Annotated in this window: 44 protein-coding genes (2 of these 44 cut by a window edge); 33 read left to right on the top strand and 11 right to left on the bottom strand. The window is 70.1% G+C overall.

Annotated elements, in window-relative coordinates:
• The 6 genes from JR065_RS05825 to JR065_RS05800 all read right to left on the bottom strand — a co-directional run.
• Positions 1-83, bottom strand: partial view of an OmpA family protein gene (locus tag JR065_RS05825; RefSeq protein WP_206232954.1) — the beginning only. It extends 712 nt beyond the left edge of the window; the window shows 83 of its 795 coding nt (coding positions 1-83); its start codon is at positions 81-83; its stop codon lies off the left edge, out of view.
• Positions 80-1,063: a type VI secretion system-associated protein TagF gene (gene tagF, locus JR065_RS05820; protein ID WP_206232953.1), complete on the bottom strand. Its 984-nt coding sequence runs from the start codon at positions 1,061-1,063 to the stop codon at positions 80-82. Before tagF ends, JR065_RS05825 begins: the two co-directional genes overlap by 4 nt.
• Entirely contained in the window at positions 1,060-4,803 is a 3,744-nt protein-coding gene (gene tssM / locus JR065_RS05815; RefSeq protein WP_206232951.1) for a type VI secretion system membrane subunit TssM, read from the bottom strand. Before tssM ends, tagF begins: the two co-directional genes overlap by 4 nt.
• A gap of 15 nt (positions 4,804-4,818) precedes the next feature.
• Positions 4,819-6,309: a hypothetical protein gene (locus JR065_RS05810; RefSeq protein ID WP_206232950.1), complete on the bottom strand. Its 1,491-nt coding sequence runs from the start codon at positions 6,307-6,309 to the stop codon at positions 4,819-4,821.
• A gap of 59 nt (positions 6,310-6,368) precedes the next feature.
• Positions 6,369-6,629: a PAAR domain-containing protein gene (locus JR065_RS05805; protein WP_206232948.1), complete on the bottom strand. Its 261-nt coding sequence runs from the start codon at positions 6,627-6,629 to the stop codon at positions 6,369-6,371.
• Positions 6,630-6,738: 109 nt separating this feature from the next.
• Positions 6,739-7,617 carry a M15 family metallopeptidase gene (locus JR065_RS05800; protein ID WP_206232946.1) on the bottom strand — a complete coding sequence of 293 codons (879 nt, stop codon included), beginning with the start codon at positions 7,615-7,617 and terminating at the stop codon, positions 6,739-6,741.
• Between the two features lie 199 nt (positions 7,618-7,816).
• On the opposite strand from JR065_RS05800, the gene JR065_RS05795 reads away from it, so the two are divergent.
• The 15 genes from JR065_RS05795 to bioC all read left to right on the top strand — a co-directional run bounded on the left by JR065_RS05795 (position 7,817) and on the right by bioC (position 23,076).
• On the top strand, positions 7,817-8,599 hold the full coding sequence (locus tag JR065_RS05795) for a hypothetical protein (protein ID WP_206232945.1): 783 nt from the start codon (positions 7,817-7,819) through the stop codon (positions 8,597-8,599).
• A 263-nt stretch (positions 8,600-8,862) separates the two neighbouring features.
• On the top strand, positions 8,863-10,068 hold the full coding sequence (gene bioF, locus JR065_RS05790; RefSeq protein ID WP_206232943.1) for an 8-amino-7-oxononanoate synthase: 1,206 nt from the start codon (positions 8,863-8,865) through the stop codon (positions 10,066-10,068).
• Positions 10,065-10,418 (top strand): DUF7079 family protein, encoded by a 354-nt coding sequence (locus JR065_RS05785; protein ID WP_206232942.1) that lies wholly within the window; start codon positions 10,065-10,067, stop codon positions 10,416-10,418. Before bioF ends, JR065_RS05785 begins: the two co-directional genes overlap by 4 nt.
• A gap of 52 nt (positions 10,419-10,470) precedes the next feature.
• Positions 10,471-11,232: a pimeloyl-ACP methyl ester esterase BioH gene (bioH, locus tag JR065_RS05780; RefSeq protein WP_206232940.1), complete on the top strand. Its 762-nt coding sequence runs from the start codon at positions 10,471-10,473 to the stop codon at positions 11,230-11,232.
• Between the two features lie 545 nt (positions 11,233-11,777).
• The gene (locus JR065_RS05775; RefSeq protein WP_206232939.1) at positions 11,778-12,704 is read left to right on the top strand and encodes a hypothetical protein; all 927 of its coding nucleotides are present in this window, start codon (positions 11,778-11,780) and stop codon (positions 12,702-12,704) included.
• 130 nt (positions 12,705-12,834) lie between these two features.
• Positions 12,835-13,761: a hypothetical protein gene (locus tag JR065_RS05770; protein ID WP_206232937.1), complete on the top strand. Its 927-nt coding sequence runs from the start codon at positions 12,835-12,837 to the stop codon at positions 13,759-13,761.
• A gap of 207 nt (positions 13,762-13,968) precedes the next feature.
• Positions 13,969-14,892, top strand: a complete 924-nt coding sequence (locus tag JR065_RS05765) for a hypothetical protein (RefSeq protein ID WP_206232936.1) — start codon at positions 13,969-13,971, stop codon at positions 14,890-14,892.
• Positions 14,893-15,229: 337 nt separating this feature from the next.
• Complete coding sequence (locus JR065_RS05760) at positions 15,230-16,027, top strand: hypothetical protein (protein ID WP_206232934.1); 798 nt, start codon at positions 15,230-15,232, stop codon at positions 16,025-16,027.
• Positions 16,028-16,229: 202 nt separating this feature from the next.
• The gene (locus tag JR065_RS05755) at positions 16,230-17,156 is read left to right on the top strand and encodes a hypothetical protein (RefSeq protein WP_206232933.1); all 927 of its coding nucleotides are present in this window, start codon (positions 16,230-16,232) and stop codon (positions 17,154-17,156) included.
• Positions 17,157-17,183: 27 nt separating this feature from the next.
• Positions 17,184-18,119, top strand: coding sequence for a hypothetical protein (locus JR065_RS05750; protein ID WP_206232931.1), 936 nt, complete (start codon positions 17,184-17,186; stop codon positions 18,117-18,119).
• Positions 18,120-18,235: 116 nt separating this feature from the next.
• Entirely contained in the window at positions 18,236-19,087 is an 852-nt protein-coding gene (locus tag JR065_RS05745) for a hypothetical protein (protein WP_206232929.1), read from the top strand.
• Between the two features lie 263 nt (positions 19,088-19,350).
• A complete protein-coding gene (locus JR065_RS05740; RefSeq protein WP_206232928.1) occupies positions 19,351-20,202 on the top strand; it encodes a hypothetical protein in 852 nt (283 codons plus the stop codon).
• Between the two features lie 274 nt (positions 20,203-20,476).
• Positions 20,477-20,962, top strand: coding sequence for a hypothetical protein (locus JR065_RS05735; RefSeq protein ID WP_206232926.1), 486 nt, complete (start codon positions 20,477-20,479; stop codon positions 20,960-20,962).
• Between the two features lie 300 nt (positions 20,963-21,262).
• On the top strand, positions 21,263-22,045 hold the full coding sequence (locus JR065_RS05730) for an SDR family oxidoreductase (protein ID WP_206232925.1): 783 nt from the start codon (positions 21,263-21,265) through the stop codon (positions 22,043-22,045).
• Positions 22,046-22,188: 143 nt separating this feature from the next.
• Positions 22,189-23,076 carry a malonyl-ACP O-methyltransferase BioC gene (bioC, locus tag JR065_RS05725; protein WP_206232923.1) on the top strand — a complete coding sequence of 296 codons (888 nt, stop codon included), beginning with the start codon at positions 22,189-22,191 and terminating at the stop codon, positions 23,074-23,076.
• Between the two features lie 185 nt (positions 23,077-23,261).
• On the opposite strand, the gene JR065_RS05720 is transcribed toward bioC, so the two are convergent.
• Genes JR065_RS05720 through JR065_RS05710 form a run of 3 tightly spaced genes read right to left on the bottom strand, consistent with a single transcriptional unit; the run spans position 23,262 to position 25,300 of the window.
• A complete protein-coding gene (locus JR065_RS05720) occupies positions 23,262-23,690 on the bottom strand; it encodes a ketosteroid isomerase-related protein (protein ID WP_206232922.1) in 429 nt (142 codons plus the stop codon).
• A 48-nt stretch (positions 23,691-23,738) separates the two neighbouring features.
• On the bottom strand, positions 23,739-24,344 hold the full coding sequence (locus tag JR065_RS05715; RefSeq protein ID WP_241093410.1) for a YdcF family protein: 606 nt from the start codon (positions 24,342-24,344) through the stop codon (positions 23,739-23,741).
• Entirely contained in the window at positions 24,341-25,300 is a 960-nt protein-coding gene (locus JR065_RS05710) for a pyridoxal-phosphate dependent enzyme (RefSeq protein ID WP_206232919.1), read from the bottom strand. The genes JR065_RS05715 and JR065_RS05710 overlap by 4 nt, the downstream gene beginning before the upstream one ends.
• Positions 25,301-25,465: 165 nt before the next feature.
• Between JR065_RS05710 and JR065_RS05705 the strand changes: the two genes are divergently transcribed.
• Both JR065_RS05705 and mnmG read left to right on the top strand, forming a co-directional pair.
• Positions 25,466-26,017, top strand: a complete 552-nt coding sequence (locus tag JR065_RS05705; protein WP_206232917.1) for a hypothetical protein — start codon at positions 25,466-25,468, stop codon at positions 26,015-26,017.
• A gap of 497 nt (positions 26,018-26,514) precedes the next feature.
• Positions 26,515-28,404, top strand: a complete 1,890-nt coding sequence (gene mnmG, locus JR065_RS05700) for a tRNA uridine-5-carboxymethylaminomethyl(34) synthesis enzyme MnmG (RefSeq protein ID WP_206232916.1) — start codon at positions 26,515-26,517, stop codon at positions 28,402-28,404.
• Between the two features lie 193 nt (positions 28,405-28,597).
• Here mnmG and JR065_RS05695 read toward each other — a convergent pair whose 3' ends face one another.
• Complete coding sequence (locus tag JR065_RS05695; protein WP_206232914.1) at positions 28,598-29,455, bottom strand: PA4780 family RIO1-like protein kinase; 858 nt, start codon at positions 29,453-29,455, stop codon at positions 28,598-28,600.
• Between the two features lie 376 nt (positions 29,456-29,831).
• Here JR065_RS05695 and JR065_RS05690 point away from each other — a divergent pair, with 376 nt between their 5' ends.
• Together JR065_RS05690 and JR065_RS05685 are read left to right on the top strand one after the other, a co-directional pair.
• Entirely contained in the window at positions 29,832-30,368 is a 537-nt protein-coding gene (locus JR065_RS05690) for a gamma carbonic anhydrase family protein (protein WP_206232912.1), read from the top strand.
• 134 nt (positions 30,369-30,502) lie between these two features.
• Positions 30,503-31,378, top strand: a complete 876-nt coding sequence (locus JR065_RS05685; protein WP_343237248.1) for a DUF2167 domain-containing protein — start codon at positions 30,503-30,505, stop codon at positions 31,376-31,378.
• Positions 31,379-31,389: 11 nt separating this feature from the next.
• On the opposite strand, the gene JR065_RS05680 is transcribed toward JR065_RS05685, so the two are convergent.
• On the bottom strand, positions 31,390-31,653 hold the full coding sequence (locus JR065_RS05680) for a YkgJ family cysteine cluster protein (protein WP_206232910.1): 264 nt from the start codon (positions 31,651-31,653) through the stop codon (positions 31,390-31,392).
• A 268-nt stretch (positions 31,654-31,921) separates the two neighbouring features.
• On the opposite strand from JR065_RS05680, the gene JR065_RS05675 reads away from it, so the two are divergent.
• The 14 genes from JR065_RS05675 to JR065_RS05610 all read left to right on the top strand — a co-directional run.
• Complete coding sequence (locus JR065_RS05675) at positions 31,922-32,617, top strand: RDD family protein (RefSeq protein ID WP_241093409.1); 696 nt, start codon at positions 31,922-31,924, stop codon at positions 32,615-32,617.
• The gene (locus tag JR065_RS05670) at positions 32,614-33,639 is read left to right on the top strand and encodes a stage II sporulation protein M (protein WP_206232909.1); all 1,026 of its coding nucleotides are present in this window, start codon (positions 32,614-32,616) and stop codon (positions 33,637-33,639) included. The genes JR065_RS05675 and JR065_RS05670 overlap by 4 nt, the downstream gene beginning before the upstream one ends.
• Positions 33,629-35,296 carry a DUF4129 domain-containing protein gene (locus JR065_RS05665; protein ID WP_206232908.1) on the top strand — a complete coding sequence of 556 codons (1,668 nt, stop codon included), beginning with the start codon at positions 33,629-33,631 and terminating at the stop codon, positions 35,294-35,296. Before JR065_RS05670 ends, JR065_RS05665 begins: the two co-directional genes overlap by 11 nt.
• Positions 35,293-36,486 carry a DUF4350 domain-containing protein gene (locus JR065_RS05660; protein ID WP_206232906.1) on the top strand — a complete coding sequence of 398 codons (1,194 nt, stop codon included), beginning with the start codon at positions 35,293-35,295 and terminating at the stop codon, positions 36,484-36,486. Before JR065_RS05665 ends, JR065_RS05660 begins: the two co-directional genes overlap by 4 nt.
• On the top strand, positions 36,483-37,475 hold the full coding sequence (locus JR065_RS05655) for an AAA family ATPase (RefSeq protein WP_206232904.1): 993 nt from the start codon (positions 36,483-36,485) through the stop codon (positions 37,473-37,475). The genes JR065_RS05660 and JR065_RS05655 overlap by 4 nt, the downstream gene beginning before the upstream one ends.
• A gap of 160 nt (positions 37,476-37,635) precedes the next feature.
• Positions 37,636-38,934 carry a DUF58 domain-containing protein gene (locus tag JR065_RS05650; RefSeq protein ID WP_206232903.1) on the top strand — a complete coding sequence of 433 codons (1,299 nt, stop codon included), beginning with the start codon at positions 37,636-37,638 and terminating at the stop codon, positions 38,932-38,934.
• A gap of 316 nt (positions 38,935-39,250) precedes the next feature.
• The gene (locus JR065_RS05645) at positions 39,251-40,870 is read left to right on the top strand and encodes a ShlB/FhaC/HecB family hemolysin secretion/activation protein (RefSeq protein WP_206232901.1); all 1,620 of its coding nucleotides are present in this window, start codon (positions 39,251-39,253) and stop codon (positions 40,868-40,870) included.
• Between the two features lie 188 nt (positions 40,871-41,058).
• Complete coding sequence (locus JR065_RS05640) at positions 41,059-42,843, top strand: DUF2341 domain-containing protein (RefSeq protein ID WP_206232900.1); 1,785 nt, start codon at positions 41,059-41,061, stop codon at positions 42,841-42,843.
• Positions 42,844-42,847: 4 nt separating this feature from the next.
• The gene (locus JR065_RS05635; protein WP_206232898.1) at positions 42,848-43,252 is read left to right on the top strand and encodes an ExbD/TolR family protein; all 405 of its coding nucleotides are present in this window, start codon (positions 42,848-42,850) and stop codon (positions 43,250-43,252) included.
• Positions 43,253-43,261: 9 nt separating this feature from the next.
• Positions 43,262-43,933, top strand: coding sequence for a TonB family protein (locus JR065_RS05630; protein WP_206232896.1), 672 nt, complete (start codon positions 43,262-43,264; stop codon positions 43,931-43,933).
• Between the two features lie 28 nt (positions 43,934-43,961).
• Positions 43,962-45,671 (top strand): putative porin, encoded by a 1,710-nt coding sequence (locus JR065_RS05625; protein WP_206232895.1) that lies wholly within the window; start codon positions 43,962-43,964, stop codon positions 45,669-45,671.
• A gap of 2 nt (positions 45,672-45,673) precedes the next feature.
• Complete coding sequence (locus tag JR065_RS05620; protein WP_206232893.1) at positions 45,674-46,327, top strand: hypothetical protein; 654 nt, start codon at positions 45,674-45,676, stop codon at positions 46,325-46,327.
• Positions 46,324-46,683 carry a hypothetical protein gene (locus JR065_RS05615; protein WP_206232892.1) on the top strand — a complete coding sequence of 120 codons (360 nt, stop codon included), beginning with the start codon at positions 46,324-46,326 and terminating at the stop codon, positions 46,681-46,683. Before JR065_RS05620 ends, JR065_RS05615 begins: the two co-directional genes overlap by 4 nt.
• Before the next feature lie 24 nt (positions 46,684-46,707).
• Positions 46,708-57,671, top strand: the 5' portion of a protein-coding gene (locus JR065_RS05610) for a filamentous haemagglutinin family protein (protein WP_206232890.1). Its footprint extends 1,036 nt past the window's final position; only the first 10,964 of its 12,000 coding nucleotides appear in the window; its start codon is at positions 46,708-46,710; its stop codon lies beyond the right edge, outside the window.

The following is a 57,671-nucleotide window of genomic DNA, read 5'->3' as shown; positions in this document are numbered from 1 at the left end:
GCGGCGACCTGCGCGGAGGCGGCGAACACGGTCATCAGGCCGCTCAGGGCGAGGGCTTTGGCACTCAGGTGTCGCATGTTCATGTCCCCAGGAAAGTCTCGCCGAACAACTTGCGGGCCGTCTTCAATGCCAGGTCGTCCCGATCCAGATAGCTGGCTAGCTTGTTGAGGTTGTAGTCGTTGTGCAGGTAGTCCTCGACCCAGTCGGCGTCCTGCACGCGGATCAGGAAATCGCCGGCCTCGCGCGGGTCCAGCGCCGCGCGCAGCGCCTGGTGGTCGGCGCCGTTGAAGCCAACCAGCATGCGCGGCGCGGCGTCGTTGCGGATCAGCACCGCCAGTTCGAAATCGCCGCGGGTGACGAAGCAGGCGACGATGTCCAGCCAGAACGCGGCCAGCAGCGGCCGGTACAGCCCGTCCTGCACCAGCGGGAACTCCAGCGCCTTGTCCACCGTCACGTTGCCGCCGGTGAGGATCGGCTGCAGCAGCAGGCCCAGCGCCGGCAGCACCTTCTTCAACGACACCTCGGGGTGGCCGGCCGAACGCAGCAAGGCCTCGATCGAGCCGACGGTCTGGATATCGAGGAAGTCGTTGAAGGTGGCGTTGTACGCCGACGCCTCGGTGCTCAGCGTGTAACGGGTGTCGGCCAGCGCGGTCAGCGTCGGGCCGGCGTCGTCGGCGGCCACCGCCTGCTTGGCCATGCGCGACAGCCCGGACCACACCTTGGACATCGCCAGCGGGCTGCGGCCGATGAACGACAGCGGCTCGCTGGCTTCCAGGCGGATCGCCGACAACAACGGGAAACGGCGCTGCGACGCGTCGCGGCTGGGCTGGAAGTGCCCGCAAAGCACCATCTTGCTGCGCGAACCCAGGAACGCGTAGTGGATGTCCGGCGCCTCGTCGTAGAGCCGCTTCCAGTCCGGGTTCTGGCTCAGCAGATCGACGCTCAGGCCCGCCCAGCGGTCCAGCCAGCCGAGCAGCTGGTGGTTGTCCGCCGCGCGCACGAAATCGCCGCGCGAGGGCACCTTGCCGAAGTAGGAGACGCCTGCACTGACTTCGCGGCTCATTGGCCACCTCCTTGTGTGGGTGCCGCGGCCGGAGCCGGAGCCGGAGCCGGCGGCGTATCGGCGGCCGGCGCTTCCCCGCCCGGCGTCGCCGGACTGCCGGCCACGGTGGCCGGCAGCTGCAGGCCGCGCTGCCAGTCGCCGCTGCCGCTGGGGCTGGTGCCGGCGCGTTGCACGATGCGCATCTGCACGCTGATCGACACGCCTTGGTCGCTCCAGGTGAGGCGGTTGATGTCGTCCACGCGTTCCTTGGCCGCGGAGTTGATCAGGCGCCCGAAGCCATTGGCGCCGGGCGCGTTGAACACCTCGACACTGCGCCCGTCGCTGGTGACCGCAGTGATCTTGGACCCGGGCACCGAGCCGACGTTCGGCCACTGCATGGTCACCCACTGCGGCGGCGTGTTGCGATAGCGCAGCGTCTGGCCGTCGATGTCGAGGGTGTATTCGATCGCGCCCACCGCCGGCGTCGGCAGGATCTCGAAGATGGTCACGTCCTTCGCCACCGCACCGGACTGGCCGCTGACCCAATTGCCGTAATTGGCCACCAGTTCGTTGGACAAGGTGATGCCGATGCCTGCCCAGCGCCGCGATTCGAGCAGGTTGCCGCGCTGGATCACCAGGGTGCCGAGCGCGTCCTTGTTGAACGAGGCGATCGCGCCGCTGGCGCCGAAGATCGCCGCCACGTCGCCGGGCGCGGCATCCACGTCCGAATTGAGGTTGAACGGATACTGCTGGCCGATGCCGCCGCGGAACGGTTCGTAGACCTGCGCCGCCCACACCCGGTTGACCTCGCTCTCGGTCGGTGGCACCAGCGAGGCGAAGGTCTGGGTTAACGGCCGCAGCAGCAGCGGACGCATCGCGTCGCGCTGGGTGTCGTCCAGTCCGGTCAGCATCTGCTCGTCGACCAGGGTCAGCGCGGCGCTGAGCTCGGAGCCTTCGTTGCTGAAGGTGTCCTGCATCAGCTTGCGCGCGCCGACGCCGACCTGGCCCTGGTTCTTGATCGCGTTCATGCGCGTGCGCAGCTTGGCCAGCGTCTCGAAGTACGCATCGATGATCGCCGGCTCGTCCTTGCGCTTGGTCATCAACCGCGCCAAGCCCTCGAAGGTCTTCCCGATCGGGCCGACCGGCTGCTGCGCGGCCTTGCCGGCGTCGGCCGGATCACGGCGCAGGATCACCCGCTGGAACCAGGCGACGAACCCGCCGGAGGCCTTCTTCGACAAGGCCTCGGCCATCGGGTTGTCCCAGATGGTCTGCTCGTTGATCTTCTCCAGCAGCTTGCGCAGCGGCGAATTGGCCGGGTCGCCGATGCGGTTCATCCGCGACAGCGCCTGGTCGAAACCCTGGAACGGCGCGACGCTGACGCCCTGCATGAACTTGCGCCATTCCTGCGCGTATTCCTGCTTGTACAAGGTCACCAGCTCGCGCGCGATGTGCTCGGGGCTGCCGGCCAGCGACAGGTCGCTCTGCTCGGTGGTGTCGAGCACCCAGTCGGTGTTGCTGAGCTGCGTGGTGGCCGCGTCCTTGATCGCGTCCTTGACGTATTCGTCCCATGCCTCGCGCGAGAACGCGCCGGAAATGGCGTAGCTGCCGGTGATCGCGTCGCTGTTGGTTTCCTCGCCGATCAGCGAGTTGACCGTCACCGTCGGGAAGCGCGCCGCCGCGCGCGCCTTGATCTGCGCGAACACGCGCTGCATCGCCGGCTGGCCCTTCATCACCCGGGTCAGCGCCTCGCGGCTGTCGTTGACCAGGGTGACCTTGGTCTGCACCTGCGGCCACTGCGGATCGTCGGCGTGGGCGACGTAGAACGTCATCAGCTTCTCGGCCGCGCGGGTCATCTCCTCGCGGGTCATCTGGCCGCGGTTGCCGTCCAGCCAGCCGCGCCAGAACAGGGTCAGCTGCTGCGCCAGATGCGCGTTCTCCACGTACTTGCGGTTGCCCAGCATCAGGTAGGTCTTGAGCGCGTTGTAGGCGTCGTTGGTGTCGGTCGGCGACGCGTCCTGGTACAGCACGCTGTCCTGCTGCGCGGCCTGTTGCGGGCCGGCCGGCTTGCCGAGCCGGTCGCGCTCGCTGACCACCTGCGAAAGGAACGATTCCAGGCTCGCGGTGGTCGGCTCGAGCATCACCTGGCGCATGCCGTGGTAGTACTCGGCCAACAGCTTCTTGCGGATGTTGTCGCCCTGGTACAGGCCCAACCCGGTGGTGATGCCGCCCTTCTGCTTGTAGCGATCCAGCTGCTCCAGGCGGTCCTGCAGCAGCAGCAGCGCGTCGATGCGCGATTTCAGGTCGACCCGGTTGGCCTGCACGCGCACGGCCTGGTCCAGATCCTTGGTGGCGTTGTTCACCAGCTGCACGTTGGTGGTGTACGACCAGGTCCACAGGCCCAGCGCCAGCGCCAGCACGCCGACCGCGCCGAGGAACACGCCGTAGCGCAGGCGGTTCTGGTGCGGACTGGAATACTGCCGTACGAGTTGCTTGTCGGCGAAGATGACCTTGCGGAACAGATCCTTCAGGAAGTACGCGGTCTGCCCCGACGGCGCCGCCTCGCCCGACTGCGCGCGCGCCTGCAGCGCGAACTGGCGGCTCACCCGCTCGGAGGCGTGGTGCACGGAATGGCCTTCCTGCAGCGCGCTGCTGAAGTAGAAGCCGCGGAACACCGGCTTGAACTGGTAGGGGTTCTCTTCGAACAGCGTGGCGATGAAGGTGCGCAGCGCCGGCTTGATGCCGACGAACTCCAGCGGCAGGGTCAGCAGGCCGGGCGACACCTGGCGCCCGCGCTGCATCGCCATGTGCGCCAGGCTCATTTCCTTGACGCCTTCGGCCAGCTCGTCGAAATGGGTGTCGAACGCGGCCAGCGCGTCGGTCTCAGCGGTCGGATCGTAGGGCAGGGTCGCGCCCCACACGTTCTCGCGCTCGGCCGGATCCAGATTGTGGAAGAACTCGGAGAAGCCGGCGATCAGGTCGGCCTTGGTGAACACCACGTACACCGGCGCGAACACTTCCAGGCGCTCGGTGATTTCCTGCACGCGCTGGCGCAGGTTCTTGGCCAGTTCGATCGCGAACTCGGGCTTGCTGCCGGACAGCTCGGCGATGCTGACGGCGATGATGACGCCGTTGATCGGCGCGCGCGGCCGGTGCTTCTTCAGCAGGCCGAGGAAGGTGAGCCATTCCAGGCGGTCTTCGACGCTGACCGAGTAGCGGCCGGCGGTGTCGAGCACGATGCCGGTGGTGGTGAAGTACCAGTCGCAGTTGCGGGTGCCGCCGATGCCCTGGACCACGTTGCCGCGGTTGTCCTCGAACGGGAACTGCAGGCCCGAATTGAGGATCGCGGTGCTCTTGCCGGCGGCCGGATTGCCGATGATCACGTACCACGGCAGTTCGTACAGCGCCGCCTTGCCCTTGAGCACGCCCAGGCGCGAGGACTTGATCGCCTTGACCGCCTCGAACATGCGCGAGCGCAGCGCCTCGGTGTCGGCGCGGGTGGCCGGTTGCGAGGCGGCGACCGCGCGGTCGGCCTCGCCCTGCACCATCGCGTCCAGGCTGCGCGCCGCGCGGCGGGCCATGATCCGGCGCACGATCCACACCATGAGCCATATCAGCAGGCACACCGCCAGCGCGACCGCCGCCCACACGCCGATCTCGCGCAATCCTTCGGCGCCGAAGTAGGCGACCGCGCCGGCGGCGAGCAAGCCGAGGACCATCCAGAGGCGGTAGTCGCGAAGGTAATACCTGAGATTGCTAAACATCGGGCGCTGTTCCGGTTAGGCGGCGGACGCCGGCATGGCGCCGGCGTCGGTAACTGGCTGGGAGGAAGGACGGGGACTGACGACGGTGGCGATGCGCGAACCTGCCTGGTCCACGCCCAGCACCAACGCCGCTTGCTGCCCGGCGGCGACATGGGCATGGGCGAGCGCGAGCAGCGCCAGCGGCTGCACCGCGGCCAGGTCGCCGGTGGCGGTCGCCAGCGGCAGGCATTGCGCGGCGGTGTCCAGGTCGGGGCAGGCGATCAGCGCGGCGGCGGCGGCCTCGGCCGACAGCGTGGCGCGGTGGTCGGCGTCGCTGAGCACCAGGTCCACCTGCGCGGGCGCCAGCGCGGCGCGCTCCAGGGTCTGCGTCGCCAGCTCGCCGGTCAGCCGCGCGCCGGCCTTGGCGCCGCGATCCAGCGGCAGGGCGATGCGCTGCAGCGGATGCAGCACCACGTCGCCGGCGGCGCCGGGCCCGCTCGCCAGCAGGATGCCGCTGGCGCCTTCGCCGGGCACGCGGCCGTCGGGCGCGCGGCGAGTCATCAGCCGCCCGCTTTCGAGCATCTGCTCGACCTGCGCCTGGCCGATGGACGAGTGGCAGGCCAGGATCAGCTGCCAGCCGTCGGCCGGCGCATCGGCCCCGCGCGCCAGCCGCTCCAGCCGCGGCCATGCGTCGTCGGCGCCCTCCATCGGGATCACTTCCACGCCGAAGCGGCGCGGATCCAGGCCTTGCTCGCCGGCACGCGCCAGGGTCCAGTCGCCCAGCGCCTGGCGCAGCGAGGCCGGCCAGTCCGCGGGCAGCCACAGCTCGATGCGCAGCACGTTGTGCACCTGCGCCTCGAGGCGGTGGCGCAACCCGGCCACCACGCGGTCCTGCGCCTCGGGCAACGCCGGCAGCGCCTGCGCGGCCTCCAGCAACAGCGCGTCGGCGACCGGCTCGAGCAGGGCGATGGCGCGCTTGTGGTGCTCCAGCAATCGTTCGCCGGGGTCGGACGGCAGCGCCGCCGAGGCGAGCATCGCGTCGGCCACGTCCTCGGCGTCCAACTCCGGCACCTGCACCGCGAACACCGGCAGCCCATCCTGGTCGCGGAACTGCTTGTGCAGGCCGGGCCGCGGCAGGTTGCCGCGCAGCGCGAGGATAGCCTGCGGCTGCTGCCCCAGGGCCAGGTTCACCGCGCCGGCGAGCAGGGCCGGCGCGGAGCCGGCGGCCGGCGCCACCGGCTGTTCGGGCGACGCCGACGTGGCCGCGGCCGCCTTGGAACCGCTGCGCTCGGCGGCCTTGGCCGCGGCGCTGTCGGCGGCGTCGGCGGCACGCGACAGGGCGCGCCGGCCCATGTCGCGCAGCAGCCAGCTGCCGCCGAGCAGGCCGGCGGGCAGGATGCCCAGGTAGGTCAGCATCTCCATGCCGCTGGGCGTGGTGCCGCTGCTGCGCCAATAGAAGATCGAGCCGCCCCATGCCACGCCGAACATCGCGGCGGCGGACAACACGTTCCGAAGGATTCCGGACATTAGCGTTCTCGCTCCATGAGTGGATTAGGCATCGACGGGAGCCGAAGCAGCTTGCCTCGTCATCCGATGCCGGTCGTTCCCTGCGTGGAGATCAGTGTAGCGCCACATGCGGTCTTGTCCCCGTGGCGCGCCACCGGCTTGCCGTCGATCATCACCGTGGCGTCGCCGCTGGCGATCTCGGTCGGGCCGTGCACGCTGCACACGGCCTTGTCGCCGATCCTCGCCACCGGCTTGCCGTCCACGTCGGTCTCGGCCGAACCGACGACCACACTGCCGCCGTGATCGAGCTTGTCGCCCACCAGAATGAAAGGTCGTGACATCAGTACTGCCTCCATGGTCGTTCCCCGGGGCCGGTCCGTCGCCGCCCTTCGTCCCCGTGGCGGCGCGGTCGCCGCCGTGGGGAGAAGATAGCAGGAGTTCATTGCCGGCTCACCCTCCGGCCAGTTCGGCGCGCTTGGCGGCGCGGGCGCTGCGGCAGGCCTCCAGCTTCTCCACGTGGACGTAGTCCTTGATGCTGCGCCAGTTGCCGCCCCACTCCAGCCCGGCCTGCTGGGCCAGTTCGCCGTAGAGGAAGTAGGCGCGCTTGGTCCACGGGTCGCCCATGTCCCACTGCAGCTTGCCGTCGCGCAGCGGCGCGCTGTCCACCGCCAGGCCGTACTGGTGGCAGCTCTGCCAGGCGCCGGCGCGGGTGGCGCGGCCGCCGCCCATCAGCTCGGCCTGGCGTTCCGGGCTGCGGTAGCCCTCCACCAGCACCATCTCGTAGCCGTACTGGCGCCGCATGACCTCGTAGATCGCGAGCACGCGCTGCTGCAGGTCGGCGTCGATGCTCTCCCAGCGCCGGTCGGCGGTGACGATCTCCGGGCGGGTGCGGCGGATCTCCTCGGTGGTGAACACCTCCGGCGGCGGCGCCGGCGGCGGCACCAGGCGCTCGCCGCGCAGCAGCTGCGCCACCATGCTGCTGGACTCGCTCATGTCCTCGGCGCGGAAATCCTCCAGCACCACGTTCTGCCGGACCAGAAGGATCGCGATCGGCGGCACCAGCACCAACAGCAGCGTGCAGAGGATGACCCAGCGATGACGCCGCAGGAAATCCGTCACCCCGCCGAGCCCGCCGCGCACCCCCTCGCCGACCCCGCCGGCGCTGCGGCTCACGCGCTGGCCGACCCGTCCCGCGCCCTGCCGCAGGCCGCGCAGCCGGGTGCCGAACCAGGCCTGCACCCGCTCCAGCGCCTCCGGAAACAGCAGCAGCCAGCAGGCGATGGACACCACCAGCAGGAAAACCACGACGCCCGCAACGACGACACCCACTACATCCCCCTGACTATGCTGCTGATTCCACTGCTGTTGACGGGCCGGCGCCAGGCACTAGAATGAAATATGGACGAATCCCGGCGCTCGCCGAACAAGGGCTGGATTGCACTTGAATAATGGCGGATTAAATCGCCCGAGTCTCCTTTCGGGCCAGGGACAGACGCAGCCGTCCGGCACCGGGCGCATTTTGGCCGATATGGAAGGCCGCGCAACCAGCGCGCCGGCCAGCGTCCGGGTCAAGGCGCCGCGACCAGGCCGTACCCGCATCGTGCTGATCGCCCTGCTCGCCATCGCGGTGCTGGGCGCGGCGTTCGCCGCGCTGCGCTGGAATGCCGGGCGCGCCGAGGCCGACGCCGAGTTCGACGCCTATACGACCGTGCCGGCGACCGAGCCGGCAGCGCCCGCGGCCGGTCCCGCACCGGCGGCCGTCGCCACGGCCGCGCCGGTCCAGGGCGGCGCGATGATCGTCGAGGACACCGCCAACGACCCCACCCGCGCCCTCGACGGCCTGCCCGTCGCCGCGGCCGAGCCCGCACCGGCCGGCCATGCGGCCGCCAGCGAGACCGGGGCCGCCAGCGCCGCCGCGCCTGCGCCGGCCAAGCCGGCTGCCGCGTCCGCGTCCGCGTCCGCGTCGCAGCGCAAGGCACGCGCCACGCCGGCCAACGGCAAGCGCGCGCCAGCCGACAACAGCGATCTGCTGGCTACGCTGATGGGCATCATCAAGCGCGACGAAAAGCCGGCGGAAAAACACGAATCGATGGATTCGCTGATCGCCAAGATCCAGGCCGAGGACAGCAAGAACGCGGCCGAGACCGATGCGGCGTTCGATGCGATCGATTCGCGCTCGGCGTCGACCAGCTCCAACGTGCAGACCCAACTGCGCAAGTGCCCCGGCGCCAACACGATGGCGGGCCTGGAGTGCCGCAAGAAGGTCTGTGCGGCGCTGACCGGCAAGGATCCGGCCTGCCCGGCGCACTGAGGCGCCGCACCGCAAGGACCTGCAACCGGCCGCGCCGGCACTCGCACCGCCGAGCCCTCAGGGATCCAGCCACTGCCGGCTTGCTGTAGGAGCGGCTTCAGCCGCGACCAACGCGGCACAGGTCCGGAAGTGGAGACGCCGCCTCCACGGCCGAATCCCCCGACCCGCCGGCCATCTGCCGCAGCCCGTCCGCCTGTCGCCACGCCCGCGCGCCGCAGCCGGCGACGCGGTACGCTAGCCCACCCGACCATGCCACGCCGCCCATGGCCCGTCCCGACCTGCACGAACGCATCCAGTCCCTGCGCAAGCTGCGCGAGGCGCAGGGCCGCATCCGCGTACGCCGTAGCGTCGGCCGCCGCGACGGTGTGCGCCTGGAGATCGACGGCCGCTGGCTGACCGGTTTCTGCAGCAACGACTACCTCGGCCTGGCGCAACAGTTCGAAGTGATCGCCGCGCTGCAGGACGCCACCGCGCGCGAGGGCGCCGGCGCCACCGCCTCGCACCTGGTCTGCGGCCACCACGCCCTGCACGAGACGCTGGAACGCGAAGTGGCCGACTGGCTCGGCTATCCGCGCGGCCTGCTGTTCGGCAGCGGCTTCATCGCCAATCTGGCGGTGCAGCAGGCGCTGCTGTCCGAAGAGGACGACCTGTGCGTGCAGGACCGGCTCAACCACGCCAGCCTGCTCGATGCCACGCGCCTGGCCGGCTGCCGCCTGCGCCGCTATCCGCACGTGGACGCCGAAGGCGCGATGCGCCAGCTCCGGCACACCCCCGACGGCGCGGCGATGCTGGCCACCGACGGGGTGTTCAGCATGGACGGCGACATCGCCCCGCTGCGCTCGCTGACCCTGGTGGCGCGCATGCAGCAGGCATTGATGTACGTCGACGATGCGCACGGGGTCGGCGTGGTCGGCCCGCATGGGCGCGGCTGCGTCGCCGACGCCGGCCTGGGCGTGGCCGATGTGCCGCTGCAGCTGGTGACCCTGGGCAAGGCGCTCGGCGGCTACGGCGCAGTGGTGGTCGGCGACGAGCTGCTGATCCGCCACCTGGCCGAGACCGCGCGCCCCTACCTCTACACCACCGCGCTGCCGCCGGCGCAGGCCGCCGCCGCGCTGGCCGCGGTCAAGCTGGCGCGGCGCGACCAGTGGCGGCGCGAGCGGCTCGGCGAACTGATCGAAGCCTTCCGCGGCGGCGCGCGCCGCCACGGACTGGAACTGATGGCCTCGGACACGCCGATCCAGCCGCTGCTGTGCGGCGACGAGGCCAGCGCGCTGGCGCTGTCGGCGGCGCTGGAGCAGGCCGGCTTCCTGGTGTCGGCGATCCGCCCGCCGACCGTGCCGGAGGGCAAGTCGCGATTGCGCGTGACCCTGTCCACCCTGCACACGCCGGCGCAGGTGCAGGCGTTGCTGGAAGCGCTGGCGCATGCGCGCGACCGCCTTGCCGCGCAGCCGGTCGGCCTCATCGCGTGAGCGGCGCGGACCTTGCGGCACGACGCAAGGTATGGGAAGCGCTGTGCGCGCTGTACCTGGATACCGCGGTCGATGCGCAGCATGCGCACGTGGCCGACGTGCTCGCGCAATCTCCGTTCCCAGTGGAAGAACTGCGACGGATGCTGCTGCACGACGTGCACCCGCGCCTGGCGCCGAACCTGCTGCTGGCCGCCGGCGAATGGCAGGGCTTCGACGTGGACTGGCTGAGCGAGGCGATCGTGCAGCGGCGAGCGCAGCGCCGCGTGTCGGCCTGGCTCACCCGCGCCTATCCGCGGCGACAATGGCGGCAACTGCTGCCGCGCATCGCCGCCGCGCGCGCATCGCGATGATCCGGCACCTGCGCTGGCGTTCCCGCTTCCCGTTTCCCATACCCGATCGACGATGCACATAGACACCCTGGGGCAAGGCCCCGACCTGGTCCTGCTGCACGGCTGGGCATTGCACGGCGGCATCTTCGCGCCGCTGGTCGAACGTCTGGCGGCGCAGTACCGGCTGCACCTGGTGGACCTGCCCGGCCATGGCCGCAGCCGCGACGACGACACGCCGCTGGCGCTGCCGCACGTGGTCAACGCGATCGCCGCGGCGACGCCGCCGGCCGCGTGGCTGGGTTGGTCGCTGGGTGGGCTGTTCGCGCTGCATGCGGCGGCGAGCCAACCGCAGGTACGCGGCCTGGCGATGATCGCGGCGACGCCGCGCTTCGTGCGCGGCAGCGATTGGCCGCATGCGGTGGAACCGCAGGTGTTCGCGCAGTTCGGCCACGATCTTGGCGAGGACTACCGCGGCACGCTGGACCGTTTCCTCGCGCTGGATACGCTTGGCTCGGCGCATGCGCGTGCCGAACTGCGCACGCTGCGCGAAACCCTCACCGCACGCGGCGAACCCGATGCGCGCGCGCTGCAGGACGGCTTGGCGCTGCTGGAACGCACCGACCTGCGCCGCGCGCTGCCGACGCTGCGCGTGCCCAGCCTGTGGCTGGGCGGCCAGCGCGACCGGCTGGTGCCGGCGGCCGGCCTGCAGGCCGCCGCCGCATTGGCGCCGCACTCGCAGCTGCGGATCGTCGCCGGCGGCGGACACGCGCCTTTCCTGGGCCATGCCGACGAAGTGGCCACCGCGTTGCGCGAGTTCCTCGCCGCGTTGCCTTAGGCAGTACGCATCCAACTTGGCGCCAGCGGATGACTGTGGGAGCCACGCGGCGCACCCCGAGCGAGCGAGTGCCGCTCCATCCGGAGCGCAGGCCATCAGGAGCCGCGCGACCGGCCGGGGCGGCTCGACAACGATCGAAGCCGGCGCGCTGGAATCCGTTCACGAGAAGCCCTATCGCCGCCACTGCGTGGCCGCACGCGATCGATTTGAGCGCTGCCAGCCGCCGCGCCCAAGCAGAGTCCGCATTCGGATGCACCGGCGCCACGTCTCGCGCTTGGTCGACGACGCTTGAACGCCTGAGCGCTTGCAGGTGGCGGGCAGTTTTGGAACACCACGCGTATCGCGATCGAAGCGAAGGCTATAAACTTGTACGCACGCGCATGGAAGGCCCAGTGCACTGGCGTCACGACAAAGCAAAGGACGTTGCAAGCACCAACCTATCAACGCCGACATGTCCATGACCGGCGATCCACATCAGCGCGGAAGGCTGTGGCCGATACGTTCGCTAGCGCGTCCGGCCGTTATTTTTCAACAAGGAGACCCGCATGGACCCCCGAGACCCACGATTCAGCGGGCTCAGCATTGCTACTGGCGTCGTTCGCTATTCGGACCTCGGCTATTTGATCACCACGAACGATCTCTCCATCAGCGAGGGTTACACAGGGTCGATACTGTTCGGCCTGGATCGTGGCACTTGGGGTGCCGGCACGGTGCCGTGGCTTGCCTGTTCCGGAACCGTGTGCCATGTGCCGGCCGAACGTTACCTGACGCTGGGCACCCATGGGTCCGTACGAGCCGTTGGCGGCGGCGTCATAAAGGAAGAAGCGCCCATCGCAAGCTGCGGCGTCGACCCGAAGAAGCGCGGCCCGCTTCGCGAAATCCGTGGCATCGCCAAGGGCCGCGCCTACGCCGTGGGCACCTGCCGCCAAGCCTACGTCCGCGATGGCGAAGGCCAGTGGCGATGCATCGACCACAGCGCCCAGGTCGGCGGCACGCCGATCACCGACACCAGCTTCGAATCCATCGACGGATTCAGCGAACAGGAAATCTACACGGTCGGCTGGGAAGGCGAGATCTGGAAATACGACGGCTCCGTCTTCACCCAGCAGAAGAGCCCGACCAAGCTGGCGCTGTACAAGGTCCGCTGCGCCCCGGACGGCTTCGCCTATGCCTGCGGCCAGCTCGGCACGTTGCTGCGGGGGCGCGACGATCGATGGGAAGTGATCGAACATGAAAGCACGCGGGAAGACCTCTGGGGCATGGAAGTGTTCGACGGGCAGCTGTACGTGTCTTCCAGCCACCTCGTCTATCGACTCGAAGGCGGCAAGCTCATCCCCGTCGATTTCGGCGACGATACGCCGCAGACCTGCTATCACCTGAGCGCGGCCGACGGGATCATGTGGTCCATCGGGCCCAAGGACGTCATGGAGTTCGACGGCTCGAACTGGAAGCGGTGCCTGCAAATCGACTGACCATCAAGCGCTTTGGCAAGGAACAACAGATCAACACCGACGCATCCCCACCGGTGGACCACATCGCGCAGCAGGGCCGTGAGAAAATGCTCGCTGACGTCAGACCGTTAACACAGGAAGAGTAGATCACATGGACACTCAAGACCGACGATTCAGCGGACTCAGCATTGCCACTGGCGTCGTTCGCTATTCGGACCTCAGCTATTTGATCACCACGAACGACCTCTCCATCAGCGAGGGTCACACAGGATCGATACTGTTCACTTTGTACCGTGGCAACTGGGGCGCCGGCACAGTGCCATGGCTTGCATGCTCCGGAACGGTCTGCCACGTGCCCGCCGAACGTTACCTGGTGCTGGGCGCCAATGGATCGATACGAGCCAGCGGCGGCGGCGCGATAAAGGAAGAAGCAACCATCGCAAGCTGCGGCATCGACCCGGAAAAGCGCGGCCCGCTTCGTGAAATCCGCGGTGTCGCCAAAGGTCGCGCCTACGCCGTGGGCACCTGTCGCCAGGCCTACGTCCGCGATGGCGAAGACCAATGGCGATGCATCGACCACAGCGCCCAGGTCGGCGACACGCCGATCACCGACACCAGCTTCGAATCCATCGACGGGTTCAGCGAGCAGGAAATCTACACGGTCGGTTGGGAAGGCGAGATCTGGAAATACGACGGCTCCGTCTTCACCCAGCAGAAGAGCCCGACCGAACTGGCGCTGTACAAGGTCCGCTGCGCACCGGACGGCTTCGCCTATGCCTGCGGCCAGCTCGGCACGTTGCTTCGGGGACGCGATGACCAATGGGAAGCGATCGAGCACGGAAGCACCAAAGAAGACCTCTGGGGCATGGAAGTGTTCGACGGGCAGCTGTACGTGTCTTCCAGCCACCTCGTCTATCGATTCGAGGACGGCAAGCTCATCCCCGTCGATTTCGGCGACGACGCGCCGCAGACCTGCTATCACCTGAGCGCCGCTGACGGGATCATGTGGTCCATCGGGCCCAAGGACGTCATGGAGTTCGACGGCTCGAACTGGAAGCGGTGCCTGCAGATCGACTGACCCCCCCACCGACCGGCCGCTCCGCGCTGCCCATGCAGGCGCACCGAGTTACCGCAGGACATCAATGCCGGTCTCAGTTTGCCCAAGACCCCCGGCAAAGACGGATCGCCAACATGTCCGTGATCGGCGACCACATCAGCGCACGAAGGCCGCGACCGAGGTTTCGCTAGCGCGCCCGGGCGTCACTACTCACATCAGGAAACCAACATGGACCCCCTAGACCCAGGATTCAGCGGACTCAGCATTGCCACTGGAACCGTTCGCTACTCAGACCTCAGCTATTTGATTACCACGAACGATCTCTCCATCAGCGAGGGCTACACAGGTTCGATACTGTTCAATCTGGATCGTGGGACCTGGTATGCCGATACAGTGCCATGGCTTGCCTGCTCCGGAACGGTCTGCCATGTGCCGGTTGAACGCTACCTGATGTTGGGCACCGATGGATCAGTAGAAGCCAGTGGCGGCGGCACGGTAAACGTAGAGGCCATCGCGGGCTGCGGCGTCGACCCGAAGAAGCGCGGCCCGCTTCGCGAAATCCGTGGCATCGCCAAGGGCCGCGCCTACGCCGTGGGCACCTGCCGTCAGGCCTATGTCCGCGATGGCGAAGACCAATGGCGATGCATCGACCACAGCGCCCAGGTCGGCGACACGCCGATCACCGACACGAGTTTCGAGTCGATCGACGGGTTCAGCGAGCAGGAAATCTACACGGTCGGTTGGGAAGGCGAGATCTGGAAATACGACGGCTCCGTCTTCACCCAGCAGAAGAGCCCGACCGAACTGGCGCTGTACAAGGTCCGCTGCGCACCGGACGGCTTCGCCTATGCCTGCGGCCAGCTCGGCACTTTGCTTCGGGGACGCGATGACCAATGGGAAGCGATCGAGCACGGAAGCACCAAAGAAGACCTCTGGGGCATGGAAGTGTTCGATGGGCAGCTGTACGTGTCTTCCAGCCACCTCGTCCATCGACTCGAGGACGGCAAGCTCATCCCCGTCGATTTCGGCGACGACGCGCCGCAGACCTGCTATCACCTGAGCGCCGCTGACGGGATCATGTGGTCCATCGGGCCCAAGGACGTCATGGAGTTCGACGGATCGAACTGGAAGCGGTGTCTGCGAATCGACTGACCCAGCCCGCCGACCCGACCTGCTCTGCGATGCTGCGCGCGAGTTCTTCGCCGATTCACCGCAGGCATCATTCTCCACTCAACTTGCCCAAGACCCTGGCAAGGATACCGATACCATCATGCCGTGATCGGCGATCCACGTCAGCGCGGAATGCTGGGGCCGAAAGTTCGCTCGCGCACCCGCCCGTTATTGCTCACACAAGGAGAGCAGCATGGACCCTCGAGACCCACGACTCAGTGGACTCAGCATTGCTACTGGAACCGTTCGCCACTCAGACCTCAGCTATTTGATTGCAACGCATGACGCCGCTAGCAGCGAGGGTTACGCAGATTCGATATTGTTCACTCTGTATCGTGGAACCATGTATGCCGGCACAGTGCCATGGCTCGCCTGCTCCGGAACGGTCTGCCATGTGCCGGCCGAGCGCCACCTGATGCTGGGCATCGATGGATCGGTGGAAGCCAGTGGCGGCGGCACTAGAAAAGCAGAGGCCATCGCCAATTGCGGAGCAGACCCGAGAAAGCGCGGTCCTCTTCGTGAAGTACGCGGCATCGCCAAAGGGCGCGCCTATGCCGTGGGCACCTGCCGGCAGGCCTATGTCCGCGATGGCGAAGATCAGTGGCGATGCATCGACCACAGCGCCCAGGTCGGCGACACGCCGATCACCGACACCAGCTTCGAATCCATCGACGGGTTCAGCGAGCAGGAAATCTACACGGTCGGCTGGGAAGGCGAAATCTGGAAGTACGACGGCTCCGTCTTCATCCAGCAGAAGAGCCCGACCGAACTGGCGCTGTACAAGGTCCGCTGCGCACCGGACGGTTTCGCCTATGCCTGCGGCCAGCTCGGCACGTTGCTTCGGGGACGCGATGACCAATGGGAAGCGATCGAGCACGGAAGCACCAAAGAAGACCTCTGGGGCATGGAAGTGTTCGATGGGCAGCTGTACGTGTCTTCCAGCCACCTCGTCTATCGACTCGAGGACGGCAAGCTCATCCCCGTCGATTTCGGCGACGACGCGCCGCAGACCTGCTATCACCTGAGCGCGGCCGACGGGATCATGTGGTCCATCGGGCCCAAGGACGTCATGGAGTTCGACGGCTCCAACTGGAAGCGGTGCCTGCAGATCGACTGATCCGGCCATTCCGGTTGCCTTGCTTCGCGCTTCTACGCGAGTCTTCGCGATGCCAGCGATATTTCCTCAATCCTTGCTCGAGCGCTTCGGCAAGGAACAACAGATCCAATCCGCCCGGCTCGGCGAACCACATCGCGCAACAAGGCTGTGGGAAAATTTTTCGCTGGCGCCCAATCATTAACGCAAGGAGAACAAAACCAACATGGACACTCATGACCGACGATTCAGCGGACTAAGCATTGCTACTGGAACCGTTCGCTACTCTGACCTCAGCTATTTGATTACCACGAACGACCTTTCTATCGCCGAGGGTTACACAGGGTCGATATTGTTCACCCTGTACCGTGGAAACTGGGGTGCCGGTACGGTGAAATGGCTTGCCTGTTCCGGAACGGTCTGCCATGTGCCGGCCGAACGCTCTCTGACGTTGGGCACAGATGGATCGATAGAAGCCAGTGGCGGCGGCGGTACAAAGGAAGAGGCACCCATCGCAAGCTGCGGTGTAGATCCCAAGAAACGTGGCCCGCTTCGCGAAATACGCGGCATCGCCAAAGGCCGGGCCTACGCCGTGGGAACGTGCCGACAGGCCTATGTTCGTGATGGCGAAGATCAGTGGAGATGCATTGATCAGAGTGCTCAAGTCGGTGATACCCCTATCTATTACACCAGCTTCGAATCCATCGACGGGTTCAGCGAGCAGGAAATCTACACGGTCGGCTGGGACGGCGAGATCTGGAAGTACGACGGCTCGGTCTTCACCCAGCAGAAGAGCCCGACCACCCTGTCTCTGTACAAGGTTCGCTGCGCGCCGGATGGGTTCGCCTATGCCTGCGGCCAGCTCGGCACTTTGCTCCGGGGGCGCGATGACCAATGGGAAGTGATCGAGCACGAAAGCACCCGGGAAGATCTCTGGGGCATGGAGGTGTTCGACGGACAGTTGTACGTCTCTTCCACCCATTTCGTCTATCGCCTTGAGGACGGCAAGCTCACGCCCGTCGATTTCGGCGACGATGCACCAAGTACTTGCTATCACCTAAGTGCGGCCGACGGGATCATGTGGTCCATCGGGCCCAAGGACGTCATGGAGTTCGACGGCTCGAAATGGAAGCGGTGTCTGCAAATCGACTGATCGGCCATCCCTTTGATTCCCTCACGAATGGAAGTCAACTTGGACCCTCATGCCCCAGGATTCAGCGGCCTCAGCATTAGTACTGGCGTCGTTCGCTACTCAGACCTCAGCTATTTGATTGCCACGCACGACGCCGCTACAAGCGAAGGTTACACAGATTCAATTCTGATCACTCTAGATCGTGAAATCTGGGGCGCTGACACAGTGCCGTGGCTTGCCTGCTCCGGAACGGTCTGCCATGTACCGGCCGAGCGCTACCTGATGCTGGGCATCGATGGATCAGTAGAAGCCAGTGGCGGCGGCACGGTAAACGTAGAGGCCATCGCGGGCTGCGGCGTCGATCCGAAGAAGCGCGGTCCGCTTCGTGAAATCCGCGGTGTCGCCAAAGGCCGCGCCTACGCCGTAGGCACCTGCCGCCAAGCCTACGTCCGCGATGGCGAAAATCAGTGGCGATGCATCGACCACAGCGCCCAGGTCGGCGACACGCCGATCACCGACACGAGTTTCGAGTCGATCGACGGATTCAGCGAGCAGGAAATCTACACCGTCGGCTGGGAAGGCGAGATCTGGAAGTACGACGGCTCCGTCTTCACCCAACAGAAGAGCCCCACCAAGCTGGCGCTGTACAAGGTCCGCTGTGCCCCAGATGGCTTCGCCTATGCCTGCGGCCAGCTCGGCACTTTGCTGCGCGGACGCGGTGATCAATGGGAAGCGATCGAACATGGAAGCACGCGGGAAGACCTGTGGGGCATGGAAGTGTTCGACGGGCAGCTGTACGTGTCTTCCAGCCACCTCGTCTATCGACTCGAAGGCGGCAAGCTCATCCCCGTCGATTTCGGCGACGACGCGCCGCAGACTTGCTATCACCTGAGCGCGGCCGATGGGGTCATGTGGTCCATCGGGCCGAAGGACGTCATGGAGTTCGATGGCTCCAACTGGAAGCGGTGCGTGCGAATCGGCTGACCGGCTGCCTCATCAATCTATTCACAAAATGGAAATCAACTTTGGACCCTCGAGACCCAGTATTTAGCGGCCTCAGCATCAGTACTGGCGTCGTTCGTCATTCAGACCTCAGCTACTTGATTGCTACGCACGACGACGCCATCAGTGAAGGTTACATAGATTCGATTCTTTACACGCTGTATCGTGGAACCTGGTACGCCGGCACAGTGCCATGGCTTGCCTGTTCCGGGACGGTCTGCCATGTGCCGGCCGAACGTTCTCTGACGTTGGGCATCGATGGATCGTTAGAAGCCAGTGGCGGCGGCGTGGTAAAGGAAGAGGCGCCCATCGCAAGCTGCGGCGTAGACCCGAAGAAGCGCGGCCCGCTTCGCGAAATCCGTGGCATCGGCAAAGGCCGCGCCTACGCCGTGGGCACCTGCCGCCAAGCCTACGTCCGCGATGGCGAAGACCAGTGGCGATGCATCGACCACAGCGCCCAGGTCGGCGACACGCCGATCACCGACACCAGCTTCGAATCCATCGATGGGTTCAGCGAGCAGGAAATCTACACGGTCGGTTGGGAAGGCGAGATCTGGAAATACGACGGCTCCGTCTTCACCCAACAGAAGAGCCCCACCAAGCTGGCGCTGTACAAGGTCCGCTGTGCCCCAGATGGCTTCGCCTATGCCTGCGGCCAACTCGGCACGTTGCTGCGCGGACGCGATGATCAATGGGAAGTGATCGAACATGAAAGCACGCGGGAAGATCTCTGGGGCATGGAAGTGTTCGACGGGCAGGTGTACGTGGCTTCCAGCCATCTCGTCTATCGGCTCGAGGACGGCAAGCTCATCCCCGTCGATTTCGGCGACGACGCGCCGCGGACCTGCTATCACCTGAGCGCCGCCGACGGGGTCATGTGGTCCATCGGGCCCAAGGACGTCATGGAGTTCGATGGCTCCAGCTGGAAGCGTTGCCTGCAAATCGACTGACCCGACCACTTCGGCTGGTCGCTTCTACGCGAGTTCTTCGCATTGCCAAGGCATTCTCATCTTATCTTGCCCAAACTCTGGCGACGACCAAACACATCAACAACGACGCATCCAAGACCGGCAACTACCAGCGCGGCAAGCTGCAAAATGTTGACCAGTGCGTAGGCCACTAACACATGGAGAAGAATTTGAACCCTCAAGACTCGCGATTCAGCGGACTCAGCATAACTACTGGAAGCGTTCGCTACTCGGACCTCAGTTATTTGATCGCCACGCACGACGCCGCTACCAGCGAAGGTTATACGGATTCAATTTTGATCACTCTAGATCGCGAAATCTGGGGCGCCGGCACAGTGCCATGGCTTGCCTGTTCCGGGACGGTCTGCCATGTGCCGGCCGAACGCTACCTGGTGCTGGGCTCCAATGGGTCGGTACGAACCAGTGGCGGCGGCGTCATAAAGGAAGAAGCGCCCATCGCAAGCTGCGGCGTAGACCCGAACAGACGCGGCCCGCTTCGTGAAGTACGCGGTATCGCCAAGGGCCGTGCCTATGCCGTGGGGACCTGCCGTCAGGCCTATGTCCGCGATGGCGAAGATCAGTGGCGATGCATCGACCACAGCGCCCAGGTCGGCGACACGCCGATCACCGACACGAGTTTCGAGTCGATCGACGGGTTCAGCGAGCAGGAAATCTATACGGTCGGCTGGGAAGGCGAGATCTGGAAGTACGACGGCTCCGTCTTCTCTCAGCAGAAGAGCCCGACCGAGCTGGCGCTGTACAAGGTCCGCTGCGCACCGGACGGCTTCGCCTATGCCTGCGGCCAGGTCGGCACCCTGCTTCGGGGGCGCGATGACCGATGGGAAGCGATCGAGCACGAAAGCACGCGGGAAGACCTCTGGGGCATGGAAGTGTTCGACGGGCAGCTTTACGTGTCTTCCAGCCACCTCGTCTATCGACTCGAGGACGGCAAGCTCATCCCCGTCGATTTCGGCGACGACGCGCCGCAGACCTGCTATCACCTGAGCGCCGCCGACGGGATCATGTGGTCCATCGGGCCCAAGGACGTCATGGAGTTCGACGGCTCGAACTGGACGCGGTGTCTGCGAATCGACTGACCGCTAGCCCACCCTGCAGCGTGCGCGCGCTGCGTGCCGCGCCGCATGGATCCGGCCTCGGCAAACTGGGGTATGCGCATCCCATCTCGATGGCCTGGGTACTATCGACGCAACAGACCTGAAGCCCTTGCGGCACGGCCGATTATCGCGAGGGTTCACCGGCCTGCCGCCGGCATCCGGGGGCGAAATGCGAAGCGATGCCGCGGCACCGCTCTGGCGAGATACGATTGGCGCGATGGAAATGCGGTCTCGGATTCCACATGGGAGCGGCACAATGGCATTGATGGTCGGCACAGTAACCAGGCTGTTCGGGCTCCTGATCGCCGCGGGCGCCAGCATGCCTGCCATGGCTTCACCTCCGACCGAGCCTTGCCGTTTCGACGCGCCTGCCGACCTGGACGCCGCACCGGCGCGATGGCTCGGCGGTTGCCGGAATGGAGCCGCCGACGGGCTCGGCGTAGTCCGGGCCGGAACGGCCGAGCCCTTTGCCTTCTTCGCCGGAAGGATGCTGGGCGGCCGCCCGGCCGAGGGGCTGCTCCTGCTGCACGAGGGAGGGTTGATGGTGGCGGTTCGCTTCGATGCGGCGTTGCGTGTCGTGAACAGCGACGGGCTCCGCCCCGAGGAGGACGACCGCGTTTTCGCGCAAGCGCAGGCGGCCGCGCTCGAAACCGCTGCCCGGTTCCGCCGAGAGGGAAACCGGGCGTCCGCCGACTACTATGCCGCGCTTGCACAGCGGATCGTGGAGAGCCGTCCAGAATGACAACGGCCGCCTGCGCCTTCAGCGTTGTAGCCCCTGCGTCGGTACAAAGCGCCAGCGAACGACGATCCGCATGATTCGCCGGGCTTCTGGATTCCCGTCGTTCCGTGTCTTCGGCCACGGTTCGCCAATGGCGTGCGGATAGCCGGCCAACCGGCAGCAAGGATGCCGCCGCGCTTCTCGCCGATACGCTCCCGGCGAGCGAGCACCCACCCGGCCGTACCCGCTCCCCAGCGCGGCGCCGCGCTGGCCGCCACGGCGGCGATGCACGATCATCGCGGTTTCGACGCGAGGAGCGAACGCATGGATCTGGGCATCGCCGGCAAGTGGGCGCTGGTCTGCGCCGCAAGCAAGGGCCTGGGGCTGGGCTGCGCGCGTGCGCTGGCGCGCGAGGGCGTCAACGTGGTGATCGTGGCGCGCGGGCAAGCCACGCTCGAGCAGGCCGCCGCCGAACTGCGTGCGCTGCCGGGCGCCGGCGCCGTCGTCGCGGTGGCCGCCGACATCGCCAGCGAGGCCGGACGCGCCGCGGCGCTGGCCGCCTGCCCGCAGGTGGACATCCTGATCAACAACGCCGGCGGTCCGCCGGTGGGCGATTTCCGCGACTGGGAACGCGAGGACTGGCTGCGCGCGCTCGACGCCAACATGCTGGCGCCGATCGCGCTGATCCGCGCCAGCGTCGATGCGATGCTGGAACGCGGCTTCGGCCGCATCGTCAACATCACCTCCAGCGCGGTGAAGGCGCCGATCGACGGCCTGGGACTGTCCAACGGCGCGCGTGCGGGATTGACCGGCTTCGTCGCCGGCCTGGCGCGCAGCACCGTTGCGCGCAACGTCACCATCAACAACCTGCTGCCCGGCCAGTTCGACACCGACCGGCTGCGCAGCAACTTCGCCCAGGCCGTGCGCAGCAGCGGCAGCAGCGTGGAGGCGGTGCGCGAACACAAGCGCGCCCGCATCCCGGCCGGCCGCTTCGGCACGCCGGATGAGTTCGGCGCGGCCTGCGCATTCCTGTGCAGCGCGCACGCCGGCTACATCAGCGGGCAGAACCTGCTGATCGACGGCGGGGCGTATCCGGGGACGTTCTAGGGGCCGGGACTCGGGACTCGGGACTCGGGACTCGGCGACATGCTGCACCGTTGACGTCCTGCGCTGTCGGCATACGCGTGCGCGGCACCGCCGTGCCGTCCGCAGTGTGTACGGCATTGTGGCCGGCCGGCGATAATGCGCCGATGGATCCTTCCTCGTTCGACACCCAGCACATCCGCCGCGCGTTCGCGCGCGCCGCCGCCAGCTACGACGCCGCTGCCGCCCTGCAGCACGAGGTCGAGAAGCGCCTGCTCGAATCGCTGGACTATCTTGGCGAGCGCACGCCGCAGGTGGTGCTCGACGTCGGCAGCGGGCCGGCGCATGCGGCCGCGGCGATGAAGAAGCGCTGGCCGCGCGCGCAGGTGATCGCGCTGGACCAGGCGCTGCCGATGCTGCGCGAGGCGAAGAAGCAGGCCGGGTGGTGGAAGCCGTTTTCGCGCGTGTGCGCCGATGCGCGCGCGCTGCCGGTGGCCGAGCACAGCGTCGATGTGATCTTCAGCAACCTGTGCCTGCAGTGGGTCGAGGACCTGCCGGCGGTGTTCGCCGGTTTCCGCCGCGTGCTCAAGCCCGGCGGCCTGCTGCTGTGCTCCAGCTTCGGGCCGGAAACGCTGATCGAACTGCGCGAGGCGTTCGCGCACGCCGACAACGCACCGCACGTGAGCCGGTTCGCGCCGATCGCGCAGTTCGGCGACGCGCTGATGATGTCCGGCTTCCGCGACCCGGTGCTGGACCGCGACCTGTTTACCCTCACCTATCCCGACCTGGGCGCGCTGATGCGCGAGCTGCGCGCGCTCGGCGCGACCAACGCATTGAACAGCCGCCGCCACACGCTCACCGGCCGCGGCCGCTTCGCCGCCGCCAGCGCCGCGTACGAGACGCTGCGCACCGGCGACGGCAAGCTGCCGAGCAGCTGGGAAGTGATCTACGCCCACGCCTGGGCGCCGGCGCCGGGCGCGCCGATCCGCGAAGGCGGCAGCGAGATCGCCGCGGTGCCGGTGTCGGCGATTCCGATCCGCCGCCGCGGCGATTGAGGCGACGCGCTTCGCTCCGGGACTCGGGACCGGGGACTCGGGACTCGTAAGAGCCAGAACCGGATGCACTACCTGTAGGAGCGGCTTCAGCCGCGACAGGCGTTACCGGTCATGCCTGTCGCGGCTGAAGCCGCTCCTACACAACAGCCAGGCGGCCGTAGCGCGACCGCAGCGCGCGACCACGCTCAGGCCGAGACCTGGGCGATCCAGTCCTGCAGGTTGTAGTAGTTGCTGACCCGCGCGATCTTGCCGTCGCGGATGTCGAAGAACGCGCCGCCGGGCAGCACGTAGGTCTGTCCGCGCGCCGGCGGCAGGCCTTCGTCGGTGTGGTGGTACTCGCCGTGCACCACGTATTCGGCGGCGGCGCGGCGACCGTCGCGGCTGCCCAGCACGACGATGTCGCGCAGCTGCTCGCGGTAGCTGGCGTTCATCCGCTCCAGGAACGCGGTGAAGGCGACCTTGCCGGTCTCGCGCGCGCCCTGGTTGAGGTCGTGGGCCACGTCGTCGGTGAGCTTGTCCAGCATCGCCATCCAGTCGCCGCGGTTGAACGCGTCGTAGTAGGCCCGCACCAGTTCGATGGCGCGGTCTTGCTCACCGGTATCGTCGATCGTCATCGTCGCAGCTCCGCAGGATCGGGCGACCATGATAGCGGCGTGGCGCGCCTAGGCGCCCTGCACGACCAGGTCGCGGTGGAAGAAGTAGACCTCCTGCAGCAGGAACCGCCAGCGGGTGTGGAAGCTGCGGAAGCGGCTGCTGGGGGTGGACGAGGCCATCGCGTCCATGTCCAGCTCGCGGCACAGGCGCAGCGCGCGCGCCATGTGCAAGGGATCGCTGACCACGATCGCCCGGCGCAGGCCGCGCTCGCGCATCAGCCGGCGCGCCTCGACCAGGTTCTGGCGGGTGGTGCGCGAGACCGTCTCGATCAGGATCGCCCCGGCCGGCACGTCGTGGCGCAGCGCGTAGCGGCGCGCCACCTGCGATTCGGAGAAACGCGCGCCGTTGCCGCCGAAACCGCCGGTGAAGATCAGCACCGGCGCATAGCCGCGCTGGTACAGGTCCAGGCCGTGGCGGATGCGCTCTTCGAACACCGGCGAGGGCTTGGCGTCGTAGGCGGCCGCGCCGAGCACGATGATCGCGTCGGCCGGCGCGGCCTGGTCGCGGTCGCCGACCCAGACGATGTAGGCCGCCACGCCGAGCAGCCACAGCCCGAGCAACGCGGCCAGGCGGCACAGCCAGCCGAACCAGCCCCGCCTTCGCCGCGGCTTCAAGCCGCGCTCCACGGCAGCGCGTCGATGTCGACGTTGCCGCCGGACAGCAGCACCCCGACCCGGCGCCCGGCGAAGCGCTGCGGCTGCACCAGCACCGCGGCCAGCGCGATCGCCGACGAAGGCTCCACCGTCTGCTTGAGCACCTGCCACAGCAGCCGCATCGCCGCGATGGTGGCCGCGTCGTCGACCACGATCGCCTCGGCCTGGCCGTGCAGCAGCGCGAAGTTCGGCGCGCCCAGGGTGCCGCGCAGGCCGTCGCAGACGGTGTCGGGGACGAAGTCCACGCGGCGTTCGCCGGCGGCCAGCGAGCGCGCGGTATCGGCGGCGCCGGCCGGCTCGGCCAGCAGCAGGCGGCCCTGCGGCGCCAGCGCCGACAGCGCCAGCCGGCTGCCGGCGGCCAGGCCGCCGCCGCCGACCGGGACCACCAGCAGGTCCAGCGGGCCGGTGCTGCCGAGCAGTTCCAGCGCCGCGGTGCCCTGGCCGGCGATCACCGCCGGATCGGCGTACGGATGCACCAGGGTGGCGCCGGTCTCCTGCTGCACCTGCGCGCACAGCGCCTCGCGCGCCTGGATGTCCGGCGCGCAACGCCACAGCGTGGCGCCGTGGCGGGCGATGTTGGCCAGCTTGGCGGCCACCGCGCCCTCGGGCACCACCACGTGGCAGCCGATGCCGCGGGTGCGCGCGGCCAGCGCCAGCGCGGCGCCGTGGTTGCCGGAGGAGTGGGTGACCACGCCGCATGCGCCCTGCGCGTCCGACAGCGCCCACACCGCGTTGCAGGCGCCGCGGAACTTGAACGCGCCGCCGCGCTGCAGGTGCTCGGCCTTGAAATACAGGCTCGCCCCCGCCAGATCGTCGAGGACCCGGGAGCGCAGCACCGGCGTGACCTGGGCGTGCGGCGCGATGCGTGCCGCCGCGGCGGTCACGTCGGCGAAAACGGGCAATGAAGATGAGACCATGCGCGAAAGGTTAACGTATCGCCCACTGCCCGCGGTGCCGTCCAGGCCGCACGCGAACCGCCGGTTGCCCGCGACTTAAGCGTTCAATCACCGACAAAGCGGGTTAAGGGGGGATTCAATGGCCTGCGCCGAACCTGTCAGTCAGCCTCAGGGAGAGGAACCGTCATGAACATGCGCCTGATCTGGGCCGCAGGATTGCTGGCCGCACTGGGCGGCTGCGCCACCTACGACTACGCCGGCGGCAGCCAGGGGGGCTATTACCGCGGCTCCCCCAGCGTCGAATACCGCTATCCGGCCGGCTACTACGACGGCTACTCCCCCTATGGCTACGGCGGCTATTACGGCTACGGCTCGGGCTACTACGGCTACGACGGCCCGTACTACCGCGACTACTACCGTCCGCCGCGCTACTACCCGCGCCCGCCGCGCCCGCGTCCGGGCGACGGCGAAGGCCGTCCGCCGGATCGGCCGCCACCGCCCAGCGCGGGCGGCGGCGGCGGGACCAAGGTGCCGTGGCGCGACATGGACCGGCTGCGGCGTCCGCCGGGCCGCGCCGCGATCGGCCCGCAGCCCCGCGCCAGCAGCCCGCAGCCCCAGTCGGCGCAGCCGGCACGGCCCGCCACGGTGGCGCCGCGGGCGTCGCAACCGCGTCCGTCCGCGCCCCGCCCCGGCAACCTCGGTCGCAGCAATGGGACGCGGCGCACATTGGAGCCGTAAGAAAGTGCTTGATTTCATCCGGGCACTGGACGCACTCTACGTCGCACGGAGTGACCGCCAACGTCGTATTGTGACCTGAACGGTTGTGCCACCTGCTTATGTCGATGTCCGACAGGGAAATCTGGATCCCCCCTGTTCCGGCCCTGTCGGACGTCGGCGCCTAAAACGAAAAGCCCCGGTTCGCCGGGGCTTTTCGCGTTACGGGCGGCCGCTGCAAGGCGCCATGCGGAATTTCCAGGCAAAAAAAAGGGCCGGCAGTCCCCCGACTACCGGCCCTCGGCTTCCCCAACGTGCGCATGACCGGCCCCTGTTCCAATTCCAGTCGTACGCCCCTGACGCATTGCCACGTTGGGTGCAGGATGGATATCCGCAGATTGCGTGCCAACTTTAGCGGCGATCGCGCGAACTGTGACCCAAGCGCTAAAATTCCGGTTTCTTCCCGCGGCCGCGCCAGCGCCGCGACTATCCGCGCCCCGGCGCGCGGCTGACGAGCACCCATGAGCGACTCCTTCTACCGTTACGACGTCATCGTGATCGGCGGCGGCCACGCCGGCACCGAGGCCGCGCTGGCCTCGGCGCGCGCCGGCGCGCGCACTCTGCTGCTGACCCACAACGTGGAGACCGTCGGCGCGATGAGCTGCAACCCGGCGATCGGCGGCATCGGCAAGGGCCACCTGGTCAAGGAGATCGACGCGCTGGGCGGGGCGATGGCGCATGCCGCCGACCTGGCCGGCATCCAGTGGCGCACGCTCAACGCCTCCAAGGGCCCGGCGGTGCGCGCCACCCGCTGCCAGGCCGACCGCGCGCTGTACCGCAGCGCGATCCGGCGCCTGCTCGAGGCGCAGCCGAACCTGAGCGTGTTCCAGGCCGCGGTCGACGACCTGATCGTCGAGCAGGAGACCGTGCGCGGGGCGATCACCCAGACCGGGCTGCGCTTCGAGGCCGCCGCGGTGGTGCTGACCGCCGGCACCTTCCTGGCCGGCAAGATCCACGTCGGCCAGACCCAGTACGCCGGCGGCCGCGCCGGCGACCCGCCGGCCACCGCGCTGGCGCACAAGCTGCGCGAAGGCCGCTTCGGCGTGGACCGGCTCAAGACCGGCACCCCGCCGCGCATCGACGGGCGCACGCTGGACTACGCGCAGATGGAAGAACAGCCGGGCGACGATCCGCTGCCGGTGATGTCCTTCCTCGGCGAGGTGGCGCAGCACCCGCGGCAGGTGTCGTGCTGGATCACCCACACCACCGAGCGCACCCACGCCATCATCCGCGGCGCGCTGGACCGTTCGCCGCTGTACACCGGCCAGATCGAGGGCATCGGCCCGCGCTACTGCCCGTCGATCGAGGACAAGGTGGTGCGCTTCGCCGAGAAGGCCAGCCATCAGATCTTCGTCGAGCCCGAGGGCCTGGACGTGGTCGAGATCTATCCCAACGGCATCTCCACCTCGCTGCCGTTCGACGTGCAGCTGGCGCTGGTGCGCTCGATCCGCGGCTTCGAGCGCGCGCACATCACCCGCCCCGGCTATGCGATCGAATACGACTTCTTCGACCCGCGCGGGCTGAAGGCCTCGCTGGAGACCAAGGCGATGGCCGGGCTGTTCTTCGCCGGCCAGATCAACGGCACCACCGGCTACGAGGAGGCCGCCGCGCAGGGCCTGGTCGCCGGCCTCAACGCCGCGCGCCAGGCGCGCGGGCTGGAGCCGTGGTCGCCGCGCCGCGACCAGGCCTACATCGGCGTGCTGATCGACGACCTGATCACCCACGGCACCACCGAGCCGTACCGCATGTTCACCAGCCGCGCCGAATACCGCCTGCAGCTGCGCGAGGACAACGCCGACGCGCGCCTGACCGGCGTCGGCCGCGAGTTGGGACTGGTCGACGACGCGCGCTGGGCGCGCTTCCAGACCAAGCAGGAGGCGGTCGCGCGCGAGAACGCGCGCCTGCGCGCGCTGTGGGCCACGCCGGGCAACGCGCTGGGCCGCGAGGTCGCCGCCACGCTGGGCGTGGCGGTCAGCCGCGAGACCACGGTGCTGGACCTGATCAAGCGTCCGGAGCTGGACTACGCGCAGCTGATGCGGGTGCCGTCGCTGGGCCCGGGCGTGGACGATGCGCGGGTCGCCGAGCAGGTCGAGATCGGCATCAAGTACGCCGGCTACCTGGACCGCCAGCGCGACGACATCGCGCGCCAGCAGCGCCACGAGGGCACGCCGATCCCGGACGGCTTCGACTACGCCCAGGTGCGCGGGCTGTCGGCCGAGGTGCAGCAGAAGCTCGAGCGCGTGCGCCCGCAGACCGTGGGCCAGGCGCAGCGCATCCCCGGCATGACCCCGGCGGCGATCTCGCTGCTGCTGGTGCACCTGGAGCGTGCGCGGCGCAGCCGGGTGGCGTGAGCGGCGACCCCGCGGCCGCGGCCGCGGGGTCGCCGCCTGCTGCGCTGGCGCAGCGCGCGCGGACATGGCGGCTTGCGGCGCGTATGGAAGCGGCCCCGGCGGTTCGGGCCAGTGGCGGCGGACTTTTACCGGCAGAGCCCGTCGCGACTGAAGTCGCTCCTACAGAATTCCCCAGGCGACGCCGCCGCGTGGCTCAGTCGTCCTGCGCCGCCTCGTCGCGGCCCTGCTGGCGGATGATCGCTTCCTGGCGCGCGTCCTCGATCGAGGCGCGCACCGCGCGCACGTCGGCGCGGCGGGTGTCGAACACGAAGCGGCCGGTGAGCGCGCTGTCCGGGCGCAGCTCGCCCTTCTCGTACAGCGCCCACATCTCCTCGCCGTAGTGGGTCTGGTTGAGCTCGGGCGCGAAACGGCCCAGGCAGTCGCGCAGGTTGTGCACGTCGCGCAGCAGCATCTCGCGCGCGGCGTTGTTGCCGGCGGCGCTGACCACCTGCGGGAAATCGATCACGATCGGGCCGTCGGCAGCGACCAGCACGTTGTATTCGGACAGGTCGCCGTGCACCAGGCCCAGGCACAGCATCTTCACCACGTCGCCGATCAGCTGCGCATGGAACGCGCGCGCCTGCTCCGATTCCAGCTCCACCTCGCCCAGCCGCGGCGCGCTCTGCCCGTCGGCGTCGGTGACCAGGTCCATCAGCAGCACGCCATGGAAATAGCCGCGCGGCTGCGGCACGTGCACGCCGGCCTCGACCAGCTGGTACAGCGCGTCGGCCTCGGTGTTCTTCCATGCCGCCTCCTGCTCGCGGCGGCCGAACTTGGTGGCCTTGCCCATCGCCCGCGCCTGGCGGCTGCCGCGCACCTTGCGGCCTTCCTGGTACTGCACGCGCGCCTGGAAGCTGCGCTGCGCCATGTCCTTGTAGACCTTGGCGCACAGCACCTCGGCGCCGGCGTGGACCACGTACACCGAGGCTTCCTTGCCGCTCTTCAACGGCCGCATGACGCCGTCGATGATGCCGTCGTCGATCAGCGGCTGCAGGCCCTTGGGGGTTTTCATCGAGCGCGGTGCACCGGTCAGGGAAAGGCGGATTATGGCGCAACCGTGGCTTTACGCCCGCGCACGGCCGCACCGCTGTCTACGCCCGGCGGGGTAAAGTGGGCGTGCCCCGGGCGCCGAACAGCGCGGCCGCGGCCCGCATTCCACAGTATCAACACGGCAGAGGGTGTCATGAGCAAGGGCCTGGACCAGAAGAAGAGCGACAAGAAGCAGCCGACCAAGACGCTGAAGGAAAAGCGCGCGGCCAAGAAGGAAAAGAAGAAGTAGCCACGGCCGCCTGCGGGCGGTCGCGCAGCACCCGGGCGGCGGCGAGGCCGCGCGCGCTATCATCGGCGCGCGCGACATCGCCGTCGCTTTTTTCGTCTGGAGGCCCGCCGTGAACCCCCTGCGCCCGTTCCTGGACCAGCGCCCCGTGCTCGGCGAGCGGGTCTACGTCGACCCGGCCTGCACCGTCATCGGCGACGTGGCGCTCGGCGACGACGTGTCGGTATGGCCGGGCACGGTGATCCGCGGCGACGTCAACCACGTGCGCATCGGCGCGCGCAGCAACATCCAGGACGGCACCGTCATCCATGTCAGCCACCACAGCCCGTTCAACCTGGGCGGCTACCCGACGCTGATCGGCGCCGACGTCACCGTCGGCCACGGCACCATCATCCACGCCTGCACCATCGAGGACCTGTGCCTGATCGGCATGGGCGCGTGCATCCTCGACGGCGCCACGGTGAAGAAGTACGGCTTCGTCGGCGCCGGCGCGGTGGTCGGCCCCGGCAAGACCGTCGGCGAGGCCGAGCTGTGGCTGGGCAACCCGGCGCGGCTGGCGCGCAAGCTCAGCGCCAAGGAGATCGAGAGCCTGCACTACTCGGCGCAGCACTACGTGCGGCTGAAGGACCGCTACCTGGGCGCCGGCTGACGGACAGCATTGCCAAGGTTGTTAATTTGAAGTGAAATTGGGTCGCAGTACCCCATCCCGCTTCGAAAGGAATCGCCGTGCATCCCCTGTGCTCCCGCCTCCGCGGCCCGCTGGCCGTGTTCGTCGCCGTGCTCGTGTTCGCCTTCAGCTTCGGCGCCACCGCCCAGTCCGACCCGGACGCCGACGACGACGGCCTGACCGCCGAGCAGTTCGTCGCGTCGCTGGATTTCCGCCAGGGCGAGATCGCGGTGCCGCAGGCCAAGGTGCATTTCCGGCTGGGCCCGGACTTCCGCTACCTGGGCCAGGCCGATGCGCGCCGGGTGCTCGAGTCGTACTGGGGCAACCCGCCGGACGAGAGCGTGCTCGGGCTGATCGTGCCGGCGCGCCCGGCGCTGGACGAGAAAGGCAGCTGGGCGGTGGTGGTCACCTACGCCGACGACGGCTACGTCTCCGACGAGGACGCGGCCAAGATCGACTACTCCCAGATGCTGGCGGACATGAAGGAGGAGACCGCCGACGAGAACGCGCAGCGCAAGGAAGCCGGCTACGAGACGGTGGACCTGGTCGGCTGGGCGGTGCCGCCGCGCTACGAGGCGGGCAGCAAGAAGCTGTACTGGGCGCGCGAGCTGGCGTTCCAGGGCAACCAGGACCACACCCTCAACTACGACATCCGCGTGCTCGGCCGCCACGGCTACCTGAGCCTGAATGCCGTCGCCGACATGGCCGAACTGGCGCAGGTGCGCGAGGGCATGCAGAAGCTGCTGCCGATGGCCGAGTTCGACCAGGGCGCGCGCTATGCCGACCACGACCCGTCCACCGACAAGATCGCCAGCTACGGCCTGGCCACGCTGATCGGCGGCGGCCTGGCGGCCAAGGCCGGCCTGTTCGCCAAGCTCGGCCTGCTGCTGGCCAAGGCGTGGAAGCTGGTCGCGCTGGCGCTGATCGCGCTGGCCGGCGGCCTGGGCAAGCTGTTCTCCGGCCGCAAGCGCGACGGCGGCACCGTCCGCTGAGCCCGCCGCGCTCAGGACGCGGTGGCGCGCTCCAGCGCGTCCAGCCACGCCATCGCCTGCGCGCGCGAGGCGCCGCACATGTCCGGCTGCGGGCGCAGGCTGGCGCAGAACGCGGGCCGCTCCGGACGCCCGAACAGCCGGCAACGCGCATGCGCGTCCAGCTGCACGCAACGCACGCCGGCCGGCTTGCCGTCGGGCATGCCGGGGATCGGCGAGGTGATCGACGGCGCGATGCAGCAGGCGCCGCAGGCGGCGCGGCAGGACAGGGTTTCCATGCGGCCAGTGTAGGACCTGGCACCCGTTGCGGGGACGCCGCGTCGCAGGGTTGGCGCCCGTCCGTGGCGTTGCATGCGCCACCGCCTGCCCCACACTCCCCGGCCCGCTGCCACGCCCAGGCTGGGCAAGCCGCGCGCCGCCGGCTAAAGTCGTGGCCCTGAGCAGGACGCAATCGAGACCCCGCATGCCGCCACTGGCAGCCGGCCGCACGGAAGTACGGCCTCCCCACATCGCCAGCGCCCGCACGCGCCGCCGCACAACGCGCCGATGAACGCTGCGCGGCCGATGCTCGACACCTATCGCGAAGTGATCACGCCCGAAGGCGTGCCGCTGCACCTGCCGGCGGCCGGCGCGGTGCCGCGCGCGCTGGCCTGGCTGATCGACCTGACGGTGCGCGTGACCGTGCTGCTGCTGATGAGCCTGCTGCTGGGCCTGCTCGGCGACTTCGGCCAGGGCCTGTACCTGGTGGTGATGTTCCTGGTGTTCTGGGCCTATCCGATCGTGCTCGAGGGCTGGCTCGGCCAGACCCTGGGCAAGAAGGCGCTGAGCCTGCGCGTGGTCTCGCGCGACGGCGCGCCGGCGGGCTGGATGGCGGCGATCACCCGCAACCTGCTGCGCACCGTGGACATGCTGCCGTTCGGCTACGCGATCGGCCTGATCGCCTGCCTGTTCGATGCGCATTCGCGGCGCCTCGGCGACCTGGTCGCCGGCACCCTGGTGATCCACCAGCCGCCGCGCCACGACGCCTCGCCGTCGGCGATCACCGCGTCCAGCGCGCCGCCGGTGGCGTTGCTGCCGGCCGAGCAGGCGGCGCTGATCGGCTATGCCGAACGCGCGCCGCGGCTGTCGCCGGCGCGGCAGGTGGAGCTGGCCGAGCTGGCGTTGCCGCTGACCGGCACCCCGGGACAGTCCGGCGTGCTGCGCCTGTACGCGATGGCCAACTGGCTGCTGGGGCGCCGATGAGGCAGGAGCAGTTCATCGCCCGCCACCAGCGCGAATGGGAGGCCTTCGAACATTGGCTGCAGACCCACGGGCGCAAGCGCGACACGGCGCCGGCCGCGGACGCCGCGGCGGCCGCCGCGCCGCCGGCGCTGGCCGACGAGGACATGCCCGCGCGCTACCGGCGCCTGTGCCAGCAGCTGGCGCTGGCGCGGCGCCGCGGCTACAGCCCGCTGGTCACCGAGCGCCTGCAGCGGCTGATGCAGCAGGGCCACACCCTGCTGTACCGGCCGCCGCGGCCGCGCTGGCGGCGCGCGGTCGAGTTCCTATTCGCCGACTTCCCGCAGCTGGTGCGCAGCCAGGCCGGCAGCATGGCCGCGGCCACGGCGCTGTTCGCGATCCCGCTGGCGACGATCTTCGTGCTGCTGCAGTACCGCCCCGAACTGATCCACAGCATCATGGATCCGATGCAGGTCGCATCGATGGAGAAGATGTACGACCCGGCCGGCGCCACGCACAAGCTCGGCCGCGACAGCGGCAGCGACTGGCAGATGTTCGGCCACTACATCATGAACAACATCAGCATCGGCCTGCGCACCTTCGCCAGCGGCCTGCTGGCCGGACTGGGCACGGTGCTGGTGCTGCTGTTCAACGGCATCACCATCGGCGCGGTGGCCGGGCACCTGCACCAGATCGGCTACGGGGTGACGTTCTGGCGCTTCGTCGCCGGGCACGCGCCATTGGAGTTGACCGCGATCGTGATCGCCGGCGGCGCCGGCCTGCAGCTGGGCCTGAAGCTGCTGGCGCCGGGCCGGCGCCGGCGCATCGACGCGCTGGTCGAAGGCGGCACGATCGGCGCCAAGCTGTGCCTGGGGGTGACCGCGATGCTGCTGGTGGCCGCGTTCATCGAGGCGTTCTGGTCGTCGATCGGCAGCTTGCCGGCCTGGGTCAAGTACGGCGTGTCGGGGCTGCTGTGGACGCTGGTGCTGCTGTGGCTGTGGCGCGGCGGGCGCGGCAACGCGGCGGAGGCCGACGATGCGGATTGAACGCCTGGACGTGGCGCTGCGCTCGCGCTCGGCGTGGGAAGCGATGGAACTGGGCAGCGCGCTGGTGCGCCGCCATGCCGGCGCGATCTGGAAGCCGTGGCTGCTGCTCAGCCTGCCGCTGTTCGCGCTGCTCAACCTGGGCGCGTGGGCGATCGACCAGCTGTGGCTGGCCGGCCTGCTGCTGTGGTGGTTCAAGCCGGTACTGGACCGCATCCCGCTGTTCGTGATCTCGCGCGGCGTGTTCGGCGAGGCGCCGCGCGTGCGCGACACGCTCAAGGCGCAGTGGCGCTGGGGCTGGGGCACGCTGTTCGGCTACCTGACCTGGCGCCGGCTGAGCCCGGCGCGCACCGTGTTCATGCCGCTGGAACTGCTCGAGGGCGCCAGCGCCGAGCAGCAGCGCGAGCGCCGCCGCACCCTGGGCGGCGCGATCTACGGTCACGCGTTGCTGCTGGCGAGCGTGTGCTGGCATTTCGAACTGATGCTGTGCCTGGCCTGCGTCGCGGCGATCCTGATGTTCGTGCCGGTCGACCTGCTGCCGGAGACGCTGCGCGCGGCGTGGGCGCTGGTCGGCGAGGAGAACCCGGCCTGGGCCGACATCGGCCTGAACTTCTTCGGCTGGCTGGCGATGACGCTGATCGAGCCGTTCTTCGTCGGCGCCGGCTTCGGCCTGTACCTCAACCGGCGCACCCAGATCGAGGCCTGGGACCTGGAGATCGCGCTGCGCCGCCTGCGCGAGCGCCTGAGCCGCGCCGCGCCGCTGCTGCTCGCCCTGCTGGTGCTGTTCGCCGCGCCGACCGCCGCGCTGCGCGCGCAGGAGGCCGCCACCGCGCCACGCGACGCGCCGGCGCTGCCCGAGGCGGCGCCCGCCGATAACGCCAGCACGGACGAGCCGGCCAACGACGCGGCGCCCGCCGAGGACGCGTCCGCCGACGACAGCGACGACGAAGCCGACGCCGACGCACCGGTCACCCTCAACGACATCTTCGACGACGACCCGCAGGCCGGCGCCCGCTTCGATCGCGCCGCCACGCGCGCCTACGCCGATCCGCTGCTGTCGGGCAAGCGCACCGTCAGCTACTGGAAGAAGCGCGACAAGGCCAAGGACGAGGCGAAGAAGAAGGAAGAGACACCGGACGATCCGCGCACGCGCAACGCGCTGCTGGGCAGCGTCGGGGCGATGATCGCCTTCATCGGCGAATGGGGCCTGTGGCTGCTGGTCGGCGCGTTGCTGCTGGTGCTGCTGCTCACCGCCAGGCACTGGCTGCCGTGGATGCGCGGCAGCGGCCGCAAGCGCGCGCCCGAAGAAGCGCCGGTGGTGCACGCCGACCTGCTCGCGCCCGAGCCGCTGCCCGACGATGTCGGCAGCGTCGCCCGCCGGCTATGGCGCGAGGGCCAGCCGCGGCATGCGCTGGCACTGCTGTACCGCGCCAGCGTGGCGACCATGTGCGAGCGCGCCGACCTGGTGCTGCCGCCCGGCGCGACCGAATCGCAGTGCCTGCGCGCGTCGCGGCGCATGCCCGATGCGCAGGACCGGCAATTGTTCGCGCGCATGGTCGGTACCTGGCAGTACGCCGCCTACGCCGCGCGGCTGCCGGACGATGCGCAATTCGACACGCTGGTCGACGCGCTGCAGCAGCGCTACCGGTGGCGCGCATGAACGCCGGCGCGCGCAACGCGCTGATCTTCCTGGGCGGCCTGCTGCTGGTGGGCGTGCTGGTGGCGTGGTTCCTCGGCAGCCACGAGCGCGCGCAACGGCAGATCGTGCTGCCGCCGCGCGGCGAGGCCGCCTACAACCCGCTGTACGCGCTGCGGCAGACGCTGCGCGCCGACGGCGTGCGCGCCGAATCGCGGCAGCGCCTGGACCTGGAGGCGATGGCGCTGCAACCGCGCGACACGGTGCTGCTGCTCGGCGACCCGCGCACCTTCGGCGCGCGCGACAGCGACGCGCTGCTGGCCTGGGTCGAGCGCGGCGGGCACCTGATCCTGCGCACCCCGCCGCCGGACATCGATCCCGACGCCGAGGTCGGACGGGTGCCGCTGCTCGATGCGCTCGGGGTCAGCGTGGAAAGCGGCAGGCCGGGCGAATGCCTGACCCTGGCCACCCCCGGCCAGCCGCAGCACAGCGAGTTCTGCAGCGGCCGGCGCTTCCAGATCGACGAGGACGCGGCCAGCAACTGGTGGGGCGGCGACGAGGACTACGCCTACGCGCGGCTGCCGCACGGCGACGGCGCCGTGGACGTGCTCGCCGAGATGGATTTCCTGCAGAACGGCGCCAGCGGCCTCGGCGCGCTGCAGAAGGCGCTGGAGGGAGACGAGGCGGCGCCGCCGCAGGGCGGCATGCACGACGTGCCGCACCGCTTGCTGGCGCGGCAGATCCTGGCGCCGAACTACGGTCACGGCACCGTGCATCTGGTCTACGCGGCGCAGCTGCCGTCGCTGTGGCGCACCTTGTTCGTGCGCGGCTGGCCGGTGTGGGCGCCGCTGCTGCTGATGCTGCTGGCCTGGCTGTGGTCGCGCATGCAGCGCTTCGGCCCGCTGCGCCCGGCGCCCGCCGGCGACCGCCGCTCGCTGCTCGAGCACGTGCGCGCCAGCGGCGAGCACCTGTGGCGCTACGGCAAGTCGCCGCTGCTGTACGCGGCGATGCGCGCGGCGTTCCTGGCGCGGCTGCGCCGGCGCGCGCCGATCGCCGCGGCGCTGGAAGGCGCGGCCCAGGCCGCGGCCATCGCCGAACTGCTGAAGCTGCCGCGCGCGCAGATCGAGCAGGCCTTGCAGCCGCCCGCACGCAACCAACCCGCCGCCTTCCGCGAGCGCATCCGCCTCCTCGTTCAGATGAGAAACCAGCTATGACTTCCGAGACCTCCGCTCCCGTCGCGCCGCTCGCCGGCCCCGCCCTGATCGAACGCGCCGAGGCGATCCGCGCCGCGGTGGGCCAGGCCTTCATCGGCCAGCCGGAGGTGCTGGAGCAGATCCTGATCGCGCTGCTGGCCGGCGGCCACGTGCTGATCGAGGGCGTGCCCGGGCTGGGCAAGACGCTGCTGGTGCGCGCGCTGGCGCAGGCGCTGGAACTGAACTACGCGCGCGTGCAGTTCACCCCCGACCTGATGCCCAGCGACGTCAGCGGCCACGCCGTGTACGACCCCAAGACCGAGAGCTTCAAGATCCGCCGCGGCCCGGTGTTCACCCACCTGCTGCTGGCCGACGAGATCAACCGCGCCCCGGCCAAGACCCAGTCGGCCTTGCTCGAGGTGATGCAGGAAGGCCAGGTCACGATCGAGGGCAAACCGTTCCCGCTGGCGCCGCCGTTCCTGGCCCTGGCCACGCAGAACCCGGTCGAGCAGGAAGGCACCTACCCGCTGCCGGAAGCGCAGCTGGACCGCTTCCTGCTCAAGATCCTGATCGACTACCCGACGCTGGACGACGAGAAGCGCATGGTCGAGGCGGTGACCACCGGACGCAGCGCCGGCGACTTCGACCTGTCGCAGGTGCCGCGCGTGCTCAGCGCCGCCGACGTGGTGGCGATGCAGCTGGGCACCGCGGCGATCGCGGTGGACCCGCAGGTGATCGACTACGCGGTGCGCATCGTCGCCGCCACCCGCAGCTGGCCGGGCATCGCGCTGGGCGCCGGGCCGCGCGGCAGCCTTGCGCTGATCCGCGCCGCACGCGCGCAGGCGGTGCTGTCCGGACGCGACTTCGTCACCCCCGACGACGTGCGCGACATCGCCAAGCCGGCGCTGCGCCACCGCATCACCCTGGCGCCGGAACTGCAGATCGAAGGCCAGAGCGCCGACGACGCGCTGTCGGCGCTGCTGGCGAAGGTGGAGGCGCCGCGGAAATGAGGCTCAACGGGACTCGGGACTCGGGACTGGGGACTCGCAACGGCACGGTACTGCGAGGACTGCGCCGCGCTTGCCATGACGCAGGCCACGTACGCACACCTTCCGCCACGACCCGGCGCCGAGTCCCGAGTCCCCAGTCCCGAGTCCCGGCCAGCCCCCCATGAGACCCGCCCCGCCACTGCTGGTCCTGCTCGGCCTGTGGGCGCTGTGCGGCTTGGCCTCGGCGCTGCAGTGGCTCGCGCTGTGGCCATGGCAGGCGCTGGGCGGCGCGATCGCCGCGGTCGCCGCGATCGATGCGTGGCGGCTATGGCGCCGGCCCACGCCGCAGGTGCGGCGCGAGCTGCCCGAGGCGCTGCCGCTGGGGGTGGAGCGCGAAGCGGTGCTGCATATCGACAGCGCGCAGCGGCAGCGCGTGGACGTGTTCGACCTGGTGCCCAGCGGCTGGCGGATGCACGGGCTGCCGCGCCGCATCACCCTGGCCGCGGCCAGCCAGACCCAGTTAGGCTACCGGCTGCAGCCCACCGCGCGCGGCCGCGTCGAGTTCGCCGGCACCCACCTGCGCCTGCATTCGGCGTGGCGGCTGTGGTGGCAGCGGCGCAGCGCCGGTCCCGTGCAGGCGGTGCGCGTGTATCCGAATTTCGCGCCACTGACGCGCTTTGCGCTGTTCAGCGCCGAACAGGCGTCGCGGCTGGTCGGCGCGCACCTGAAGCGCCGCCGCGGCGAAGGCACCGACTTCCACCAGATGCGCGAATACCGCGTCGGCGACAGCCTGCGCCAGATCGACTGGAAGGCCACCTCGCGCGCGCGCAAGCTGATCTCGCGCGAATACCAGGACGAGAAGAACCAGCAGTTGCTGATGCTGATCGACACCGGCCGGCGGATGATGGCCGACGAAGGCGGGCTGTCGCACTTCGACCACGTGCTCAACGCCTCGCTGGTGGTGTCGTACCTGGCGCTGCGCCAGGGCGATGCGGTCGGGCTGATGGCCAGCGGCGGCGAAACCCGCTGGGTGGCGCCGCAGCGCGGCATGGGCGCGATCGACGCGCTGCTGCGCGCCAGCTACGACCTGCAGCCGCAGCCGGTGGCCACCGATTACCTGGCCGCGGCGACCGAACTGGCGCTGCGCCAGCGCCGCCGCTCGCTGGTGATGCTGGTGACCAACGTGCGCGACGAGGACATCGACGACCTGCTGGCGGCGGTGCGCCTGCTGCAGCGTCGCCACCTGGTGTGCGTGGCCAGCCTGCGCGAACGCGACCTGGACCAGGCGCTGGCGCAGGACGTGCAGACCCTGCCGCAGGCGGTGCAGGCCGGCGCGGTGGCGCGCTACCTGCAACAGCGCAGCGACGCGCACGACGCGCTGCGCAGCCACCGGGTGATGGTGCTCGACGTCACCAGCGAAGAACTGCCTGGTGCGCTGGTGGAACGTTACCTCGCGGTCAAGCGCGACGGGTTGCTGTAGCACCTCGTAGACAAAACGCTGTCGCCGCGCAGCGCACGACGAGCGGCGCATGACAGCGGCATCACACGCCGATTCGCGGCCAAATGCCGCCGTATATGCGCGGCGCGCGCCAGACGCGTCACCGCACTTCGCATTCATGTATCAGCACGCGCCACGCCGCGCCATTTGTGGCGGCTTCTTTACATGCGCCGTCACAAAAGCGTCCGCGATCGGTCATTGCTCGCTCCTATGTTCCTGCCCCCATTGAAGCGGTCTTCTTGAAGCGACCTTTCTAGAAGCGGTTCCACCGCGCGCCGAAGTCAGGGGATTTTTTCACATGCAGTTGCGATTCTTCGCAGCATTCGGCGTGGCCGCGTGCTGCGCGCCGGCCGCGTTCGCCGCGGACACGCCCGCGACGGCGACGGCGCGTTTCGACGTGATGGCCTACCAGGTGCTTGGCAACACCCAGCTGAGCGTGGTCGAGATCGAGCGCGCGGTGTATCCGTTCCTCGGCCCGCAACGCAGCGAAGCCGACGTGGAGTCGGCGCGCGCCGCGTTGCAGACGCTGTACGCGGACAAGGGACTGGCCACGGTGGCGGTGAGCGTGCCCGAGCAGGACGCGGGCAGCGGCCTGGTCACGCTGCAGGTGAGCGAGCAGCGCATCGGCCGGCTGCGGGTGAGCGGCGCCGAGTATTTCTCTCCCGACGCGGTCGCGCGCGGCGCGCCGTCGTTGAAGGAAGGCGCGGTGCCCAACTTCAAGGACGTGCAGCGCGACATCGTCGCGTTGAACCAGCTCCCCGACCGGCGGGTCACGCCGGACATCAAGCCCGGCGCTGCACCGAACACGCTGGACGTCGACTTGAACGTGGACGACGAGCTGCCGTTGCATGGTTCGCTGGAGCTCAACAACCGCAGCAGCGCCAACACCACCGACCTGCGCCTGAACGCCACGCTGCGCTACGACAACCTCTGGCAGCGCGGCCACAGTTTCAGCCTGTCGGCGCAGACGGCGCCGGAGCGGCCGTCCGACGCCAGGGTGTTCTCGGCCTCTTACCTGGCACGCCTGACCGATTCGCCGTGGTCGCTGCTCGCCTACGCGGTAAGCAGCGACAGCGACGTCGCGGTGCTCAGCGATTTCAACGTGATCGGCAATGGCACCCTGGCCGGCGTGCGCGCGATCCGGGCGCTTCCGGCGCGAACCGGGTTCTTCCACTCGCTGAGCCTGGGCATCGACTACAAGCATTTCGAGGAGGAGTCGGATTTCGGCCTGACTTCGGACTCCGCGCCGATCGAGTACTACCCGCTCAACCTGGCCTACAACGCGGACTGGGTGGGCGAGCGGACGCACAGCAACTTCAGCGCCACGCTCACCGCCAATACCGGGGGGCTCGGCATCGGCGCCGACCGCTGCGGCAACACGCATTGCAACCCTCCCGCATCGGGCAGCTTCGACCACAAGCGCTACAACGCGCGGCCGAACTTCGCCCACCTGCGCCTGGAGGGATCGCATACGCGCACGCTGGGCCGGGATTTCCAGTTGTTCGGCCGCGCGCAGACCCAGCTGGCCGCAGAGCCGTTGATCAGCAACGAAGAAATGAGCATCGGCGGCCTGGACACGGTGCGCGGCTACAACGAAAGCGAGGCGCTGGGCGACTACGGCGTGACGGCGCAGCTGGAGCTGCGCAGCCCTTCGTTCGCCGGATGGTTCGGCACCTCCGCGCAGGAAGCGCGGGCGCGCGCCTTCGTCGACGGCGGCTACGTGCGCATCCACAAGCCGCTGCCCGAGCAGACCCCGAGCGAGACGCTGATCAGCGTCGGCATCGGCGCGACGGCCCAGGTCTTCGAGCATCTCAACGGTTCGATCGACCTCGCCGCACCGCTGTCGCGGCCCGGCGGCGACAACGCGCCGAGACAGGACGATTTCAACATGCTGTTCCGTTTATGGGGCGAGTTCTGATGCGGTGTCCATGCCCAGCCCCCGGTCATGAAGACATCGGCAGCCCGCTGTCCTATCGCGGCCCGGCACCGGTCCGCCCGCCGAGCGCCACGCGGCGCGCCGGCGCGACCGGTTCCGTCCGCGCCCACCCATCCACCCCTCATGACGAACGCACACCTGCGTTCGGGTCGACGCTCGGAGAACGAAAGATGGCGGTATACGCATTGCGCTTGATACTGGCGGCGGCGCTGCTGCTGGCAGCGCTCCCGGCCTCGGCCGCGACCTGGTGGGACGGCAAGTGGAACTACCGGGCCAAGCTCACCCTCGACACCACGTCCACCGGCGCGGCGCTGAGCCAGCCGCCCGGGCGTACCCAGGTGCTGGTGCGCCTGCACTCGGGCAACTTCAATTTCGCCGACGCCAAGGCCGATGGCAGCGACGTGCGCTTCGTCGCCGGCGACGACCGCACGCCGCTGAAGTACCACTTCGAAAAGTACGACGGCCTGGTCGACCAGGTGGCGCTGGCCTGGGTCGACCTGCCGGAGCTGCCGGCCAACGCGAGCACGCCGCTGTACGTCTACTTCGGCAATGCCGAGGCCAGCGCGGGCGCCGACGCCAAGGGCAGCTACGACGCCGACACGGTCGCGGTCTACCACTTCGCCAGCGCGCAGGCCGCCGCCGCCGACAGCACCGCCTACGCCAACAACGCCGCCGCGCCGCTGGACCTGGCCGACGCCGCGCTGATCGGCGCCGGCCTGCGCCTGGACGGGCGCGCGGCGGTGACGGTGCCGGCCTCGGCATCGCTGACCTGGCCGGCGGCGCAGCCGACCACCGTGTCGCTGTGGGCCAAGCCGGCCGGCGCCAACGCCTCCGGCGTGCTGCTGGCGCTGCCCGGCGCGCTGACCCTGCGCCTGGAGGAAGGCCGCGTGCTGGCCGAGTTCGGCGCGGCGGCGCCAGCCGCGCAGATCGCCGCCGCCACCGCGCTGCCGGCCGACGCCTGGGCGCATGTGGCGCTGCGCAGCGACGGCAAGACCGCCACCCTGTTCGTCAACGGCCAGCCCGCCGGCGACACCGCGGTGGCGCTGCCGGCCAGCACTGGCGGCCTGCTGCTCGGCGGCGAGCCCGGCGCGGCGCGGCCGAACTTCATCGGCCTGCTCGACGAGGTCGAAGTGGCCAAGAACGCCCGCCCGGTCGGCGCGATCGAAGCGGCGGCGCGCAGCCAGGGCGTGGACGCGCGGTTGCTGCGCTTCGATCCGGTCGAACAGCATTCGGGCGACGGTGGCCACAACTACTTCGGCATCCTGATCGCCGCGCTGACCCCCGACGCCTGGGCGGTGATTCTGATCCTGGCGGTGATGGCGCTGATCAGCTGGTGGGTGATGGTCCGCAAGGGCCTGTACCTCAACGCCACCGCCGGCGCCAACGCGCGGTTCCTCGACGTGTACCGCCAGCAGGTGGCGGCGCACCCGCTGCACGCGCCGCACTGGCAGCAGCTCGGCACGTCCGCCGGGGTCCGCTCCAACCTCGCGCGGCTGCTGCAGGTCGGCCAGCAGGAACTGCGCGAACGCCTGCAGGCCAGCGGCAGCAACGTGGTGCGCACGCAGTCGATCGCGGCGATCCGCTCGGCGCTGGACGCGGCCGCGGTGCGCGAAGGCCAGCGCATCCACAAGGGCATGGTGCTGCTGACCATCGCCATCTCCGGCGGCCCGTTCCTGGGCCTGCTCGGCACGGTGGTCGGGGTGATGATCACCTTCGCCGCGGTGGCCGCGGCCGGCGACGTCAACATCAACGCGATCGCCCCCGGCATCGCCGCCGCGCTGCTGGCCACGGTGGCCGGCCTGGCCGTCGCGATCCCGGCGCTGTTCGGCTACAACTACCTGCTCAGCCAGGCCGAAGCGGTCTCGGCGGACATGCAGGTGTTCGTCGACGAACTGGAAAAGCGCATCGCCGAAGACTATGCCGGCGACGCGCCGGCCCGCGCGGGCGGAGGCTGAGCCGATGAAGGTCCAAGGCAAGAAGCCCTACGACGACATCAACATCACGCCGATGCTGGACCTGGCGTACGTGCTGCTGGTGATCTTCATCATCATGACCACTGCCGCGGTGCAGGGCATCAAGGTCGAACTGCCCAAGGCCAGCGCGGCCAAGCCGCTGTCCGAGCCCAAGACCAAGGTCATCGCGATCGACAACAACGGCCAGGTCAGCCTGGACGCGGTGCCGGTGAGCATGAGCGAGCTGGAGCAGCAGCTGCGCAACGCGCTGGCCAGCGACGCCGAGTTGCCGGTGATGCTGCGCGGCGATCGCACCGTGCAGTACGAGAAGGTGATGGCGGTGCTGGACCTGTGCAGCCGGCTCGGCATCGCCTCGATCGGCCTGGCCACGCAGCGCCAGGCGGCCGGCTGAGTGGACGCGATGGACACGCTGCAGTACACCGACCCGCCACGCCGCTGGCTCAAGCTCGGTGCTGCGCTGCTGGCGTTGCTGGTGCTCGGCTGGCTGGTCGCGCTGCTGCTGCGCCCGCAGCAGGCGACGCCGACGCGCGCGCAACCGCCGCGCATCACCCAGGTGATGCTGCCGCCCCCGCCGCCTCCGCCGCCGCCCAAGCCCGAACCGGAACCGCCCAAGCCGCAGCAACAGCCGCAGCCGCTGCAGGCCGCCGAGCCGACACCGCAACCGAAGCCGGACGCCGAACAGACCCCGCCGGGGGATCCGCTGACCGCGCCGGCCGGTCCCGGCGACAACGCCTTCGGCCTGCAGGCCGGCGACGGCGGCGGCACCCGCATCGGCGGCAAGGGCGGCGGCGGCAGCCCGTTCGGCAGCTATGCGGCCAGCGTGCAGCGCGCGGTGCAGCAGCTGCTGCAGCGCGACGAGCGCACCCGCAAGGGCCGCTACAGCGCCACGGTGGCGCTGTGGCTGAACCCGGACGGCAGCATCGGCCGCCTGCAGATCCTGAGCTCGGCCGGCAAGCCGGAACTGGACGCGGCGATCGTGCGCGCGCTGCAGGACCAGCCGCTGCCGCAGGCACCGCCGCCGTCGCTGCCCCAACCCATCCAATTGCGCATCGGAGCCTTGGCTCCGGGGTGACGTCGTGTTTCGCACAAGGAACCTGAGTATGACTTTCCCGTTTCCGGCTTACCGTCCCTCCCGGCTGTGCCTGGGCCTGCTCGCGCTGCTGCTCACCCCGGGCGTGGCGCTGGCCCAGGCGGCCCCCGCCGCGATCGACCCGGCGCGGATCGATCCGCAGGTCACGCTGCGCCTGATCGACCTGCTGGTCGCCAAGGGCGTGATGACCCGCGCCCAGGCCGACGACCTGATCCGCGAGGCCTCCACCGCGGCGGCCGCCGCGCCGGCCGCGTCCGCCAAGCTGCCATACCAGACCCAGCCCGGTGCGGTGGTGGTGCCGTACGTGCCGGAGACGGTGCGCCAGCAGATCAAGGACGAACTGCGCGCCGAAGTCACCGCCCAGGCCAAGTCCGAGGGCTGGGCCACGCCCGGCGCGCTGCCGGAATGGACCCAGCGCCTGCGCCTGTACGGCGACCTGCGCGTGCGCGGCGAAGGCGTGTTCAACGCCGACGACAACTATCCGTTCTTCCCCGACTTCGGCGACATCAACGGCGGCTCGGGCTTCGACGTGGTCGGCACCAGCAACGCGCCGTTCGTCAACACCACCCGCAACCGCAGCCGCATGCGCGTGCGTGCGCGGCTCGGCGTGCAGGCGCAGATCGCCGACTGGGTGCAGGCCGACCTGCGCCTGGCCACCGGCAGCGACCGCAGCCCGGTGTCCACCAACCAGACCCTGGGCGGCAGCGGCAACCTGTCCAAGTACTCGCTGTGGCTGGACCGCGCCGCGCTGCAGCTGAGCCCCACCGAGTCGCTGAGCCTGTCCTTCGGCCGCTTCGCCAATCCGTTCTGGAGCAGCGAGCTGATGTTCGACAACGACCTCAACTTCGACGGCGTGGCCGCGCGCTACGACCTGGCCGGCCGCGACGACGATGCCGATTTCGCGCCATGGCTCAGCGCCGGCCTGTTCCCGGTCTACAACACCGATTTCGACTTCGGCTCCACCAGCACCGCCAAGACCCGCAGCCGCGACAAGTGGATGTACGGCGCGCAGCTGGGCGCGCGCTGGCGCTTCGCCGACGACGCGGCGCTGACCGTGGGCCTGGGCTACTTCCAGTACGACCAGTTCGAGGGCCAGCGCTCGTCGCCGTGCCTGGCGCCGACCTCGGCCGACAGCTGCGACAGCGACGGCTCGCGTCCGCAGTTCCAGCAGTTCGGCAACACCTTGTTCGCGATCCGCGACATCGTCGCCGACGCCGCCAACCCCAACGGCCCGCAGCTGCAGTACTACGGCTACGCCAGCAAGTTCGGCGTGGCCGACCTGCACGCGCAGCTGCAGCTGGACCAGTTCGATCCGGTCAAGGTGCTGATCGAGGCCGACGTGCTCAAGAACACCCGCTACAACGTCGCGCGCATCCGTTCGCTCGGCCCGGTCAACAACCTCGGCGACCAGGGCGTGTTCGACGGCGGCGACCTGGGCTACTACGTCAACGTCACCCTCGGCCAGCCCAAGCCGACGCAGCCGGGCGACTGGAACGTGAGCCTGGGCTACAAGTACCTGGAATCGGATGCGGTGCCGGACGGCTTCACCGATTCGGACTTCCACCTGGGCGGCACCAACGCGCGCGGGTTCATCGTCGGCGGCAGCTACGGCCTGGCCCGCAACACCTGGCTGGGCCTGCGCTGGCTCAGCGCCAACGAGATCTCCGGCGCGCCGTTCGCGGTGGACGTGCTGCAGCTCGACCTCGGCACGGAGTTCTGAGCATGCGCATGCCGAACCGCAAGGCCGGGTGGGTGGCGCTGGCGGCGCTGGCCGCGGCGATGCCGCTGCACGCGCAGGACAGCACCGAGGCGCGGCTGCGCGACGCGCTGCGCGACACCAGCGCGCGGCTGCGCCAGGCCGAGGCGGCGCTGGTGCAGCAGCAGCTGGCTACCGCCGCGGCCGAACGCGAGCGCGACGCGCTGCGTGCCGCGCCGGCGCCGCGTGCAGCGGCCGCCGACCCTGCGCGCGAGGCCGCGTTGCAGCGCCAGCTCGAGCAGGCGCGCCGCGAACGCGACGAGGCGCGCGCGCAGCAGCGCCAGCAGCAGGACGCGCAACGCCAGGCCGCGCAGGCGGCCGTGCAGCGCGAACAGGCGCAGGCGGCGCTCAACGCCGAACTGCAGCGTAACCGCACGCAGATGGCGCAGTGCGCGGCCGGCGGCGAGGCGCTGTACGCGACCGCGCGCGAACTGGCCGCGCTGTACCGCGACCCGGCGTTCGTGCGCTTCGTCCGCAGCCACGGCCGCGAGCTGTTCGGCATGGCGCGGGTGACCCGCGAGAACCGGGTCCGCGCGCTGGAGGACCGGTTGGCCGAACAGCATGCGCAGAACCAGGCGTGCGCCACCGCCACGGCTGCCGCGCAGGGCGCGGCGCCATGAACCGGATGCGCGGCGCGTGGGCGCTGGCGACGCTGGCCGCGCTGGCCGCGCGCGCGGACGCCGCGGAGGCAGCGTCGCCGCAGCCGGCGGCGGCGCCGTGCGTGCAGGTGCGCATCGGCGAGGACATCGCCGGCCGGCTGGACTGCCTCAACCAGGCGCTGCGCCAGGCCGCGGCCGGCGCACATGCCGCGGCCGCGCCGCAGCCCTCGCCGGCGGCCGCGCTCGACCCACTGCAATTGGGGCAGCCGAACCCGGCGGCCCTGCGCCAGCGCTACGGCAACGCGTATGGACGCTCGCTGTCGCCGCAGCGTCCGCTGCGGCACTACCCCGTTTCCTCCTTCGCTCCAGCGCGCTGACGCGCCGCTACCGGGACCATCGCCATGCATCGCAATCGCCGCGCCCACCGTCCTCTCCGTGTCCTGCTGCTGAGCGCGGCAATCTCGGCCGTGCTGGTCGGACGCACCCAGGCCCAGACCAGCCCGTTCGTGCGCCGCGGCGCCGATCCGGGCGCGCAAGCGGCCGCCGCCGCGCAACAGCAGGGGCTGGCCTCGGCGAAGGCGGGGCAGCTGGCGCAGAAGTCGTTGCAGGCGTTCCAGCGCGCCGCGCAGACGCGCCAGGCGCTGGATGCGGCGCAGGCCGCCGCGCGCGCCGCGGCCCAGGCCGCGCAGGCCGGCGCGGTGCCGGACGGCCTCGGCAAGGGCGCCCTGCAGCTGCCCGACGGCGCGATCATCGATCCGGGCGCGGTGCGCAGCGACGATCCGCGCCTGGGCCAGCGCAACGTCTGGCTGGGCGCGCGCGCGCCGACCCAGCAGGTGGTCGGCGGCGACACCCAGGTCACCATCCAGCAGACCCAGAAGAAGGCGATCCTCAACTGGGAAACGTTCAACGTCGGCAGCCGCACCCGCCTGCAGTTCGACCAGTCCGCCGGCGGCAGCGACGCGGCGCAGTGGATCGCGCTGAACCGGGTCAACGACCCGAGCGCGGCGCCGAGCAAGATCCTGGGCAGCATCCAGGCGCCGGGCCAGGTCTACCTGCTCAATCGCAACGGCGTGCTGTTCGGCGGCGCCAGCCAGGTCAACGCGCATTCGCTGCTGGTGTCCTCGCTGGACCTGTTCGACAGCAACCGCGCGCTCAGCGACCAGACCTTCCTCGCCCGCGGCCTGTTCGGCGTCGCCAGCCAGACCGGCGTGGTGCTGACCGGACTGGACGGCGTGGCCGCCGGGCAGACCCCGGGCGACATCCGGATCGACAGCGGCGCACGCCTGTTTAGCGGTAGCCAGGGCTACACCCTGATCGCCGCGCCGAACGTCAGCAACGCCGGCACGGTGACCGCGCAGGACGGGCAGGCGATGCTGGCGGCGGTGCTGGGGTTGCGGCAGAGCACGGCGTTGCCCAGCGCCGCCGGCAACGTGCTGCCGGTGGGCTTCAGCGGCTTCTCGCTGCCCGGCGCGGCAATGGGCCAGATCGGCATGCTGGACAACAGCGGCGTGGTCGCCGCAAGCCGCGGCGATGCGACCTTGGTCGGCTACGACCTGCGCCAGCGCGGCGTGGTCAGCGCCACCACCAGCATCAGCCGTCCCGGCAACGTGTCGCTGCTGGCGATCGACCAGAACGGCAGCTTCACCGACAGCGGCAACGTCAGCCCGATACCGCATCTGGGCGGGCGCCTGGAGTTGGCCGCTGGCGCCCTCACCGCGGTACTGCCCGAACGCGACGGCGAGACCACCACGTCCGGCGCCAGCGCCGACCAGGCCTTCGTCGCGCCATCGCTGACCCTGGCCGGCGCGCAGGTGCGGATCGGCAGCGACACGCAGGTGCTGGCCCCGGGCGCGACGGTGAACGTGACCGGCCTGGGCCGCAACAATGCGCCCAGCCGTGGCCGCGACCTGCTCAACAACCGCATCCTGGTGGAGGACGGTGCGCAGCTGAGCGTGTCCGGCCTGGCCGACGTGCAGCGCGACATGTCCAGCAACCTGGTCCAGATTCCGCGCGTGGGCCAGAACGAACTGGCCGACTCGCCGCTGCAGCGCGATGGCGCGCTGTTCCGCCAGGCGCTGCAATTCGACCGGCGCGCCAGCGGCACCCGCGCCGACGGCGTGACCTGGGTGGGCAGCCCGCTGCTCAACGCGCAGGGCTACGTCGACCAGGTGCCGCGCACCATAGACGACATGCTGCTGGACGGCGGCACGATCAACCTCCGCGGCAGCGACGTGGTACTGAATCCGGGCGCGCGGCTGGACCTGGACGGCGGCTACCTGCACGTGCGCGGCGGCATGGTGGAGACGCCGCGCCTGCTCGGCAGCGACGGCCGCCTGTACGACCTGGCCAGCGCCGATCCGTCGCTGACCTACGTGGGCATCGCCGGCGATCAGACCCACAACCACGCGCGCTGGGGCGTGACGGAGCGCTACAGCAATCCCCTGCTCGGCAGCCGCCGCTACTACGAAAGCGACTACCTGGAGGGCGGCGATGCCGGCAGCCTGAATATCGCGCTGGACCGCCACTACGACAACGAGCAGGGCCGCGAGACGCTGGGCGCGCTGGTGCTCGGCGGCGCGCTGTCGGCGCAGGCGGTGTCCGGCCGCTACCAGGTGTCGTCCGCCGCACCGGCGCGCGGCGGCGCGTTGCACCTCGACGGCGGCGATGGGCGCAGCTGGCAGATCGTCGCCGATACCTCGGCGCCGGCCGGGCTGGACCTGGACACGTCGGTGGAGGCGCTGCCCGACGCTGGCCTGGCGCCGCAGGATCCGCGCCATCCCGGCTACTGGTCGCAGTTGTCCGCACGTTGGGTGCAGGACGCCGGCCTGGCCTCGGTCGACGTGAAGACCGCCAACGGCGTCATCGAGGTCGCCGCGGACGCGCGCCTGCAGGTCGCCGATGGCGGCAGCATCGCGCTCGATGGCGGACGCGTCGACGTGCGAGGCACACTGATCGCGCGCGCTGGCGATATCGCGTTGGACAGTCTCGGTGGCGAACTGCGGATAGCCGCTCCCGGCGATGCGCTGCTGGCGTTCGGTCGCGGCGACCTGCTGGTCGGTGCCGGCGCGCTGCTGGACGTAAGCGGGCGCTGGGTCAACGACGACCGCCGCCTGACCCAGGCCCCGCAGGGCCAAGCCTTCATCGACGGCGGCACGCTGTCGCTGCGCACCCAGCAACGCGCGGACGCCGACGCCGACGGCGTCCGCCGCGACGGCACCGGTTCGATCCTGATCGCACCGGGTGCGGCGCTGCGCGCCAACAGCGGCGGCTACGTCGATGCCGACGGCGAACTGGCGATGCGCGATGGGCGCCCGCTGGGTCGCGGCGGCGACATCGGCCTGCAGACCTACCTGCGTCCATCCGGCGACAGCGCCGCCAGCCCGACCTACGTGGTGGACCTGGCGCCGGCCGACGGCGCCGGGCGCCTGCAGTTCGACCCGGCCAGCCTGCAGGCCGACAGCTTCGCCGGCGGCGGCACGCTGACGCTGCGCGCGCTGGGCGTGCAGATCGGCGGCGACGCGCCGGCCGATGCGCGCATCCTGCAACTGGATCCGGCGTTCTTCGCCGCGCACGGGTTCGGCGGCTACGACCTGGCCGCCGAACTCGACGCCGGCATCGCCACCGGCACCCAGGTGCGCGTTAGCCAGCGCAACCTGCTGCCCGACGTGCAGGCGCTGCGCGCCGCATCCAGCGACACCGACGTGCTGGCCGGGCTGCCGCGTGACGGCGGCAACGGCTACGTGCGCCTGGGCCAGTTGGACCCGTTCCATCGGCCGGCCACCGACTTCGCCCTGCGCGCCGGCGACTATCTCGGCCGCGTTGCCGGCAATCCCATCCGGAACGGCGCCTCGGGCACCCTGGAACTGGCGCAAGGCGCGCAGCTGACGCTGGATCCGGGTGCGACGGTACGGCTGGGCTCGCGCGGGCAGGTCAACGTCTTCGGCCAGATCAGCGCGCACGGCGGCGAGGTCGTGCTGTCCGGCGACACCAGCCAGCAGTCGGGGCTGTCCCCGCCACCCGACGGGGACAGCGGCCGCGCCTATGCCGATGCCGGCAAGTCGGTGTGGCTGGGCGCGGATAGCCGCGTGGACGTGTCCGGTATCGCCCTGCCCGATCCGGCACCCACGCTGCGCCCCAGCGAACGCGGACCGGTGGCCACGCGCGGCGGGCGCGTGCTCGGCGGTGGCACCGTCACCCTCAGCAACGACGGCGGCTACGTGGTCGTGGAGGCCGGCGCGCAACTGGATCTTTCCGGCGCCTCGGCCGTGTTCGACCTGCCCACCGGGGCCGGCCTGTTCGGCGGCGCCGCGCCGAGCCTGCAAGCGCAAAGCGTGTGGAGCGACGGCGGGCGCCTGACCCTGGCGGCCAGCGCCGGGCTGTTCTTCGACGGCCGCATCCAGGCCCACGGCGGTGCCGCACAGGCGCAGGGCGGCACCCTGGCGCTGCTGCCCCTCAGCCAGGCCGGCAGCCGCAATCCGAACGGATTCGCCGCCAAGGGCCTGATCTTCACCCAGAGCGACAGCCATCTGCCGGCCGGCGCACGGCCGGGCCAGGCGCTGGAGCCGACATTGGCCGCGCCCTCGGGGCTGCTGTACTTCGCGGCCGACCGGCTGGCCGACAGCGGCATCCAGACCCTGTACGCCGGCGTGCAGAACCCCAGCGGCAGCGACGCCACCCCGCCGCTGGTCCCGATCGGCTTCAGCGGCGACGTGGACCTGTCGCTGGCGCGCGCGCTGGTGTTCAATGCCCCGTCCTATTCGCTGCTGGCGCCGCAGGCCGACCGCTTCGGCGAACTCGCCGACCGCGGCCAGGTGACGCTGTCGGCCGCCTACGTCGGCCTCAATGGCTGGCGTCCCGCCACCGCCGATGCGGCCCTGCCCGAACCGCCGGCGCCTGGCGCCGCCACGTTGACGGTGCAGGCCCAGCACATCGACCTGGGCGGCCAGTTCGCGCTGAATGGCGTGGGCCTGGCACAGTTCCACAGCCAGGGCGACCTGCGGCTGCATACGCCCGCCGCCTACGCCTTCCAGGGGACCGACACGCCACTGCCGCGTGCCGGCGAACTGCTCACTGCCGGCAACCTGGAGTTCCGCGCCACGCAGCTGTACCCGGCCAGCGGCGAGACCTTCCTGATCCGTGCGCTGGGCGCGCCCGATCCGCAGACCGGGGTGCGCGCCGACACCCGCATCGACATCGCCGACCACGGCGGCAACGCGGCGCTGCCGCTGTCGGCGGGCGGTACGTTGGCGCTGGACGCCACCGAGATCGAACAGCACGGCACCGTGCGCGCGCCGGGCGGGCGCCTGCTGCTCGGGGCCGGCGCCACGGGCGAGGACGCCACCGCGCGCGCGCTGTTCGGCACGCGCACCCTGGCGCCCACGCGCCGCGTGAGCCTGGGCGCGGGCAGCGTCACCTCGGTGTCGCTGGCAGGTGCGGTGCTGCCCTACGGCAGCACGGTCGACGGCAGCCAGTGGCGCTACGGCGTCAACCCTCAGGCCAGCAACGCCGACCTCGCCGCGCCGCCGCAGAAACAGATCCGGCTGCAGGCCGCAGAGGTGGAACTGGGCGCGGGCGCGCAGATCGACCTGTCCGGCGGCGGCGACCTGCAGGCGATCGAATGGGTCCCCGGCACCGGCGGCAGCCGCGACCTGCTGTCGCGCTACAACACCAGCTACGCCAGCGGCAACGCACAGCAGGTACCGCTGTATGCGGACGCGCGCGAGGTGTACGCGATCGTTCCCGGCGTACAGACGCCGGTCGCAGCGACCGATGCGCTGTTCGAGCAGGGCGACGCGGCGCCGGCACTGGGACGCGCGGTGCAGCTGAGCGGCGTACCGGGCCTGGCCGACGGCGTCTACACGCTGCTGCCCGCCAAGTACGCCACCCTGCCCGGCGCCTATCGCGTCGTGGCGCGCAGCGGCAGCCAGGACGCGACCGCGACGCAGAACCAGATCGCGCCCGACGGCACCGCGATGGTCGCCGGCCACTACGTCGACACCCTCAGCGGCGCACGCGACGCGCGCAGCAGCCTGTTCGAGGTGCAATCGCGAGCGACCTGGGGCCAGTACTCCGAGTACACCCTGACCGGCGCCAACAGCTTCTTCGCCGGCCTGGCCACGCGCCAGGGCAACGCCACGCCGCAGCTGCCGCGCGACGGCGGGCAGCTGGTGCTGTCGGCGGACCAGCGCCTGCAGCTGGGCGCCACCCTCGCCACCGCCGCGGCCAGCGGCGGCGCCGCCGCGCAGGTCGACATCACCGCACGCGCGCTGCAGGTCCGCGGCCAGGGCCAGGCGGCGCTGGACGGCTACGTCAGCGTCGATGTCGCCGCGCTCAATGCGCTCAACGCCGGCAGCCTGCTGCTGGGCGGCACCCGCGAACAGACCGCCGCCGGCACGCTGCTGCACGTCGGCGCCGAGCACGTGCTGGTGAACAACGACGCGCGCGATCCGCTGCGCGCACCGGAACTGATCCTGGTGGCCGGCGCCAGCGCGGACGGCGGCGTGCAGGTCGCCAACGGCAGCGTGCTGCAGGCCCAGGGCGGCAGCGGCACGGCCAGTTCCACCGCACTGCTGATCGGCGACAGCGATCCGGCCGGTGCCAGCGGCGACGGCGCACTGCTGCGCCTGTCCAGCTACGGCGATGCGGCCCTGCAGCGTCGCAACGTTCCGGACGCAACGCTGGCGCAGGGCCGGCTGCGCGTGGGCGACGGCGCCCAGCTGCTCGGCGGCGCCTCGCTGAACCTGGATTCCACCGGCGACACCGAGGTCGCCGCCGGCGCCCGCCTGCAGGGCGATGCGATCACCGCCAGCGCCGGCCAAGTCCGCCTGGACGGGGCCGCGGCGGCGACCGATGCCGATGGCCTGGTGGTCGGCGCGGCCAGCCTGGCGCAGTTCGCCGACGCCAGGCGGGTCAGCCTGCGCAGCTACGGCGACATGAGCTTCGCCAGCGGCCTGGACCTGAGCGTGGACAACGCGCTGAACCTGAGCGCCGCGCGCTTCGTCGGCGACGGCAGCACGGTGCGGCTGCGCGCCGACCAGCTGACCCTGTCCAACGAGATCGGCACCAGCCCCGCCGCAGACGGCGCCAGCGGCGGTGGCCTGCTGCAACTGCAGGGACGCGAGGTGGCGTTCGGCAGCGGCGACAAGCGGCTGGCCGGCTTCGGCGCGGTCGCGGTCGATGCCGAGCAAGCCTTGTTCGTGCGCGGGCAGGGCGAGTTCGATTTCGGCACGCGCGAGGTGACGCTGCGCGCGCCCGTGCTGATGGCCGACGCCGGTGCCGACAACCGCCTGGTCACCCAAGGCGCGCTGCACCTGCAGCGCAACGGTGGCACCGCGAGCGCGGCGACGCCGCTTGGCGGCCGCGTCGGCCTGGTCGGCGGCAGCATCGACGGCGACGGCGCGATCCGAGCGCGCTCCGGCAGCGTCGACCTGCATGCCACCCACGGCGACCTGCGGCTGGATTCCGGCGCCAGCATCGACGTCTCCGGCACCACCCAGGTCTTCTTCGATACGCCGACCTACACCGCCGGCGGCGACATCGCGCTGCGCGCCGACCGCGGCGCGGTGACCGCCGCCGCCTCCACCTTGCTGGATTTCTCCGCCGCCGGCAGCGCCGATGCCGGTTCGCTCGACATCGCCACGCCGCTGGGCGCCGCGCGCCTGCTGGGCACGCTCGACGGCGCCGCCGGCAGCGGCCGCGGCGGCCGTTTCGCGCTGGATTCGGGCGCCGCGGTCGACCTGGACGCATTGGCGCCGCAACTGGCCGTCAGCGGCATCGACGGCGCCATCGACATCCATGCGCGCAGCGGCAATCTGAGCCTGTCCGCCGGCCGTTCGCTGCAGGCGCAACGCGTCAGCCTGACCGCCGATGGCGGCGCTGACGCCTTGCTGCGCGATGCCGGCAACGGCAACGTGCGCATCGACGGGCTGATCGACGCCTCCGGCACGCAGGGCGGCGACATCGCGCTGTGGGGCCGGCACGGCGTAGCGGTCAACGGCCAGTTGCTGGCGCGCGGCAGCGCCGCCGACCGGCGCGGCGGCAACATCGTGCTCGGCAGCAGCGGCCGCGAGGACGGCACGCTCAACGCCGAGCATGGCTACCAGAACGTGCAGGCCGCCGCGGCCGGCACCATCGCGATCGGCGCCGGCGCGCTGCTCGACGTCTCCGGCGGCAGCGCCGGCGGCCTGTCCGGCGGCAGCGTGCAGTTGCGCGCGCCGCTGCTGGCCGACGGCGAGGTCAACGTGACCATCGCCGACGGCGCGCGCATCGCCGGCGCCCGCGAAGTGGGCCTGGAAGCCTATGCGGTGTGGAGCACCACCGATGCCAGCAGCGACCCGACCCAGCATTTCGACGGCATCGTCGATCCGGCCGGCTGGTACGACGCGCAGGGCCAGCTGCTGCCCGGCAGCTGGACCGACACCGCCGGCAATGCCTTGGCTGCGCCGTCCACGCCGGCACAGTTGGCCGACTATCTGAGCCGCCACCTGTTCACGCCGGACGCGGCCAACGCCGCGCATCGCCAGTTCTACGGCTACCGCGACGACGCCACCGCCGCCCCCGGCACGCTGATGGGCTTCGTGCAGCAGCCCGGCTTCGCCTTCGCCGGACGCTTCGCCGGCATCGCCAACTTCCGCGCGCGGCCGGGCATCGAGCTGCGCAACCCGGACCCGGCGATCAACGGCGGCGCGATCAGCGTGCTGACCAGCTGGAACCTGGGTTCCGGCGCCACGCGCGACGCGCTGGATTTCCGCTACAACGGCGCCGCGCCGGTACTGACCCTGCGCGCGGCGCAGGAGGTGACGATCAAGGCCAGCCTCAGCGACGGCTTCTACCAGCTGCGCAATCCGTTCGGCAGCGGCGGCCCGCAGGCCAGTTACGACGATGCCGCGGGCCAGTACCAGGGATTGACCGAAATGTACCTGGGTTTCGGCCTGAGCATCGATGCGTTGATACCCATGCCGTCCGCGCAGGACGGCGACGACGCGCAGGCCCAGCAATACTACGGGCAATACCTGCAGCTGCTGGCGATGCTGCAGAAGCCGCAGTCGGAACTGAGCACCGATCCGACTATCCCGATCGGCCTGCTCGACGGCTTCCTGTTGTCATACGCGCCGGAGCTCGGCAGCGTGGTGGAACAATTCCCCGGCCAACCGGCGCCGCCGCCGTCGCCGACCGCGCCGGCCGACTATCCCGGCTACCTGGCCAGCTACGAGCGCTACGTGCTGGACCTGTACGCGTTCTGGAGCCAGACCGGCTTCGGCACGCTGCCGACCTACGTTCCACCGTCGTTGCCCGTGGTCGGTGCGCTGCTGCCCGCCGACACCCACAACACGCCGTCCTCGCTGCAGGCCAGCCGCAGCAACCCGCTGCCGCTGGCCACCGCCAGCCTGATCGGCGGCGACAGCAGCCGCTATCGCATCGTCGCCGGCGCCGATTTCGCCAGCGTGCGTCCCGACGCGTTGCGCCAGGACGCCGCCGCGGACGTGGTGCTCGACGGCCATCAGCGCTACCAGCAGGAAGGGCAGAAGGACGTGTTGCTGCCGACCGTGCTGCGCACCGGCACCGGTAGCATCCAGATCGCCGCCGCTCGCGACCTGCGCTTCGCCGATGCCGACGCACCCGCCAGCATCTACACCGCCGGGCGCCCGGCGGACGGCAGCGCGATCGGCACCGATACCTACGTGGCGCGCGGCAGCGTGGACAGCCGCGCCGCCGACGTGGTGATCGGCGCCCAGGCCAACGCCGAGGCCGGCGGCGACCTGAGCCTGCAGGCCAACCGCGACATCGTCGGCAACCGGCAGATCTTCGACACCGACGGCAGCCGCAGCGGCGTGGTCGGCAACTACGTCGGCCAGTACTGGTGGCCGTGGATGCAGCTGGGCAATCCGCTGGGCGCCGACGGCACCCCGGTCGCCGCGCAGATCAACTACGGCGGCTTCGCCCAGGGCGTGATGAGCAGCGGCGGCGATGTCGCCGTGGACGCCGGTCGCGATATCCGCGAGCTGTCGGTGTCGCTGCCGACCAGCTACATCGAAGACGCGCAGGGCCGCCGCGTCTTCGGCGGCGGCAACCTGAGCGTGGATGCCGGCCGCGACGTGCTCGGCGGCGATTATTTCGTCGCCAACGGCGAAGGCCGCCTGCGCGCCGGCGGACGCCTCGGCACCGCCTTCGATCTGCAGGCGCAGGGCTACGACGGTGGCGGCGAACTGCGCCAGGTCGAAAGCGCGGTGGATCCGGTCTTCGCGTTGCAGGATGCGCAGTGGTCGATCCAGGCGCGCGGCGATGCGGCGATCGGCGCGATCGTCAACCCGACCTACGTGATTCCCAACGAAGGCGGCATCCCCGCGCTGCTGGCGACCGACCGGATCAGCCAGGACTACAGCGCCGATTCCAGCGTGCAGATCGCCGCGCTGGACGGCGACATCCGGCTGAAGACGCTGAAATTGCCCGGCCTGCTGTTCGGCTTCGGCGAGCGCGACAACAACCGCCCCCTGCCCGACAGCGTCGCGCTGAGCCAGCAGGTGTTCGACAACGTGCTGCCGGCGCGGCTGGAAGCGATCGCGCAGCATGGCGCCATCCAGGTCGAGGGCGCCGCACGCCTGTTCCCGTCGGCGACCGGGCAGTTGGCGTTGCTCGCGCGCGACGACATCGCGCTGTTCAACGACAGCGTGCTGCCCGGCACCTCGCTGTGGATGCTCGATGCGCCAGGTGCCTATGCAGGCAACGACCTGAGCGTGCCCGACCGCAACCAGTTGTTGAACCTGCATCGCAACGACGCTGCGCCCGCGCTGCTGTACAGCCTCGACGGCGACATCGTCAACGGCTTCGCCGCCGACGGTTATCGGCTCAATCCGCTGACGCTCGATCTGCCCAAGCCGGCACGGATCCGCGCCGGGCGCGACATCGTCAACCTCGACCTGCGCGCGCAGAACTATCGTGCCGGCGACGTCACCCGGGTGGTGGCCGGACGCGACCTGTACTACACGCCGATCCAGGGCGCGCCGCTGGATCCCGGCTACGTCGCGCGCTGGGGATGGCTGCAACTGGGCGGGCCTGGCACCTTCGAAGTACAGGCCGGGCGCAACCTGGGGCCGTTGACCTCGGCCAACGAGGCGCTGGCCGCCGTACAGGGGGCGAACATCGACGCCCTGGCCGGCGGCATCCGCACCATCGGCAATCGCAACAACCCCGGCTTGCCCAGCACCGGCGCCACGCTGGTAGCGCGCTTCGGCGCGGCTCCCGGCGAGGACGCCGATGCGTTCACCGCGTTGTACCTGGACCCGGCCAGTGCGCAGAGCCAGGATGCCTACCGCCGCTGGCTGGTGGAGTTCGTGCTGCAGCAGCGCAACGACGCGCGCGAGCGCGA

It is taken from the genome of Xanthomonas sp. (assembly GCF_017163755.1).
GTDB lineage: Bacteria > Pseudomonadota > Gammaproteobacteria > Xanthomonadales > Xanthomonadaceae > Xanthomonas_A.
This window is presented reverse-complemented; position numbering and strand designations above follow the sequence as displayed.

Coding starts and splice junctions, on each gene's coding strand:
- tagF (WP_206232953.1), bottom strand. CDS start 1,063: ATGAGCCGCGAAGTCAGTGCAGGCGTCTCCTACTTCGGCAAGGTGCCC.
- tssM (WP_206232951.1), bottom strand. CDS start 4,803: ATGTTTAGCAATCTCAGGTATTACCTTCGCGACTACCGCCTCTGGATG.
- JR065_RS05810 (WP_206232950.1), bottom strand. CDS start 6,309: ATGTCCGGAATCCTTCGGAACGTGTTGTCCGCCGCCGCGATGTTCGGC.
- JR065_RS05805 (WP_206232948.1), bottom strand. CDS start 6,629: ATGTCACGACCTTTCATTCTGGTGGGCGACAAGCTCGATCACGGCGGC.
- JR065_RS05795 (WP_206232945.1), top strand. CDS start 7,817: ATGGAAGGCCGCGCAACCAGCGCGCCGGCCAGCGTCCGGGTCAAGGCG.
- bioF (WP_206232943.1), top strand. CDS start 8,863: ATGGCCCGTCCCGACCTGCACGAACGCATCCAGTCCCTGCGCAAGCTG.
- bioH (WP_206232940.1), top strand. CDS start 10,471: ATGCACATAGACACCCTGGGGCAAGGCCCCGACCTGGTCCTGCTGCAC.
- JR065_RS05775 (WP_206232939.1), top strand. CDS start 11,778: ATGGACCCCCGAGACCCACGATTCAGCGGGCTCAGCATTGCTACTGGC.
- JR065_RS05770 (WP_206232937.1), top strand. CDS start 12,835: ATGGACACTCAAGACCGACGATTCAGCGGACTCAGCATTGCCACTGGC.
- JR065_RS05765 (WP_206232936.1), top strand. CDS start 13,969: ATGGACCCCCTAGACCCAGGATTCAGCGGACTCAGCATTGCCACTGGA.
- JR065_RS05755 (WP_206232933.1), top strand. CDS start 16,230: ATGGACACTCATGACCGACGATTCAGCGGACTAAGCATTGCTACTGGA.
- JR065_RS05750 (WP_206232931.1), top strand. CDS start 17,184: ATGGAAGTCAACTTGGACCCTCATGCCCCAGGATTCAGCGGCCTCAGC.
- JR065_RS05735 (WP_206232926.1), top strand. CDS start 20,477: ATGGCATTGATGGTCGGCACAGTAACCAGGCTGTTCGGGCTCCTGATC.
- JR065_RS05730 (WP_206232925.1), top strand. CDS start 21,263: ATGGATCTGGGCATCGCCGGCAAGTGGGCGCTGGTCTGCGCCGCAAGC.
- bioC (WP_206232923.1), top strand. CDS start 22,189: ATGGATCCTTCCTCGTTCGACACCCAGCACATCCGCCGCGCGTTCGCG.
- JR065_RS05720 (WP_206232922.1), bottom strand. CDS start 23,690: ATGACGATCGACGATACCGGTGAGCAAGACCGCGCCATCGAACTGGTG.
- JR065_RS05710 (WP_206232919.1), bottom strand. CDS start 25,300: ATGGTCTCATCTTCATTGCCCGTTTTCGCCGACGTGACCGCCGCGGCG.
- JR065_RS05705 (WP_206232917.1), top strand. CDS start 25,466: ATGAACATGCGCCTGATCTGGGCCGCAGGATTGCTGGCCGCACTGGGC.
- mnmG (WP_206232916.1), top strand. CDS start 26,515: ATGAGCGACTCCTTCTACCGTTACGACGTCATCGTGATCGGCGGCGGC.
- JR065_RS05695 (WP_206232914.1), bottom strand. CDS start 29,455: ATGAAAACCCCCAAGGGCCTGCAGCCGCTGATCGACGACGGCATCATC.
- JR065_RS05680 (WP_206232910.1), bottom strand. CDS start 31,653: ATGGAAACCCTGTCCTGCCGCGCCGCCTGCGGCGCCTGCTGCATCGCG.
- JR065_RS05675 (WP_241093409.1), top strand. CDS start 31,922: ATGAACGCTGCGCGGCCGATGCTCGACACCTATCGCGAAGTGATCACG.
- JR065_RS05670 (WP_206232909.1), top strand. CDS start 32,614: ATGAGGCAGGAGCAGTTCATCGCCCGCCACCAGCGCGAATGGGAGGCC.
- JR065_RS05665 (WP_206232908.1), top strand. CDS start 33,629: ATGCGGATTGAACGCCTGGACGTGGCGCTGCGCTCGCGCTCGGCGTGG.
- JR065_RS05660 (WP_206232906.1), top strand. CDS start 35,293: ATGAACGCCGGCGCGCGCAACGCGCTGATCTTCCTGGGCGGCCTGCTG.
- JR065_RS05655 (WP_206232904.1), top strand. CDS start 36,483: ATGACTTCCGAGACCTCCGCTCCCGTCGCGCCGCTCGCCGGCCCCGCC.
- JR065_RS05650 (WP_206232903.1), top strand. CDS start 37,636: ATGAGACCCGCCCCGCCACTGCTGGTCCTGCTCGGCCTGTGGGCGCTG.
- JR065_RS05645 (WP_206232901.1), top strand. CDS start 39,251: ATGCAGTTGCGATTCTTCGCAGCATTCGGCGTGGCCGCGTGCTGCGCG.
- JR065_RS05640 (WP_206232900.1), top strand. CDS start 41,059: ATGGCGGTATACGCATTGCGCTTGATACTGGCGGCGGCGCTGCTGCTG.
- JR065_RS05635 (WP_206232898.1), top strand. CDS start 42,848: ATGAAGGTCCAAGGCAAGAAGCCCTACGACGACATCAACATCACGCCG.
- JR065_RS05630 (WP_206232896.1), top strand. CDS start 43,262: ATGGACACGCTGCAGTACACCGACCCGCCACGCCGCTGGCTCAAGCTC.
- JR065_RS05625 (WP_206232895.1), top strand. CDS start 43,962: ATGACTTTCCCGTTTCCGGCTTACCGTCCCTCCCGGCTGTGCCTGGGC.
- JR065_RS05620 (WP_206232893.1), top strand. CDS start 45,674: ATGCGCATGCCGAACCGCAAGGCCGGGTGGGTGGCGCTGGCGGCGCTG.
- JR065_RS05615 (WP_206232892.1), top strand. CDS start 46,324: ATGAACCGGATGCGCGGCGCGTGGGCGCTGGCGACGCTGGCCGCGCTG.